General features: G+C 65.5%; 45 protein-coding genes (1 of these 45 cut by a window edge). 17 read left to right on the top strand and 28 right to left on the bottom strand.

All coding sequences use genetic code 11. The features are described from left to right. Positions 1–7: 7 nt before the first annotated feature. The 3 genes from CAG34_RS24135 to CAG34_RS24125 form a co-directional block, all read right to left on the bottom strand. Entirely contained in the window at positions 8–565 is a 558-nt protein-coding gene (locus CAG34_RS24135; protein WP_256573577.1) for a hypothetical protein, read from the bottom strand. A gap of 144 nt (positions 566–709) precedes the next feature. Then, entirely contained in the window at positions 710–1,135 is a 426-nt protein-coding gene (locus tag CAG34_RS24130; protein ID WP_085592845.1) for a hypothetical protein, read from the bottom strand. A 137-nt stretch (positions 1,136–1,272) separates the two neighbouring features. Then, positions 1,273–1,695: a helix-turn-helix domain-containing protein gene (locus tag CAG34_RS24125; RefSeq protein ID WP_085592843.1), complete on the bottom strand. Its 423-nt coding sequence runs from the start codon at positions 1,693–1,695 to the stop codon at positions 1,273–1,275. 82 nt (positions 1,696–1,777) lie between these two features. Here CAG34_RS24125 and CAG34_RS24120 point away from each other — a divergent pair, with 82 nt between their 5' ends. Next, a complete protein-coding gene (locus CAG34_RS24120; RefSeq protein WP_085592841.1) occupies positions 1,778–2,278 on the top strand; it encodes a DUF2938 domain-containing protein in 501 nt (166 codons plus the stop codon). A gap of 195 nt (positions 2,279–2,473) precedes the next feature. On the opposite strand, the gene CAG34_RS24115 is transcribed toward CAG34_RS24120, so the two are convergent. Then, entirely contained in the window at positions 2,474–3,241 is a 768-nt protein-coding gene (locus tag CAG34_RS24115; protein ID WP_085592839.1) for an ABC transporter substrate-binding protein, read from the bottom strand. 123 nt (positions 3,242–3,364) lie between these two features. Here CAG34_RS24115 and dnaX point away from each other — a divergent pair, with 123 nt between their 5' ends. The 3 genes from dnaX to recR all read left to right on the top strand — a co-directional run bounded on the left by dnaX (position 3,365) and on the right by recR (position 6,730). Beyond that, the gene (dnaX, locus tag CAG34_RS24110; protein ID WP_085592837.1) at positions 3,365–5,437 is read left to right on the top strand and encodes a DNA polymerase III subunit gamma/tau; all 2,073 of its coding nucleotides are present in this window, start codon (positions 3,365–3,367) and stop codon (positions 5,435–5,437) included. Positions 5,438–5,501: 64 nt separating this feature from the next. Further along, positions 5,502–5,837, top strand: coding sequence for a YbaB/EbfC family nucleoid-associated protein (locus CAG34_RS24105; RefSeq protein ID WP_003259671.1), 336 nt, complete (start codon positions 5,502–5,504; stop codon positions 5,835–5,837). Between the two features lie 290 nt (positions 5,838–6,127). Continuing rightward, the gene (recR, locus tag CAG34_RS24100; protein WP_003259670.1) at positions 6,128–6,730 is read left to right on the top strand and encodes a recombination mediator RecR; all 603 of its coding nucleotides are present in this window, start codon (positions 6,128–6,130) and stop codon (positions 6,728–6,730) included. Positions 6,731–6,865: 135 nt separating this feature from the next. Here the strand turns inward: recR and CAG34_RS24095 are convergent, their stop codons facing one another. The 16 genes from CAG34_RS24095 to ccoN (CAG34_RS24010) form a co-directional block, all read right to left on the bottom strand. Continuing rightward, a complete protein-coding gene (locus tag CAG34_RS24095) occupies positions 6,866–7,414 on the bottom strand; it encodes an adenine phosphoribosyltransferase (protein ID WP_009683910.1) in 549 nt (182 codons plus the stop codon). Between the two features lie 55 nt (positions 7,415–7,469). Further along, positions 7,470–8,204, bottom strand: a complete 735-nt coding sequence (fnrA, locus tag CAG34_RS24090; RefSeq protein ID WP_015271145.1) for a Crp/Fnr family transcriptional regulator FnrA — start codon at positions 8,202–8,204, stop codon at positions 7,470–7,472. A gap of 184 nt (positions 8,205–8,388) precedes the next feature. Beyond that, positions 8,389–9,771, bottom strand: a complete 1,383-nt coding sequence (hemN, locus tag CAG34_RS24085; protein ID WP_025340016.1) for an oxygen-independent coproporphyrinogen III oxidase — start codon at positions 9,769–9,771, stop codon at positions 8,389–8,391. Positions 9,772–9,957: 186 nt separating this feature from the next. Further along, positions 9,958–10,641 carry a sulfite exporter TauE/SafE family protein gene (locus CAG34_RS24080; protein WP_085592835.1) on the bottom strand — a complete coding sequence of 228 codons (684 nt, stop codon included), beginning with the start codon at positions 10,639–10,641 and terminating at the stop codon, positions 9,958–9,960. Further along, on the bottom strand, positions 10,634–10,849 hold the full coding sequence (ccoS, locus tag CAG34_RS24075; protein ID WP_025340014.1) for a cbb3-type cytochrome oxidase assembly protein CcoS: 216 nt from the start codon (positions 10,847–10,849) through the stop codon (positions 10,634–10,636). The genes CAG34_RS24080 and ccoS overlap by 8 nt, the downstream gene beginning before the upstream one ends. Next, positions 10,828–13,302 carry a heavy metal translocating P-type ATPase gene (locus CAG34_RS24070; protein ID WP_085592833.1) on the bottom strand — a complete coding sequence of 825 codons (2,475 nt, stop codon included), beginning with the start codon at positions 13,300–13,302 and terminating at the stop codon, positions 10,828–10,830. Before CAG34_RS24070 ends, ccoS begins: the two co-directional genes overlap by 22 nt. Positions 13,303–13,441: 139 nt before the next feature. Then, entirely contained in the window at positions 13,442–13,969 is a 528-nt protein-coding gene (locus CAG34_RS24065) for a FixH family protein (protein WP_085592831.1), read from the bottom strand. A 15-nt stretch (positions 13,970–13,984) separates the two neighbouring features. Further along, the gene (ccoG, locus tag CAG34_RS24060; RefSeq protein WP_085592829.1) at positions 13,985–15,400 is read right to left on the bottom strand and encodes a cytochrome c oxidase accessory protein CcoG; all 1,416 of its coding nucleotides are present in this window, start codon (positions 15,398–15,400) and stop codon (positions 13,985–13,987) included. A 321-nt stretch (positions 15,401–15,721) separates the two neighbouring features. Next, positions 15,722–16,699 carry a cytochrome-c oxidase, cbb3-type subunit III gene (gene ccoP, locus CAG34_RS24050; protein ID WP_025340010.1) on the bottom strand — a complete coding sequence of 326 codons (978 nt, stop codon included), beginning with the start codon at positions 16,697–16,699 and terminating at the stop codon, positions 15,722–15,724. Next, entirely contained in the window at positions 16,696–16,887 is a 192-nt protein-coding gene (locus CAG34_RS24045) for a CcoQ/FixQ family Cbb3-type cytochrome c oxidase assembly chaperone (RefSeq protein ID WP_003259925.1), read from the bottom strand. The genes ccoP (CAG34_RS24050) and CAG34_RS24045 overlap by 4 nt, the downstream gene beginning before the upstream one ends. A gap of 5 nt (positions 16,888–16,892) precedes the next feature. Further along, entirely contained in the window at positions 16,893–17,501 is a 609-nt protein-coding gene (gene ccoO, locus CAG34_RS24040) for a cytochrome-c oxidase, cbb3-type subunit II (RefSeq protein ID WP_023381407.1), read from the bottom strand. Further along, on the bottom strand, positions 17,501–18,943 hold the full coding sequence (gene ccoN, locus CAG34_RS24035) for a cytochrome-c oxidase, cbb3-type subunit I (RefSeq protein ID WP_015271137.1): 1,443 nt from the start codon (positions 18,941–18,943) through the stop codon (positions 17,501–17,503). Before ccoN (CAG34_RS24035) ends, ccoO (CAG34_RS24040) begins: the two co-directional genes overlap by 1 nt. A 443-nt stretch (positions 18,944–19,386) precedes the next feature. Beyond that, a complete protein-coding gene (gene ccoP, locus CAG34_RS24025; RefSeq protein ID WP_085592825.1) occupies positions 19,387–20,328 on the bottom strand; it encodes a cytochrome-c oxidase, cbb3-type subunit III in 942 nt (313 codons plus the stop codon). Next, positions 20,325–20,519: a cbb3-type cytochrome c oxidase subunit 3 gene (locus CAG34_RS24020; RefSeq protein WP_025340008.1), complete on the bottom strand. Its 195-nt coding sequence runs from the start codon at positions 20,517–20,519 to the stop codon at positions 20,325–20,327. Before CAG34_RS24020 ends, ccoP (CAG34_RS24025) begins: the two co-directional genes overlap by 4 nt. A 5-nt stretch (positions 20,520–20,524) precedes the next feature. Further along, positions 20,525–21,133, bottom strand: coding sequence for a cytochrome-c oxidase, cbb3-type subunit II (ccoO, locus tag CAG34_RS24015; RefSeq protein ID WP_013973492.1), 609 nt, complete (start codon positions 21,131–21,133; stop codon positions 20,525–20,527). A 13-nt stretch (positions 21,134–21,146) separates the two neighbouring features. Beyond that, a complete protein-coding gene (gene ccoN / locus CAG34_RS24010) occupies positions 21,147–22,571 on the bottom strand; it encodes a cytochrome-c oxidase, cbb3-type subunit I (protein ID WP_013973491.1) in 1,425 nt (474 codons plus the stop codon). A gap of 50 nt (positions 22,572–22,621) precedes the next feature. Between ccoN (CAG34_RS24010) and CAG34_RS24005 the strand changes: the two genes are divergently transcribed. Further along, entirely contained in the window at positions 22,622–23,314 is a 693-nt protein-coding gene (locus tag CAG34_RS24005; protein ID WP_085592823.1) for an alpha/beta family hydrolase, read from the top strand. 113 nt (positions 23,315–23,427) lie between these two features. Here the strand turns inward: CAG34_RS24005 and CAG34_RS24000 are convergent, their stop codons facing one another. Together CAG34_RS24000 and CAG34_RS23995 are read right to left on the bottom strand one after the other, a co-directional pair. Next, the gene (locus CAG34_RS24000; protein WP_085592821.1) at positions 23,428–23,712 is read right to left on the bottom strand and encodes a pyrimidine/purine nucleoside phosphorylase; all 285 of its coding nucleotides are present in this window, start codon (positions 23,710–23,712) and stop codon (positions 23,428–23,430) included. Between the two features lie 75 nt (positions 23,713–23,787). Further along, the gene (locus CAG34_RS23995) at positions 23,788–24,339 is read right to left on the bottom strand and encodes an exonuclease domain-containing protein (protein ID WP_075045871.1); all 552 of its coding nucleotides are present in this window, start codon (positions 24,337–24,339) and stop codon (positions 23,788–23,790) included. 172 nt (positions 24,340–24,511) lie between these two features. Here CAG34_RS23995 and CAG34_RS23990 point away from each other — a divergent pair, with 172 nt between their 5' ends. Both CAG34_RS23990 and CAG34_RS23985 read left to right on the top strand, forming a co-directional pair. After that, a complete protein-coding gene (locus CAG34_RS23990; RefSeq protein ID WP_025340005.1) occupies positions 24,512–25,312 on the top strand; it encodes an ABC transporter substrate-binding protein in 801 nt (266 codons plus the stop codon). A gap of 63 nt (positions 25,313–25,375) precedes the next feature. Then, positions 25,376–26,389: a GNAT family N-acetyltransferase gene (locus tag CAG34_RS23985; RefSeq protein ID WP_085592819.1), complete on the top strand. Its 1,014-nt coding sequence runs from the start codon at positions 25,376–25,378 to the stop codon at positions 26,387–26,389. 115 nt (positions 26,390–26,504) lie between these two features. Here the strand turns inward: CAG34_RS23985 and CAG34_RS23980 are convergent, their stop codons facing one another. Further along, positions 26,505–27,035, bottom strand: a complete 531-nt coding sequence (locus CAG34_RS23980) for an RNA polymerase factor sigma-70 (protein ID WP_015271130.1) — start codon at positions 27,033–27,035, stop codon at positions 26,505–26,507. A 317-nt stretch (positions 27,036–27,352) separates the two neighbouring features. Between CAG34_RS23980 and CAG34_RS23975 the strand changes: the two genes are divergently transcribed. Beyond that, positions 27,353–40,306 carry a non-ribosomal peptide synthetase gene (locus CAG34_RS23975; RefSeq protein ID WP_085592817.1) on the top strand — a complete coding sequence of 4,318 codons (12,954 nt, stop codon included), beginning with the start codon at positions 27,353–27,355 and terminating at the stop codon, positions 40,304–40,306. A 252-nt stretch (positions 40,307–40,558) separates the two neighbouring features. Here the strand turns inward: CAG34_RS23975 and dsbG are convergent, their stop codons facing one another. From dsbG to dsbD, 3 genes are read right to left on the bottom strand one after another with little or no spacing between them, the layout of a single operon-like run. Further along, the gene (gene dsbG, locus CAG34_RS23965) at positions 40,559–41,317 is read right to left on the bottom strand and encodes a thiol:disulfide interchange protein DsbG (RefSeq protein WP_046615068.1); all 759 of its coding nucleotides are present in this window, start codon (positions 41,315–41,317) and stop codon (positions 40,559–40,561) included. Between the two features lies 1 nt (position 41,318). Then, entirely contained in the window at positions 41,319–42,155 is an 837-nt protein-coding gene (locus CAG34_RS23960; RefSeq protein WP_085592815.1) for a TlpA disulfide reductase family protein, read from the bottom strand. Then, positions 42,155–43,870 carry a protein-disulfide reductase DsbD gene (dsbD, locus tag CAG34_RS23955; RefSeq protein WP_085592813.1) on the bottom strand — a complete coding sequence of 572 codons (1,716 nt, stop codon included), beginning with the start codon at positions 43,868–43,870 and terminating at the stop codon, positions 42,155–42,157. Before dsbD ends, CAG34_RS23960 begins: the two co-directional genes overlap by 1 nt. A 325-nt stretch (positions 43,871–44,195) precedes the next feature. On the opposite strand from dsbD, the gene CAG34_RS23950 reads away from it, so the two are divergent. The 8 genes from CAG34_RS23950 to CAG34_RS23915 all read left to right on the top strand — a co-directional run bounded on the left by CAG34_RS23950 (position 44,196) and on the right by CAG34_RS23915 (position 54,037). After that, positions 44,196–47,027: a xanthine dehydrogenase family protein molybdopterin-binding subunit gene (locus tag CAG34_RS23950; protein WP_085592810.1), complete on the top strand. Its 2,832-nt coding sequence runs from the start codon at positions 44,196–44,198 to the stop codon at positions 47,025–47,027. After that, positions 47,020–47,556 carry a (2Fe-2S)-binding protein gene (locus CAG34_RS23945; protein ID WP_085592808.1) on the top strand — a complete coding sequence of 179 codons (537 nt, stop codon included), beginning with the start codon at positions 47,020–47,022 and terminating at the stop codon, positions 47,554–47,556. Before CAG34_RS23950 ends, CAG34_RS23945 begins: the two co-directional genes overlap by 8 nt. Before the next feature lie 2 nt (positions 47,557–47,558). Beyond that, the gene (locus CAG34_RS23940) at positions 47,559–48,770 is read left to right on the top strand and encodes a cytochrome c (protein ID WP_085592806.1); all 1,212 of its coding nucleotides are present in this window, start codon (positions 47,559–47,561) and stop codon (positions 48,768–48,770) included. 3 nt (positions 48,771–48,773) lie between these two features. After that, positions 48,774–49,745: an XdhC family protein gene (locus CAG34_RS23935; protein ID WP_085592804.1), complete on the top strand. Its 972-nt coding sequence runs from the start codon at positions 48,774–48,776 to the stop codon at positions 49,743–49,745. After that, the gene (locus tag CAG34_RS23930) at positions 49,742–50,305 is read left to right on the top strand and encodes an NTP transferase domain-containing protein (RefSeq protein ID WP_085592802.1); all 564 of its coding nucleotides are present in this window, start codon (positions 49,742–49,744) and stop codon (positions 50,303–50,305) included. Before CAG34_RS23935 ends, CAG34_RS23930 begins: the two co-directional genes overlap by 4 nt. 120 nt (positions 50,306–50,425) lie before the next feature. Beyond that, on the top strand, positions 50,426–51,109 hold the full coding sequence (locus CAG34_RS23925) for a response regulator transcription factor (protein ID WP_025339994.1): 684 nt from the start codon (positions 50,426–50,428) through the stop codon (positions 51,107–51,109). Beyond that, positions 51,106–52,428, top strand: a complete 1,323-nt coding sequence (locus CAG34_RS23920; RefSeq protein ID WP_085592800.1) for an ATP-binding protein — start codon at positions 51,106–51,108, stop codon at positions 52,426–52,428. Before CAG34_RS23925 ends, CAG34_RS23920 begins: the two co-directional genes overlap by 4 nt. Before the next feature lie 217 nt (positions 52,429–52,645). Continuing rightward, the gene (locus tag CAG34_RS23915) at positions 52,646–54,037 is read left to right on the top strand and encodes an aspartate aminotransferase family protein (RefSeq protein ID WP_085592798.1); all 1,392 of its coding nucleotides are present in this window, start codon (positions 52,646–52,648) and stop codon (positions 54,035–54,037) included. A gap of 141 nt (positions 54,038–54,178) precedes the next feature. Here the strand turns inward: CAG34_RS23915 and CAG34_RS23910 are convergent, their stop codons facing one another. Then, positions 54,179–55,300, bottom strand: coding sequence for a cupin-like domain-containing protein (locus CAG34_RS23910; protein WP_085592795.1), 1,122 nt, complete (start codon positions 55,298–55,300; stop codon positions 54,179–54,181). Positions 55,301–55,442: 142 nt separating this feature from the next. On the opposite strand from CAG34_RS23910, the gene CAG34_RS23905 reads away from it, so the two are divergent. Further along, positions 55,443–56,411, top strand: coding sequence for an alpha/beta hydrolase (locus CAG34_RS23905; RefSeq protein WP_085592793.1), 969 nt, complete (start codon positions 55,443–55,445; stop codon positions 56,409–56,411). A 133-nt stretch (positions 56,412–56,544) separates the two neighbouring features. Here CAG34_RS23905 and CAG34_RS23900 read toward each other — a convergent pair whose 3' ends face one another. Next, positions 56,545–57,671: the 3' portion of an aminotransferase class V-fold PLP-dependent enzyme gene (locus CAG34_RS23900; protein ID WP_085592791.1), read on the bottom strand. It continues 160 nt past the right edge of the window; only the last 1,127 of its 1,287 coding nucleotides appear in the window; its start codon lies beyond the right edge, outside the window — the gene reads right to left on this strand; its stop codon occupies positions 56,545–56,547.

The following is a 57,671-nucleotide window of genomic DNA, read 5'->3' as shown; positions in this document are numbered from 1 at the left end:
GTATCCATTACTTTAGAGAAACCTGTCCGGCCTCAAGTTTGAGCGCCTTGAGGCGCTTCAGCAGCGTGCTGATATTCGTGCGTGCCGAACCTTCATTGGCCAGGCGCAGACGCTTGATCGCGATAACGGAGTCGCCAACGCCAGCGGTAAAGGGCGTCCGAATGATCTCTCGGAAAATAACGGTGTTTGAAGCAGACTCGGTCAACGTATATTCAGCCTCGCAGGTAACTTCGAAATCCAGGCCAAAAATGGGTTGGTCGACCCGCAGCAGGTTGGCGCGCAGGGTGTAGGCAGCAGGTGCTTCGCCAAGCAGGTCAGCACTGGCAAGTGATTGTTTGAGTGCAGCACCGAAGTCGGGGCCGTCGATTTCCGAAGTCCAGAGCGGGTTGGTGGCGTCTCCGCCATTTACTTCGGTTACCTGAATATTGCGATGCAGGCGTTGATCATAAAACTGCGCATCGGTCTGGTCGGATGCCACGGACATTCCGGAGATTTGCGCAGGCGAAGCGCACCCAGTGCAAAGGGCAATAAATACCGAGACCAGAAACACACGGAAGTAGGTCACTTGAATAATCCTTGAGTGATATGCCGGTAAAGCAAGACGAAAGCCATACATCGTGTATGGCTTCAACTATTGAAAGGCTGCGCCGCGGCATCGTTGGGAACGTACAGGCCTCAGGCCGAGCGTTGCGCTGTGCGGCAGATGCCTTTACAGGTTGTACTTCTCATCGATTCTGCGTTTGTCGAGCGTGTAGCGTTTGAGGTCGATCGAGTCAGATTCCAGCTTGGCATCGAGTTCGTCCATGTCGTGCTTTTTCAGCGTTGCAACATGGGCTTTGCTGGCTTGGTAGTTGATCATCTCTGCAGCGTCATGCCCACTCACCGGGTCCCACAGAATGGAAAGCGGCCAGAACAGCAGGTTCACAACACCAAAGCCATATGCGCGACCGTAGAACGAACCGCCACCTGGAAGCAGGCCAAGGCCGGCAGCAAGCCCTGGGCTTTTTTCTTCAACCGCGAGGTTTCTGGCGCGATAGCTGGCAAGTTCCGACTCTTGGGCCGAATTGAGGCCGGTAGCACAACCAGTGGTCAGCGCTATCAGTGCGGCAGCGGTCAGATTTCGAATTGTGGACATGCAACATTTCCTGAGTGTGAGTACTGTTCTCGGCGCACGGCAGGGCGCGGAGGCGCGTAACTCTACACTGAGTAGTGGCGTATTGATATCGCATTGCCATTACTCTATTCAGATGATGATGCATCCAGATGGTGGTTTTATCTTGGCCGCTTAAAGGTAGCTGTTGAACTGCCCTGTTTTTTTCCATGCCCCGCCGCCGACAGCTTCATCAGCCGCTGGAATTTCGGGCATTCCAAGTGATCTTCCTCAGGGCACTGCGCCGCATGCCGCAAGCCCTTGCTCATCGCCTGCAAGCGCCTGATCCGTGCATCCAGTTCGTCGGCCTTGGCGATCAGCATCTGGCGGTCGACCTGCAGGTCCACCAGCATCGTCCCCACTTCATCCAGCGAAAACCCCGCAGCCTGGCCCAGGGCGATCAACGCCAGCCGGTCTGCAACATCGGTTGCGAACTGCCGTCGCTGGCCAGGCCCGGCGAGTGACTTGAGCAGGCCTTTCTTCTCGTAGTAACGCAGCGTCGAGGCGGGTACGCCTGTGCGTTTGGCGACGTCGGCAATGTCCATTTTGGGCCCTTGACTTGAAGTTGACTTCAACTTCTATGCTGCGCGGCATGGTGATGACCGTCAATCTTCGAGGGCTTGTTCAATGACGTTTACTGCGATGTTTTCCGCCGCCTTGCCGATTGGTATCGGTGCCACGATGGTGATGGACTTGTGGGGGCTGCTGCTGAGGCGGATGGGTGTCGCCACGCTGAACTTCGCCATGGTCGGGCGTTGGGCGGGGCATTTGCTGCACGGGCGTGTGCGGCACCAGGCGATTGCCAAGGCGGAACCGGTGCGGCATGAGCTGGCGTTGGGGTGGGGGATTCATTACGCCATCGGCGTGCTGTTCGCGATGCTGCTGGTCGTGATCGTGGGGGAGGGCTGGTTGCTGGCACCTACATTGTTGCCTGCGCTGGTTGTTGGTGTGGTGACGGTCGTGGCGCCTTTGTGCTTCATGCAGCCGGCGATGGGCGCGGGGTTCTTTGCGTCGAGGACGCCGACGCCTGCGCGCAACTGCCTGAAGAGCCTGGCCACGCATTTTGTGTTTGGCGTGGGGATGTTCTTGAGTGCGGGTTTGCTGGCGAGCGCGCAATCAGCCTGCTGATAGCACCACCAGGCTTGAGCCTGCAATAGAAACTGTGTCTGCACCGCACAATCCTGTGGGAGCGGGCATGCCCGCGAAGAAGGCAACTCGATGGATGGCACCGGCTTTGCCGGTGTTCGCGGGCTCGCCCGCTCCCACAGCGACCGCGTCGACTTTGAGATTTTGAGTCAGAGATTGCTGCCGATACTCCAGGGTTCAGGGGCGAGCCACAGACATAGGGGTTGGATCGCCCATCCCCCCATACCGCTGCACAATCCGCTCGATCTCCCCCGACTGCTTCATCCGCACCAGCGCCCGCAGCAGCCCTTGGGTCGGTATCGCCGGGTCATTGCGTACCATGCACCCCAGGTCCTGGTCCTCCAGCACTGCCAGCGCCTGCAATTGCTGCTCGGCGGGTAGACCCTGGTTGAACCACTGCAACGACAGCTGGTTGCTTACCGCATGCCGATAGCGCCCGGCTTGCAGCTTCTGCAGCACCAGCAACTGGCTGCGGCTGTCCTCGCGGTGCAGGCGGCCTTGGTCCAGCAGCGGTTGCAAGGTCGAATAGGTGTAGCCAAGCACTGTGCCGATGGCCTGGGCAGGCAGTTGCTCCGGGGGCAGCGGAGTACTGTCGCCAGCGCGGCCTACCAGCAGGTCTCGCTGGTGCAGCAGCGGGATGCTCCAGACAAAATCCCCCGGCCGGTCATTGAACCACTGGGTGCTGACATAGCAGCGCACATCTATATCACCGCTGTTCATCGCCTCCTGCAGGCGCAGGCGGGCCATGACGTGGTATTCGGGGCGTACGCCCACCTCTTTGGCCAAGGCCTGCATCAGGTCGTACAGCAAACCTTCCACCGGCTGGTCGTTTTCGATGCGCACCAGCGGCATGCTCCAGCTCTCGGCGACAGAAAAACGCAACACGGGCTGTTCAGCCTGGCTGTAGGTGCTCCACAGCAGCAACAGGGCCAGCAGTCTTCGCAAAGGCAATCCTCCCTGGATGGCGCGCCAGTTTCAAAGCTTAGACGACTTGCGCAGGGTGCAATTTTGCCCCCGCTCCGCTAGCATTAGCGATCTTCCGCTCGATCAGGCTACGATGGTTTTTCGATGAGTTATCAGGTTCTTGCACGTAAATGGCGTCCGCGCTCGTTCCGCGAAATGGTCGGCCAGACCCATGTGCTCAAGGCCTTGATCAATGCCTTGGACAACCAGCGCCTGCACCATGCCTACCTGTTCACCGGTACCCGGGGTGTGGGCAAGACCACCATTGCCCGTATCATCGCCAAGTGTCTGAACTGCGAAACCGGCATCACCTCCACGCCCTGCGGCACCTGCTCGGTGTGCCGGGAGATCGACGAAGGCCGTTTCGTCGACCTGATCGAGATCGACGCCGCCAGCCGCACCAAGGTCGAGGACACCCGCGAACTGCTCGATAACGTGCAGTACGCCCCGAGCCGTGGGCGCTTCAAGGTCTACCTGATCGACGAAGTGCACATGCTCTCGACCCATTCGTTCAACGCCTTGCTCAAGACGCTGGAAGAGCCGCCACCCTACGTCAAGTTCATCCTCGCCACCACCGACCCGCAGAAACTGCCGGCCACCATCCTGTCGCGCTGCCTGCAGTTCTCGCTGAAGAACATGAGCCCGGAGCGCGTGGTCGAGCACCTCAGCCATGTCCTGGCTGCCGAGAACGTGCCGTTCGAGCCGGATGCCCTGTGGCTGCTGGGGCGCGCGGCCGATGGTTCGATGCGCGACGCCATGAGCCTGACCGACCAGGCCATCGCCTTTGGCGAAGGCAAGGTACTGGCCGCCGACGTGCGGGCCATGCTCGGCAGCCTCGATCATGGTCAGGTCTACGGGGTGCTGCAGGCGCTGCTCGAAGGCGATGCCCGGGCCTTGCTCGAGGCCGTGCGCAACCTGGCCGAGCAGGGGCCGGACTGGGCCGGTGTGCTGGCCGAGATGCTCAATGTGCTGCACCGCGTGGCCATTGCCCAGGCGCTGCCGGAAGCGGTGGACAACGGCCAGGGTGACCGTGAGCGTGTGCTGGCGCTGGCCTCGGCATTGCCAGCCGAGGACGTGCAGTTCTATTACCAGATGGGCCTGATCGGCCGCCGTGACCTGCCCTTGGCGCCCGACCCGCGCGGTGGTTTCGAAATGGTCCTGCTGCGCATGCTGGCGTTCCGCCCGGCCGACACCGACGACGCGCCGAAGCCGGTACTAAAGCCAGTGGGGATCAGCCAGGCCACAGCTGATCCTGCAACACCGGTGGCAGCGCCGGCGGTTGCCGTGGCGCCGCCGGCCGCTGCTGTCGTGGCGCCTGTTGCACCGGTTGCCGCGCAACAAGTGCAGGCGCCCGCACCGGTCGAGCCAGCGCCACAGCCGGTTGTCGAGCCTGTGGTGGCGGCTGAGCCTGCCCCGGTCAGCGAACCTGAGCCAGCACCAGAACCCGTGGCAGAGGTGGTTGATCTGCCATGGGAAGAGCCCGCGCCAGCGCCTGCACCGGTAGTGGCCGAGCCTGCGCCGGCTCCTGCTCCGCCCCCTGCACCCACGCCGGTATCTGCCGCCCCGGCACACGACGACGAGCCGCCTTTCGACCCGTCCGCCTTTGCCGCAGTAGGCATGGACCGCGACGATGAACCGCCCCTGGACGAAGACTATTACGGCGGCGAAAGCGACCCGGTCGGCTTCAGCTACCTGGACGAACTGGCCGAACACGTCCAGGAAGAAGCACCCAAGCCGGCAGCCGAACCGCTGCCCGCAGCCAAGCCGGCCACCGGCCTGGCCCTGCAATGGCTGGAATTATTCCCGCAGTTGCCTGTATCCGGGATGACAGGCAACATCGCGGCAAACTGTACGTTGATTGCCGCCGATGGCGACGACTGGCTGCTGCACCTGGACCCTGGCCAGGGTGCGCTGTTCAACGCCACCCAGCAGCGGCGCCTCAACGAAGCGCTCAACCAGCACCTGGGGCGCACGCTGAACCTGCGCATCGAGCTGATCCTGCCCGAGCAGGAAACCCCGGCCCAGGCAGCGGCACGCAAACGCGCCGAGCGCCAGCAGGACGCAGTCACCTCGATCGAGCAGGATCCGTTGATCCAGCAGATGATCAAGTTGTTCGGCGCCAAGGTGCGGCAGGATACTATTGAGCCTGTAGAAGCCCTGGTTAATCAGGGCCAGTAACGGATAACCATGCGGCCGGCCCGGTGCCGGGCCGCATCACATGACCCAATCGAGGTATACCCCCATGATGAAAGGTGGCATGGCCGGCCTGATGAAGCAGGCCCAGCAGATGCAGGAAAAGATGCAGAAGATGCAGGAAGAGCTGGCCAACGCCGAAGTCACCGGCCAGTCCGGTGGTGGCCTGGTGAGCGTGGTGATGACCGGTCGTCACGACGTCAAGCGTGTCAGCATCGACCAGAGCCTGATGTCGACTGATGAAGACGACAAGGAAGTGCTGGAAGACCTGATCGCCGCCGCGCTGAACGACGCCGTGCGCAAGGTCGAGCAGAACAGCCAGGACAAGATGGGCAGCATGACCGCCGGCATGCAGCTGCCGCCGGGCTTCAAGATGCCGTTCTAAGGGCATTTGCGTTACCGAAAACCGCCGCTGATGACAGCGGCGGTTTTTTTGTGCGTTCCTGCAGCCTGCGCGGTCTTTGTAGGAGCGGCCTTGTGTCGCGAAAGGGCTGCGCAGCAGCCCCGGCAATCCATGCTGTGAAGCTGATAACCTGGGGCCGCTTCGCGCCCCATCGCGACACAAGGCCGCTCCTACAGGGGCCGCGCAAGTCTTGCGATGTGCGCATGGCTGATTTGACGCCACTGCCCCCGCTGGGTATAAACCGCCTCTTATTGATTTGTCAGGCCTTTCCCATGAGCTTCAGCCCTCTCATCCGCCAACTGATCGATGCCCTGCGTATTCTCCCGGGTGTCGGCCAGAAAACCGCCCAGCGCATGGCCCTGCAACTGCTCGAGCGTGACCGCAGCGGCGGCCTGCGCCTGGCCCAGGCCTTGACCCAGGCCATGGAGGGGGTTGGGCATTGCCGTCAGTGCCGCACCCTGACCGAACAGGAGCTTTGCCCGCAATGCGCCGACACGCGCCGTGACGATACCCAGTTGTGTGTGGTCGAAGGGCCGACCGATGTGTATGCAGTGGAGCAGACCGGCTACCGTGGCCGCTACTTCGTGCTCAAGGGCCACTTGTCGCCGCTGGACGGGCTGGGGCCTGAGGCGATCGGGATTCCGCAACTGATGGCGCGGATCGAGGAGCAGGGCACCTTCACCGAGGTGATCCTGGCGACCAACCCGACGGTGGAAGGGGAGGCGACGGCGCATTACATTGCCCAGTTGCTGAGCGAGAAGGGCCTGGTGGCGTCGCGGATTGCCCATGGCGTGCCGCTGGGCGGCGAGCTGGAGCTGGTGGATGGTGGGACCTTGGCCCATGCGTTTGCGGGGCGTCGGCCGATTTCGCTCTGATCGAGAATTGTTGGGGCCGCTTTGCGGCCCATCGCCGGCAAGCCAGCTCCCACAGGTTTGCCGCAGGGCTGATGGCAGCGCCGTACTTGTGGGAGCTGGCTTGCCGGCGATAGGGCGCAAAGCGCCCTCGAATACTCAGTACTCGCTGAGCGAAAACTCGGTCAGGCAAAAGGTCGGCACACCCGCAGCCTGCAGCCGGCGCGACCCGTCCAGCTCCGGCAGATCGATGATCGCCGCCGCCTCGAACACCTGCGCACCGGTCCGGCGCACCAGGTTGGCCGCTGCCAGCAGCGTACCGCCAGTAGCAATCAGGTCATCGAAGATCAACACCGAATCCCCTTCGCACAGGCTGTCGGCATGCACTTCCAGGAAGGCTTCGCCATACTCGGTCTGGTAACCCTCGCTCAGCACGTCAGCCGGTAGCTTGCCCTGCTTGCGGAACAGGATCAGTGGCTTGTTCAGCTGGTGGGCGATGATCGAGCCGATCAGGAAGCCCCGCGCGTCCATGGCGCCGATGTGGCTGAACTCGGCTTCGACATAGCGTTCGATGAACTGGTCGGCCACATAGCGCAGCCCGCGCGGCGACTGGAACAGCGGGGTGATATCGCGGAAGATCACGCCCGGTTTGGGGAAGTCCACTACCGGGCGGATCAGGGCTTTGAGGTCGAAGGCGTCGCTGTGCATTGTTGCGGGTATCCTGGGAAAACGAATGCCCAAGTATACCCGCTAAACGCCGGCCTCAGGCCTCCATTGCGCCACCGGCCAGCGCGCACAGCTGGATCGGGTCGAGAATGTGCACTTCCTTGCCTTCGGCACGGATCAGGCCATTCTGCTGGAAGCGGGTGAACACCCGCGACACGGTTTCCACCGCCAGGCCCAGGTAGTTGCCGATTTCGTTGCGCGACATGCTCAGGCGGAACTGGTTGGCCGAATAGCCGCGGGCGCGGAAGCGCGCCGACAGGTTGACCAGGAAGGTGGCAATACGCTCGTCAGCGGTCTTTTTCGACAGCAGCAGCATCATCTGCTGGTCGTCGCGGATTTCCCGGCTCATTACCCGCATCAGCTGGCGGCGTAGCTGCGGCAGCTGCACCGACAGCTCGTCGAGGCGCTCGAACGGGATTTCGCACACCGAGGTGGTTTCCTGGGCCTGGGCCGACACCGGGTAGGCTTCGGTGTCCATGCCCGACAGGCCGACCAGCTCGCTGGGCAGGTGGAAGCCGGTGATCTGCTCTTCGCCGCTGTCGCTGAGGCTGAAGGTTTTCAACGCGCCGGAACGTACCGCGTAGACCGAGCCGAAATTGTCGCCCTGGCGGAACAGGAACTCGCCTTTTTTCAACGGCCGCCCACGCTTGACGATTTCATCCAGTGCATCCATGTCTTCCAGGTTGAGCGACAGAGGCAGGCACAGGGGGGCCAGGCTGCAGTCCTTGCAATGGGCCTGGTTGTGTGGGCGCAGTTTGACTGGCTCGGACATTTTCATTCGATCCTTGTGGGAAAGCACACATAAGACGTAAGGGTAACTCACGGCGTAGGTTGTAGGCCAGCGTGCGCTGTTGTGGTGCGAGCTGGCCCGGCCCCGGCGGGTGTGCGCCGGGGCCTTCGCTGTGCCCATGGTGTGCCTGGCAAGGAGCTTTGTCCATGCGGTTGAACGACTCGGTTCAGATCACCCGCGAGAAGCGCTGGCGGTTGTGCATCGCCAGGTAGGCGTCGAACACCATGCATACCGAACGCGCCAGCAGGCGGCCGGCCGGCAGGATGCGGATGCCTTTGTCGTCCAGGCGGATCAGGCCGTCGCGCTGCAAGGTCAGCAGTTCTGGCCAGAGGTCGTTGAAGTAGCCGCGAAAATCGATGGTGAAGGCCTGTTCGATCGGCTCGAAATCCAGCTCGAAATGGCAGATCAGTTGCTGGATCACTGCCCGGCGGATGCGGTCGTCGTGATTGCACAGCAGGCCGCGCTGGGTGGCCAGCTGGGCGTTGGACAGGCTGTCCTGATAGGTGTTGAGGTCGCTGCTGTTCTGGCAGTACAGGTCGCCGATCTGGCTGATGGCCGATACGCCCAGGCCGATCAGGTCGCAGTGCCCATGGGTGGTGTAGCCCTGGAAGTTGCGCTGCAGGGTGCCTTCTTCCTGGGCGATGGCCAGCTCGTCGTCGGGCAGGGCGAAGTGGTCCATGCCGATGTAGCGGTAGCCGGCTGCGGTCAGCTGGTCGATGGTGGCGTGCAGCATCTCCAGCTTGGCGGCCGCGCTGGGCAGGTCATTGCTGTCGATGCGCCGTTGCGGCATGAAGCGCTCGGGCAGGTGCGCGTAGTTGAACACCGACAGGCGGTCGGGTTGCAGGCGGATCACTTCTTCGACGGTGCGGGCAAAGCCTTCCGGGGTTTGCTTGGGCAGGCCGTAGATCAGGTCGAGATTGATCGAGCGGAACTGCAGGGTGCGCGCGGCTTCGATCAGGGTGCGGGTCTGCTCCAGGCTCTGCAGGCGGTTTACCGCGCGCTGCACGGCCGGGTCGAGGTCCTGCACGCCCAGGCTGACGCGGTTGAAGCCCAGCTCGCGGAGCAGGCCCATGGTCGACCAGTCGGCTTCGCGCGGGTCGATCTCGATGCCGTAGTCGCCGGAGTCGTCGTCCAGCAGGTGGAAGTGCTGGCGCAGGGTGGCCATCAGCTGGCGCAGTTCCACATGGCTGAGGAAAGTTGGCGTGCCGCCGCCGAAATGCAGCTGCTCGACACGCTGTTTAGGGTCGAGGTGGCAGGCGATCAGCTGGATTTCCTGCTCCAGGCGCTGCAGGTAGGGCGCAGCGCGGCCGCGGTCCTTGGTGATCACCTTGTTGCAGGCGCAGTAGTAGCAGATGTTGGCGCAGAACGGCACATGCACGTACAGCGACAGCGGGCGCGCGGCCCGACGGCTTTCGCGCAGGGCGTGGAGCAGGTCGAACGAGCCCACTTCGCTGTGCAGTTGCACGGCGGTCGGGTAAGAGGTGTAGCGTGGTCCGGCCAGGTCGTAACGGCGGATCAGGTCGGTATCCCAACGAAGGTCGTCGAGCATGAGGGCGGTCCCCGGAAAGAGCAGCAGTGCCCCGGAGTCTATGGCCGTCTGTAGGAATCTGTGTTGATTTGTATCAAGGGCATTGGGGCTGCTCTGCAGCCCTTCGCGGGCTTGACCGCTCCCACAGGGGTACACATGATCCTGTGGGAGCGGGCATGCCCGCGAAGGGTCGCAAAGCGGCCCCCATCAATGCCCCATCAACCAATGCTGGTGCGGTCCAGGCATTGTCCAGATACCAAACAGCATCACCAGCACTCCGCCAGCCGCCCGCACACTGCGTCTTTTCAACAAAATGTTTACTCGCTCCGCGGCTAATCCGGTAGCCAGCAATACCGGCCAAGTCCCCACGCCGAAAGCCAGCATCAGCGCCGCGCTGTACCCGGCATTGCCTTGGCTGGCCGCCCACAGCAAGGTGCTGTACACCAACCCGCACGGCAACCACCCCCACAAGGCCCCCAGCAACAACGCCCGAGGCACGCTGGACACCGGCAGCAAGCGCGACGCCAGCGGCTGGATATGCCGCCACAGCCCCCGGCCCAGCGCCTCGATGCGGGTCAGCCCGCTCCACCAGCCGGCCAGGTACAACCCCATGGCGATCAACAGCAGCGCCGCCACCACCCGCAGTGCCAGCGCCGCCGGGCTGCTGGCCACGGCCCAGCCGGCCAGGCCCAGCAGCAGGCCGGCACAGGCATAACTGAGAATGCGCCCAAGGTTGTACGCCAGCAGCAGGCGCAAGCGCCGGCCACGTTGTTCGGGTGGTATGGCTAGGGTCAGCGCACCCATCAGGCCGCCGCACATGCCCAGGCAGTGGCCGCCGCCGAGCAGGCCGAGGATCAGCGCCGAGCCCAGCAGGGGCAGCAGGTCAGGCACGGGGTGGGGGTTCCTTGTCGGTGTCGGCCTGGTTGTCGTCAGGCTTCACCGCCGCCTGGTGGCGCGGGTCCTGGTCGTCGAACAGGATGCTGTGGGCAGGGCTTTCCAGGTCGTCGTACTGGCCGCTGTCCACCGCCCAGAAGAAGATGTACACGGCCACGCCGACCAGCAGCAGGGCTGCGGGAATCATGACATAGAGTGCGGGCATGACGACTTTCTCCCGGGCAAGGACGCTTCGTTCGCTGGCAGGCCCGATGGCAGGGGCAGGCGGGTCAGGCGCAGGGCGTTGAGTACCACGATCAGTGAACTGACCGACATGCCGATGGCTGCCCAAACCGGGGTGATCCAGCCAAGCGCGGCGAACGGCAACATCAGGCCATTATACAAGGTCGCCCACAGCAGGTTCTCGAGGATGTTGCGGCGGGTGCGGCGGGCCAGCTCGAAGGCCTGTACCAGCGCCTGCAGGCGGTTGGACAGCAGCACGGCGTCGGCGCTGGTCTTGGCCAGGTCGGTGGCGCTGCCCATGGCGATGCTGATGTCGGCGGCGGCCAGTACCGGCACGTCGTTGACCCCGTCACCCAGCATCAGCACCTTGCGCCCGGCCGCCTGCAGTGCTTTCAGCCGGTCCAGTTTGTCGTCCGGGCGCAGGCCGCCGATGGCCTGGTCGATGCCCAGCTGCGCGGCCACTTCGGCAACCATCGGCGAACTGTCGCCCGACAGCAGCAGCGTGCGCCAGCCACGGGCCTTGCAGGCCGCCAGCAGGGCAGGGGCATCGTCGCGCAGGCGGTCGTCCAGGCCGAACCAGGCCAGTGGGCCCTGACGGTCGCCCAGCAGCAGCCACTGGCCGCGCGGCTCTGGCACGCCGGGGATTTCCGCGCCGCTCAGGGCGCAGACGAAGGTGGCCTGGCCAATGCGCAGGCGCTTGCCTTCGACCAGCCCCTCCAGGCCCAGGCCCGGCACGGTCTGCACGTCGTCAGCAGGCGTGGCGGTGCGGCCGAAGGCACGGGCGATGGGGTGTTCGGAGCGGTTCTCCAGCGCTGCGGCCAGGGCCAGGCAGCGGTCGGCGGGCAGGCTGCCGAGCGGGCGAATGCTGCGCAAGGTCAGGCGGCCTTCGGTCAGCGTGCCGGTCTTGTCGAAAATCACTGTGTCGATCTGGTTCAGGCCTTCCAGCACATGGCCACGGGTGACCAGCAGGCCGAGCTTGTGCAAGGTGCCGGTGGCTGCAGTAAGCGCCGTTGGCGTGGCCAGTGACAGCGCGCAAGGGCAGGTCGCTACCAGCATGGCCAGCACGATCCAGAACGCCCGCGCCGGGTCCAGGTGCCACCACCACAGGCCGATGGCCGCGGCGGCCAGCAGCGAGAACAGCAGGAACCACCGCGAGGCCCGGTCGGCGATTTCGGCCAGGCGTGGTTTTTCGGTCTGGGCGCGTTCCAGCAGGCGGACGATGGCCGACAACCGCGAGTCGTGGCCGAGGGCTTCGACTTCCACGTTCAGGGTGCTTTCGACGTTCAGGGTGCCGCCGGTGACCCGCTCGCCGACCCGTCGTGGTTGCGGCAGGTATTCACCGGTCAGCAACGATTCATCGACGCTGGAGCGGCCTTCGACGATGCGCCCGTCGGCGGGGATTACCGCGCCTGGCAGCACCTGCACCGTGTCACCGCGCTGCAGTTCGCTGAGCAGGATGCGCTCGCTGCGGCCGGCGGCGTCCAGGCGCAGGCACGAGGCCGGCAGCAGGTTGACCAGCTGCGCAGTGGCCGCGGCGGTGCGTTCGCGGGCGCGGCGCTCCAGGTAGCGGCCGGTGAGCAGGAACAGCGCGAACATGCCCACGGTGTCGAAATACAGCTCGCCACTGCCGGTGATGGCGGTCCAGATACCGGCGCCGAACGCCAGGCCAATGGCCAGCGACACCGAAACGTCCATGGTCAGGTGGCGGGTACGCAGGTCGCGTGCCGCGCCCTTGAAGAACGGTGCGCAGCTGTAGAACACGATGGGGATGGTGAGGAACAGCGCCACCCAGCGCAGGATGGTGTGCAGCTCGGGCGACAGGTCGATGTTGAATTCCGGCCAGGTGGCCATGGTTGCCATCATCGCCTGGAACCACAGCAGCCCGGCCACGCCCAGGCGGCGCAGGGCGCTGCGGTTCTCGCGGGCCAGTTGCTCGGCGGCCTGGTCGGGCTGATAGGGGTGGGCGGCGTAGCCGATCTGGCGCAGTTCGGCGAGCAGGCGCGAGAGCGGCAGTTGCTGGTCATGCCAGTTCAGCAGCAGGCGGTGGTTGGACAGGTTCAGGCGCGCCTCGGCGACGCCGGGCAGGTTGCGCAGGTGCTTTTCGATCAGCCAGCCGCAGGCGGCACAGCTGATGCCTTCGACCAGCAGGGTGGTTTCGGCCAGGTCGCCAGCATGGCGAACGAAGGTTTGCTGAACGTCGCTGCGGTCGTAGAGGGCCAGTTCGTCCTGTAGCTGCTTGGGCAGGGCCTCGGGGTTGGCGCTGTTGTCGCTGCGGTGCTGGTAGTAGTGCTCCAGGCCACCGGCGACGATCGACTCGGCCACCGCCTGGCAGCCGGGGCAGCAGAACTGCCGGGGCTGGCCGAGGACCACGGCGGTGAAGCGGCTGCCGGAGGGGACGGGCAGGGCGCAGTGGTAGCAGGGGGTGGGCTGGGTCATAAGGCAGGCACGACTGGTCAGACAGATATGAAACCCTGTGGGAGCGGGCATGCCCGCGAAAGCGTCAGGCCTGAAAACACCGTTGCCTGGGTTATCGCATTCGCGGGCATGCCCGCTCCCACAGGGATTAGCGGTGTTGCTACTGCTGGTGCTCGGCACCTTGCAGCGCTTCATCACCCAGCTGCAAGGTCACACCATGCTCCACCTTTTCTTCCTCGAACAAGCGCCAAACCTGGCCACCTTCGCTACCCAGCAGCTCGACGAAGCGCCGCCCGTCAACCTTGTCCTCCAGCTGCCCCACATAGCGCCCTGCCTCGACCCGGCTCAGCAGCACCTTGCGGTCTTTCTCCGGCTGGGTTGGCGAAATCAGGTTCAGCTCCAGGCTCTGCGGGTCGCTGTTGCCGGCCAGGCGCACATCCACTTCGCCGGTCAGCTCGTCCAGGTGCACGCCGGCCTTCAGGCCCAGCGTCTGAGCCAGCAGTTCTCGGTCCAGCGAGCGATTGATGCCCTTGCCAGCCTCGTAGTAGTTGTCGTTCACCAGGTTGTCCGGGTTGTGCACGGCGATGCTGACCATGGTCAGGCTCAGGCACACCGAGGTGGCGAGGATGCCGATGATGATCCAGGGCCAGAGGTGCTTGTACCAGGGGCTGGCGGCGGTGGCAGGCATTGTGGGTTATCTCTCTCAGCGGATCTGTGGGCCGATGAAGCGGCTCTTGGCTTCAACCTGGGCGTCGCTGTCATCGGCGCTCTTGAGGATGAAGGTGATTTCGTTGGTGGTCGACGGCAGTTTCTCGGGTGCGATCGACAGTTGCACCGGCAGGCTGACAATGTCACCAGCGTCCACGCGGATCTCGCGCTGGCCTTCAAGCTTCAGGTCCGGCAGGCCGGTGGCGTCCAGCACGTAGACGTGGTCACGCTGGTCCTTGTTCATCACTTTCAGGCTGTACACGTTCTCGATCCGGCCCTGGGCGTTCTCGCGGTACAGCACGCGGTCCTTGCTCACGTCGAAACCGACCAGCGAACGGGTGGCGAAGGCGGTGGCCAGGCCGACCATCATCACCAGCAGGACCACGGCATAGCCGATCAGGCGCGGGCGCAGCATGTGGGTCTTCTGCCCGGACAGGTTGTGTTCGGTGGTGTAGCTGATCAGCCCCCTGGGGTAGTTCATCTTGTCCATGATGTTGTCGCAGGCGTCGATGCACGCGGCGCAGCCGATGCACTCGATCTGCAAGCCGTCACGGATGTCGATGCCGGTGGGGCAGACCTGCACGCACATGGTGCAGTCGATGCAGTCGCCCAGGCCCGCAGCCTTGTAGTCCAGGTCTTTTTTGCGCGGGCCGCGGGTTTCGCCACGGCGCGGGTCGTAGGAAACGATCAGCGTGTCCTTGTCGAACATCACGCTCTGGAAGCGCGCGTAGGGGCACATGTACACGCACACCTGCTCGCGCAGCCAGCCGGCGTTGCCGTAGGTGGCGAGGGTGAAGAAGCCGACCCAGAAGTAGGCCCAGCCGTCGGCCTGGCCGGTAAAGAATTCGGTGGCCAGTTCACGGATCGGCGAGAAATAGCCGACGAAGGTCATGCCGGTGACGAAGCCGATCAGCAGCCACAGGCTGTGCTTGGCGAACTTGCGCAGGAACTTGTTGCCGCTCATGGGGGCTTTGTCGAGCTTCATGCGCTGGTTGCGGTCGCCCTCGGTGACCTTTTCGCACCACATGAAAATCCAGGTCCACACGCTTTGCGGGCAGGTGTAGCCGCACCACACCCGGCCGGCGAACACGGTGATGAAGAACAGGCCGAAGGCGGCCACGATGAGGATGCCCGAAAGCAGGATGAAGTCTTGCGGCCAGATGGTGGCGCCGAAGATGTAGAACTTGCGCTCGGGCAGGTTCCACCACACGGCCTGGTGGCCACCCCAGTTCAGCCATACGGTGCCGAAGTACAGCAGGAACAGCACAGCCCCGCCGACCATGCGCAGGCGTCGGAACAGGCCGGTGAAGGCACGGGTGTAGATCTTTTCCCGGGAGGCGTAGAGGTCGACGGAATCCTTCCCTTTGTTGGCAGGCGGGGTGACGTCATGTACCGGAATTTGCTTGCTCATCATCAAGTCCCACGGCAGTGGAGAAACGCCGCAGCCAGTGCGTGCCGGCCGCAGTCTCGCGCAATCTGCTAGCGCTCTGCGGCCCATGATACGCCGCTGATGGCAGTATGGGGCTGCACTGCGACCTTTAGTCGCGTTGGGTTCGTGGTATGAATCGTGTTATGGCGGGTGTCAATTGATCCAGGTCATCAGCCTGCAAGAAATGCTGTGTCTTTGCCGGCCTCTTCGCGGGTGAACCCGCTCCCACAGGGATCGCACAGGCCCTTGGGCGAGCGCAGTACCTGTGGGAGCGGGTTTACCCGCGAAGAGGCCAGGCCTGCCTTACTCGGCCTTGGCCGGTTCGGCCTGCTGCGACAGGCTGTACACATAAGCCGCCAGCAAGTGCACCTTGTCATTCCCTTGCATCTGCTCCTGGGCCGGCATCTGCCCCTGGCGACCGTAGCGGATGGTCTGTTGCAACTGGGCAAAGCTCGAACCGTAGATGAACGCCTGCGGATGGGTCAGGTTCGGCGCGCCCATGGCTGGCGTACCCTTGCCCTCCGGCCCGTGGCAGGCCACGCAGTTGGCGGCGAAGATCTTCTGCCCGTTCTCGGCATCGGCCTTCACGCCCTCTGGCAGGGTGCGGCCATCGAGCTTGCTGACCACGAACGCGGCCACATCGGCCACGCCCTGGTCACCGATCACTTCGGCCCAGGCCGGCATCACGCCGTGGCGACCGCCCATGATGGTGGTCTTGATGGTGTCTGGCTCGCCGCCCCAGCGCCAGTCGTTGTCGGTGAGGTTGGGGAAGCCGAAGGCACCCTTGGCGTCGGAGCCGTGGCACACCGAGCAGTTGGAAGCGAACAGCCGCGCGCCCATCTTCAGGGCCTGCGGGTCCTTGGCCACCTCGGTGATGGGCATGGCGGCGAACTTGGCGAAGATCGGCCCGAAGCGGGCGTCGGCCTTGGCCATTTCCTTTTCCCACTCGTGCACGCCGGTCCAGCCCGGCTGGCCGTTGGAAAACTCGGTCTGCTTGTCGTTATCCAGGTACGAGTAGCCCGGCAGGACGCCTTTCCAGTTGCCCAGGCCCGGGTACAGCACCAGGTAGCCGAGGGCGAAGACGATGGTACCGACGAACAGCCAGAACCACCATTTCGGCAGCGGGTTGTCGTACTCCTCGATGCCATCGAAGGCATGCCCGACGGTTTCGTCGGTGACCTCTTCGCGCTGGCCCTTGCGGGTCGACAGCAGCAGCCAGGTCAACGAGAAGATGGTGCCCAGGGTCAGGACGGTAACGTACAGACTCCAGAAGGTAGTCATTGTTTTTTGCTCCCAGAAGCTTTTGCTTGCTCGACGTGCCGGCTGGCTTCGGGGTCATCCGCGAAGGGCAGTTGGGTCGCTTCGTCGAAGTCCTTCTTGCGCCGTGGGTTGAACACCCACAGCGCCAGGCCCACGAAGGCCACCATCACCACGACGGTGCCCAGGCCGCGAATCATCCCGATATCCATCAGCGTCACCGTTTGCTCTTGATGATGGTGCCAAGACCCTGCAGGTACGCGACGATGGCGTCCATTTCGGTCTTGCCCTTGACCGCGTCGCGGGCCCCGGCGATGTCGGCGTCGGTGTACGGCACGCCGAGGGTGCGCAGCACTTCCATCTTCTTCGCGGTGTCCTTGCCGTCGAGCTTGTTCTCGACCAGCCACGGGTACGACGGCATCTTCGATTCCGGTACCACGTTGCGCGGGTTGTACAGGTGCGCACGGTGCCAGTCATCGGAGTAGCGGCCACCGACCCGCGCCAGGTCCGGCCCGGTACGCTTGGAGCCCCACAGGAACGGGTGGTCCCACACGCTCTCGCCGGCCACCGAGTAATGGCCGTAGCGCTCGGTTTCGGCACGGAACGGGCGGATCATCTGCGAGTGGCAGCCCACGCAGCCTTCGCGGATGTAGATATCGCGGCCTTCAAGTTCCAGCGCGGTGCGCGGCTTCATGCCTTCCACGGGTTTGTTGGTGACGTCCTGGAAAAACAGCGGGACGATCTGGGTCAGGCCACCGACGCTCACGGCGATGACCATGAAGAAGGCCAGCAGGCCTATGTTCTTCTCGACGGCTTCATGCTTCATCAGTGCGCTCCCACGACGACGATCTTGGCGGCTTCCTCAGCCTGTGCCGGGTTGGCGGCACGTACGGTACGGAACACGTTGTAGGCCATCAGCAGCATGCCGGTGGCGAAGAACGCACCGCCCAGGGCGCGGACGATATAGCCAGGGTGGCTGGCCTGCAGGGCTTCGACGAAGGAGTAGGTGAGGGTGCCATCATCGTTGATGGCGCGCCACATCAGGCCCTGGGTGATGCCGTTTACCCACATCGAGGCGATGTACAGCACGGTACCGATGGTAGCCAGCCAGAAGTGCGCGTTGATCAGGCCGACGCTGTGCATCTGCTCGCGGCCATACAGGCGCGGGATCATGTGGTACACGGCGCCGATCGAGATCATCGCCACCCAGCCGAGGGCGCCGGCGTGTACGTGGCCGATGGTCCAGTCGGTGTAGTGCGACAGCGAGTTCACGGTCTTGATGGCCATCATCGGGCCTTCGAAGGTGGACATGCCGTAGAACGCCAGCGACACCACCAGGAAGCGCAGGATCGGGTCGGTGCGCAGTTTGTGCCAGGCACCGGACAGGGTCATCATGCCGTTGATCATGCCGCCCCAGCTTGGCGCCAGCAGGATGATCGACATGACCATGCCCAGCGACTGTGCCCAGTCAGGCAGGGCGGTGTAGTGCAGGTGGTGCGGGCCGGCCCAGATGTACAGGGTGATCAGTGCCCAGAAGTGCACGATCGACAGGCGATACGAGTAGATCGGGCGTTCGGCCTGCTTGGGTACGAAGTAGTACATCATCCCCAGGAAGCCGGTGGTGAGGAAGAAGCCCACGGCGTTGTGGCCGTACCACCACTGGATCATCGCGTCGGTGGCGCCGGAGTAGGCCGAGTACGACTTGAACAGGCTTACCGGCAGCGAGATGTGGTTGACGATGTGCAGCATCGCCGTAACCACGATGAAGGCGCCGTAGAACCAGTTGCCGACATAGATGTGCTTGGTCTTGCGCTTGACGATGGTGCCGAAGAACACCAGCCCGTAGGTGACCCACACAATGGCCAGCAGGATCGCCAGCGGCCACTCGAGCTCGGCGTATTCCTTGGTGGTGGTGTAGCCCATCGGCAGGGTGATCAGCGCCCCGACGATCACCGCCTGCCAACCCCAGAAGGTGAAGGCGGCCATGCTGTCGGAGATCAGCCGGGTCTGGCAGGTGCGCTGCACCACGTAGTAGCTGGTGCCGAACAGCGCACAGCCCCCGAAGGCGAAGATCACCAGGTTGGTGTGCAGCGGGCGCAGGCGACCGAAGCTGGTCCAGGGCAGGTCCAGGTTCAGTTGCGGCCATACCAGCTGCGAGGCGATGAAGACGCCGAGGCCCATGCCAAGGATCCCCCAGACCACCGTCATGATGGCGAACTGGCGGACGACCTTATAGTTATAAGCAGTCGGACTGATTGCTGTGCTCATTGCTAAGGTTCCACGGTTTTGATGTTCTTGTTGGTCGAAAAATCGGCGCCAGTATTGATAACCAACGGGGTTACCGCAACGCAACTTTGGTACGCCGACCCGTGCCCGAGCCCGTTCACTGATGTCCCGCAGCGATCGGGTCTGGACGATTGTACACAAATAAATATTTGTAATGTGTACCGTTTTTCGCCTTTTTCTGATCGATCGGTCAAGCTTTTTATCGGGACGGCGACAGGCTACGCGCCGCGTCTGCTTCAGTCCTTTCGGAGCGAAGCCCACTGAGGCAACAAGCTTAGTTGTGTTCGGAGGGGGTGCAAGGAGGGGTAGAGCGGGGAGAGGGGCTGCTTTGCAGCCCTTCGCGGGCTTGCCCGCTCCCACAGGTTCACCACAATGCTTGAAATCTGTGGTTAACCTGTGGGAGCGGGCGAGCCCGCGAATGGGTGTTACTTGGCAGTCAGGTCTGGCGAAGCTTGATCCTGCGACAGGCTATACACATAAGCCGCCAGCAGGTGCACCTTGTCGTTGCCCTGGATCTCCGCCTGCGCCGGCATCTGACCCTGGCGACCATAGCGAATGGTCTGCTGCAGCTGGGCAAAGCTCGAACCGTAGATGAACGCCTGCGGGTGGGTCAGGTCTGGCGCGCCCATGGCCGGGGTGCCCTTGCCTTCAGGCCCGTGGCAGGCCACGCAGTTGCCGGCGAAGATTTCCTTGCCCTTGGCGGCGTCGGCCTTGATCCCTTCCGGCAGGCTGCGGCCATCGAGGTTGGTGAGCACGAACGCGGCCACATCCGCCACGCCCTGCTCGCCGATCACTTCGGCCCAGGCCGGCATCACGCCGTGGCGACCATTCATGATCGACGCCTTGATGGTTTCCGCCTCGCCGCCCCAGCGCCAGTCCTTGTCGGTGAGGTTGGGGAAGCCATAGGCACCCTTGGCGTCCGAGCCATGGCAAACCGAGCAGTTCGAGGCGAACAGGCGGCTGCCCATTTTCAGCGCCTGCGGGTCCTTGGCCACTTCTTCCACGGGCATGGCAGCATACTTGGCGAAGATCGGGCCGAATCTTGCGTCGGCCTTGTCCATTTCCTTCTGCCATTCGTTGGCGCCGGTCCAGCCATTTTCATAGCCCGGCAGGATGCCCTTCCAGTTGCCCAGGCCCGGGTAGAGGATCAGGTAGCCGACCGAGAACACCAGGGTGCCGACGAACAGCCAGAACCACCACTTGGGCAGCGGGTTGTCGTATTCCTCGATGCCGTCGAAGCTGTGGCCCATGGTCTGGTCGGTGGTGTTGTTGCTCTGGCCCTTGCGGGTGGCGAGCAGCAGCCAGGTCAGGCCAATCAGGCTACCGATGGTCAGTACGCAGATGTACGTACTCCAGAAGGTGGTCATTGCCCGTTACTCCTTTTTGCAGCAGGTGCCTGTCCGGCAGAGGGCAGGCGGTCGTCGACGAAGGGCAGCAGGCGCGCTTCGGCGAAATCACGGTCGCGGCGGCGGTTGAATACCCACAGGGTGAGGCCGATGAAGGCGATCATCACCACCAGTGTGCCCAGGCCGCGGATCATGCCGATGTCCATTCCCATCGCATTCACCTCTTGTTCTTGATCGCGGTGCCGAGCACCTGCAGGTAGGCGACCAGGGCGTCCATTTCGGTCTTGCCCTTGACCGCGTCGCGGGCCCCGGCGATGTCATCGTCGGTGTACGGCACGCCCAGGGTGCGCAGGGTGCGCATCTTGGTGTCGGTATGGCTGTTGTCGACCTGCTGGGCGACCAGCCATGGGTACGACGGCATCTTCGACTCCGGTACCACGTTGCGCGGGTTGTACAGGTGCGCACGGTGCCAGTCGTCCGAGTAGCGGCCACCGACCCGGGCCAGGTCCGGCCCGGTGCGCTTGGAGCCCCACAGGAACGGGTGGTCCCACACGCTTTCACCAGCCACCGAGTAGTGGCCATAGCGCTCGGTTTCGGCGCGGAACGGGCGGATCATCTGCGAGTGGCAGCCCACGCAGCCTTCGCGGATGTAGATATCGCGGCCTTCCAGCTGTAGCGCGGTGTAGGGCTTCATGCCTTCCACCGGCTTGTTGGTGACGTCCTGGAAGAACAACGGGACGATCTGGGTCAGGCCGCCGATGCTGACGGCAAACACCATCAGCAGGGCCAGCAGGCCGACGTTTTTCTCGATGACTTCATGTTTCATCAGGCAGGTCTCCTCAAGCCAGCTGGGCGTTCGCAGGGGCGACATCGAGCGCCGGCGAACGCACGGTGCGCCAGGTGTTCCAGGCCATCAGGAACATGCCGCTGAGGAAGATCGCACCGCCGACGAAGCGCACGATGAAGCCTGGGTGGCTGGCCACCAGGGTTTCCACGAACGAGTAGGTGAGCGTGCCGTCGCTGTTGACCGCGCGCCACATCAGGCCCTGGGCGATGCCGTTGACCCACATCGAGGCGATGTACAGCACGGTGCCGATGGTGGCCAGCCAGAAGTGCGCGTTGATCAGGCCGATGCTGTACATGCGCTCCTTGCCGAACACTTTCGGGATGGTGTGGTACAGCGCGCCGATCGAGATCATCGCCACCCAGCCGAGGGCGCCGGCGTGCACGTGGCCGATGGTCCAGTCGGTGTAGTGGGACAGGGCGTTGACCGTCTTGATGGCCATCATCGGGCCTTCGAAGGTGGACATGCCGTAGAACGCCAGCGACACCACCAGGAAGCGCAGGATCGGGTCGCTGCGCAGTTTGTGCCAGGCGCCGGACAGGGTCATCATGCCGTTGATCATGCCGCCCCAGCTTGGTGCCAGCAGGATCAGCGACATCACCATGCCCAGCGACTGTGCCCAGTCGGGCAGGGCGGTGTAGTGCAGGTGGTGCGGACCGGCCCAGATGTACAGGGTGATCAGCGCCCAGAAGTGCACGATCGACAGGCGATAGGAATACACCGGGCGTTCGGCCTGCTTGGGCACGTAGTAGTACATCATCCCCAGGAAGCCCGCGGTCAGGAAGAAGCCCACGGCGTTGTGGCCGTACCACCACTGCACCATGGCATCGGTGGCGCCGGCATAGACCGAGTAGGACTTGGTCAGGCTGACCGGCAGTTCCAGGTTGTTGACGACGTGCAGCATCGCCACGGTGAGGATGAAGCCGCCGAAGAACCAGTTACCGACGTAGATGTGCTTGGTGTTGCGCTTCATCAGCGTGCCGAAGAACACGATGGCGTAGCTCACCCAGACGATGGTGATCAGGATGTCGATCGGCCATTCCAGTTCGGCGTATTCCTTGGAGCTGGTGTAGCCCAGCGGCAGGCTGATGGCCGCCAGCAGGATCACCAGTTGCCAGCCCCAGAAGGTGAACGCGGCCAGGCCCGGTGCGAACAGGGTGGTCTGGCAGGTGCGTTGCACCGAATAATAGGAGGTGGCGAACAGCGCACAGCCGCCGAAGGCGAAGATCACCGCATTGGTATGCAGGGGGCGCAGGCGGCCGAAGCTGGTCCAGGGGAGGTCGAAGTTGAGGGAAGGCCAGGCGAGCTGGGCGGCGATGAAGACGCCGAGCCCCATCCCGACGATTCCCCACACCACCGTCATGATGGCGAATTGGCGGACCACCTTGTAGTTATAGGCGGTACTGCTGGTTGTGTTCATGTATGGGTTCCCATCCACGGTTATTTGGCAGGCTTTACAGCGAGGCAAGCATGATTAATGGGCAAAGTGCCGGTATTGACGGGGATCAATGGGCGAAGGTCGGAAATGTCCCAGGCTTGCGCTGCGATCCCCCGCACGTTCGGGGCAAGGACGGCTACAAGGGCTGCCTGATCCTGGCCCATGGCGCAGGTGCGCCGATGGACAGCGGGTTCATGGACGAAATGGCGCAAAGGCTTGCGGCGCTTGGGGTAGCGGTAGTGCGCTTCGAGTTCCCATACATGGCCGCGCGCAGGGTTGCCGGCGGCAAGCGGCCGCCGAACCCGCAGAAGGTGTTGCTGGAATGCTGGCGCGAGGTGTACCGGCAGGTGCGACCTTTGGTCGCGGGCAAACTGGCGGTGGGTGGCAAGTCCATGGGCGGGCGCATGGCCAGCCTGCTGGCCGATGAACTGGAAGCGGATGCACTGGTGTGCCTGGGCTATCCGTTCTATGCGGTGGGCAAGCCGGAGAAGCCACGGGTCGAGCACCTGGCCGAATTGAAGACGCCGACGTTGATCGTGCAGGGCGAGCGGGATGCGCTGGGTAACCGCGAGGCGGTGGCAGGGTATGCGTTATCGCCGGCGATCGAGGTGAGCTGGCTGGTGGCGGGGGACCATGACCTGAAGCCGCTGAAGGCCTCGGGGTTCAGCCATGAGCAGCACTTGCAGGCGGCGGCTGAGAAGGTTGCAGCTTTCCTGAAAGATTAGTGCTGGATTCTTCACGGGCTTGCCCGCTCCCACAGGTACTGCACAGGCCCGCAAGCTTGTAGTGAACCTGTAGGAGCGGGCATGCCCGCGAAGAGGCCGGTACAGGCTACCGCTTAGTCACGGTACTCGCACAGGTAGGCAGTATCCACCGCCACCTTCAGCTGGAACTTGCTGTCGGCGGCCACATTGAACTTGTCACCGGCCTTGAAGGTTTCCCAGTTGTCGCTACCTGGCAGCTTCACGGTCAGCGCACCCGAAACCACGTGCATGATCTCGCGCTTGGCAGTGCCGAACTCGTATTCGCCCGGGGCCATCACGCCGACAGTGGCCGGGCCTTCAGTGCCTTCGAAGGCGATCGACTTGACAGTACCATCGAAGTATTCGTTGACCTTGAACATGGGGCGACTCCTGAAAGGGGGGGATGAAAAAGGGCTGGCCAGTATGCCCAAGCCCACGGGCCCCGTCATCTGCTTTCAGGTAGCGTCCACCGGCAGGCTCAACGGCAGCAGCCGCGCGGTATTGCGCGCATCTTCCAGGGCCCGGTGCTGCTGCCCGCAAAAGTGCATGCCGGCCAGCTGCAGTGCACCGTTCAGCCCCGCGGGGCGCTGCAGGTGGCGGGCCTTGGCGAAGCGTTGCTTGAGGTTGATGTGCGGCAGGGTCCGCAGCAGGCTGTCCAGCCCATGCTGCTGCCACTCCTGGTGCAACTGCTGGCGGTCGTAGTCGCCCCAGCTGACCCAGGCCTGAAGCTGCCCGCGGTGGTGCCCGAGCCAGCGCTCGAAGCTTGCCCATACCTCGCGGAACGGCGCGGCACTGTCCACGCTGGCCTGGCTGATGTGGGTCAGCTCACGGCAGAACGGGGTCAGCTGCGGCCGCCGCCGGGGCTTCACGAAGCGCTGGAAGTGGTCGACCTCGCGGCCTTCGCGGGTAACCAGGCTTGCGCCGATTTCAATGACTTCCATCTCTGTGACCGGCCACCCACCATCGTCGGTGGTGGCTTCCAGGTCGATCACCAACCAATGGCCCATACCAGGCTCCCTTGCAGATCCTGCTAGAGCGTAGCCAAACTCAGGGCATCCGGCACCCCCTGGCAATTTGCCTGCGGCTTTGGCACAAAGGGCCACTATCCGGCAGTTGTGTCCGGCCCGGAAAACGCCTAGCTTAGGTGGACCCAGGCATGAACCGTGATGAGCATCCGTCTTGACTCCAGCGCCCGGCCTAAAGGCCCTGTCTTCCCTGATGCTGTTGGCCGTGTTCTGGCTGGCGGCGCCGGTATGGGCTGCCGATGCCGTCGAAGTGAGGATTGGCGCGGCGCATTTCCCACCGTATACGGTACGCCCCGAGCAGGGCGCCGACAGTGGCCTGCTGCCGCAGCTGGTCGACGCGCTCAACCGCACGCAGCAGCGCTACCACTTCGTCGTGGTGCCCACCTCCATCCAGCGGCGTTTTGGTGACCTCCAGCAAGGCCGCACCGACATGGCCATTTTCGAGAACCCGGAGTGGGGCTGGCAGCAGATTGCCCACCAGAGCGTGGACCTGGGCCTGGAAGATGCCGAGGTGTTCGTCGCCCGCAAGGCCAACGGCCGTGACCCGCATTACTTCGACGACCTGCACGGCAAGCGCCTGGCGCTGATCAACGGCTACCACTATGCGTTCGCCGGCTTCAACTCCGACCCGGACTACCTGCGCACCGCCTACAAAGCGACCCTGACCTATTCCCACGACAGCAACCTGCTGATGGTGCAGGCCGACCGCGCCGACATCGCCCTGGTCACGCGTTCCTATCTCAGCGATTTCCTGGAGCGCAACCCGGCCAGCCGGGACCAGTTGGTGTCCTCGCAGCGCATTGACCAGGTCTACCACCACTACGCCTTGCTGCGCCCGGGGGCTCCGATCGGCGAGCAGTCGTTCGCGGCGCTGCTGCGGGCCCTGCGCGACAGTGGCGAGCTGGCGCGCATCTTCGAGCCCTACCGCATCACGGTGTCGGCCCCACACGACTAAATTCCCGTGGTGCGGCAACGTTCTCAGCAGTGAGCCTTTTCTTCATTGCCGTGAGTCAAGCCCATGCCGTTCGATGCCGCTTCGCAGCCCCAGTCAGCGCCACGTTGGCGCAGCCTCAGTGCCAAGGAGGGCGACAGCTGGCTGAGCCTGTCCCTCGAAGGCCGCCCGCTGATCCAGTTGCGCCTGGAGGTGGGCGCCACCCTGCATGTTCACCTGGAGCGGCTGTGCCCCGAGCGCCCCTATCAGGCCTTGTGGGCCGCCTGTTATTGGCTGCTGGCCCGCGACACCGCCTGCCAGCGCCTGGCCTGGTACCTGCCCGAGGCGTTGCCCCAGGCATTGACCAGTGGCCTGCTGCTGGCCGGCGAGCAGCCTGGCCAATACCTGTGCGAGCGGGCGCTGTTCTGGCAGCTGCCACAGCCGTGGCTGGGCGAGTCGACCAGCGTGGCATACCCGCAGCAAATGCAGATCAGCAACGGCAAGCGCCACCCACGCCGCGCGCCCAAGCCTCGTGGCGAGGTGTACCGGCGCTTCGATACGCGCCTGGGCAGTTGGGTGTCGCTGCGTACCTTGGAGATCGAGCATGACCTGGAGCGCTTCAACCGCTGGCAGAACAACCCGCGGGTGGAGGCGTTCTGGCAGGAGGCTGGCACCCTTGCGCAGCATCGCGAGTACCTGGGCAAGCTCGAGGCCGACCCGCATGCCCTGACGCTGATCGGCTGCTTCGATGACCAGCCGTTTGCCTACTTCGAGGCGTATTGGGCCAAGGAAGACCGCATTGCGCCGTTCTACCCGGCCGATGACTACGACCGTGGCATCCACATGCTGGTGGGGGAGGAGAGCCACCGCGGGCCGCACAAGGTGGCCAGCTGGCTATCGGCGCTGGTGCACTACCTGTTCCTGGATGACCCGCGCACCCAGCGGGTGGTGGCCGAGCCGCGTGCCGACAACGGCAAGATGATCGGCTACATGCACGACCAGTGCTTCCATTGCGACAAGGAGTTCGACTTCCCGCACAAGCGCGCGGCGTTGATGATTCTGGGGCGGGAGCGGTTTTTCGATCGCTGCAAACTGGCTTGATATCGAGGTGGCTTCTTCGCGGGCGCGCCCGCTCCCACAGGTCCCCCTCAGTCTTTGAGGTCTGTGCTTTTCCTGTGGGAGCGGGCGTGCCCGCGAAGAAGCAGGCTCTGCCTGATCAGGCCTGCCGACTGGCCGTCTTGCGGCAATGCACCAGCGCATCGCGGATCATGAAGTTGACCAGTGTCGGCGACACTCCCAGCTCCTTGGCAATGTCCTTCTGCGGCACACCATGCAGGCGGTACATCTCGAAGGCATAGCGGGTGCGCTGGGGCAGTTCGTTCAGTGCCTCGGCAATGTCATCCAGCGCGGCAAGGTTGATGTGGGTGGCTTCGGGGGAGGCGTTTTGCACGACCACGTTCAGGCCTTCCTCCTCGCTGCCGGAGTACTTCAACTCCATCGCCTGCTTGCGATAGTGGTCGATGGCCAGGTTGCGCACGATCTGGAACAGGTAGCTCAGCTGCGCCTTGAACGACGATGTGATCTGCGGGGCGGCGCTGAGCCGGAAAAAGGCGTCCTGCACCACATCTTCGGCGCGCGACCGGCAGCCGGTGATGCGGGCAGCGATCTTGACCAGGATGCTGCGGTTGTCGACGAAGGCCTGCAGTAATGGTGAATCGCACTTACTTGTGGATAGTTGTTCCGCCATGGAAATCACCTTGTCACAGAGGGGAAAGGACGCACCCAAATTTGGGAAGCTTCCTACGACGGGCGACAAGCTATTCAGAATGATAATGATTGTCAAATGCGAAATGTAATTGGTAACCGTGCATTTCGGTTCTAAGCCTGTGGCACCGGGCTTGCCCGCGAAAGGGCCTGCGTGGTGCCCTTGCCGGTGCTCTGGCACGCTAATTTCTCCCTCCGCCCATCCGTTCCCCTGTGTACACCTCAGGCCGCCACATGCCGCTGCGCCCACGTTCGCGCAGCAGCCGGCCCGACCCAACCAGACACTGGCAGGAACACCCCATGACGGACGCCTTCGAACTCCCGCTCTCGCTGGTCCAGGCCCTGGCGCAACGCGCCGCGCAGACCCCGGACAAAGTCGCCTTGCGCTTTCTGGCCGACGCTCCCGGCGAGCAGGCCGTGCTCAGCTACCGGGACCTCGATCAGCGTGCGCGCACCATCGCCGCTGCCTTGCAAACCCGGGCCAGCTTCGGCGACCGCGCGGTGCTGTTGTTCCCCAGCGGGCCAGACTATGTAGCGGCGTTCTTCGGCTGCCTGTATGCCGGCGTGATTGCGGTGCCGGCCTACCCGCCGGAGTCCGCGCGCCAGCACCACCAGCAGCGCTTGCTGTCGATCATCGACGACGCCGAGCCGCGCCTGCTGCTGACCGTCGCGGCCCTGCACGACAGCCTGCAGGGCCTGGAGGCCCTGGCGGCGGCCAACGCCCCCGAACTGCTGGCGGTGGATGGCCTGGACCCGGCACTGGCTGCGAACTGGCGCGAGCCCGCGCTCAAGGGTGATGACATCGCCTTCCTGCAGTACACCTCCGGCTCCACCGCACTGCCCAAGGGCGTGCAGGTCAGCCATGGCAACCTGGTGGCCAACGAGCAACTGATCCGCCAAGGCTTTGGCATCGACCTCAACCCCGACGACGTGATCGTCAGCTGGCTGCCGCTGTACCACGACATGGGCCTGATCGGCGGCCTGCTGCAGCCGATCTTCAGCGGCGTGCCCTGTGTGCTGATGTCGCCGGGCTACTTCCTGGCCCGGCCGCTGCGCTGGTTGCAGGCCATCAGCGAGTACGGCGGCACCATCAGCGGCGGCCCCGACTTTGCCTACCGACTGTGCAGCGAGCGGGTCAGCGAGGCCTCCCTGGCCGGGCTCGACCTGAGCCGTTGGCGGGTGGCCTATTCCGGCTCCGAGCCAATCCGCCAGGACAGCCTGGCGGCCTTTGCCGACAAGTTCCAGGCCTGCGGCTTCGACCCGCAGAGCTTCTTCGCCAGCTACGGCCTGGCCGAGGCGACCCTGTTCGTCAGCGGCAGCCGCCGTGGCCAGGGCATCGCCGCGCTGGAGCTGGACGCCGAAGCCTTCGCCGCCAACCGTGCGGAACCTGGCAAGGGCAGTGTGCTGATGAGCTGTGGCTACCCGCAGCCCGGGCATGCCGTGCGCATTGTCGAACCACAACGCCTGCAGGTGCTGGGCGACAACCAGGTGGGCGAGATCTGGGCCGGTGGCCCGAGCATCGCCCTGGGCTACTGGCGCAACCCCGAGGCCAGCGCCCGCACCTTCGTCGAGATGGACGGCCAGACCTGGCTGCGTACCGGCGACCTGGGCTTCATGCGCGAAGGCGAAGTGTTCGTCACCGGGCGCCTGAAGGACATGCTCATCGTGCGCGGGCAGAACCTGTACCCGCAGGACCTTGAAAAGACCCTCGAGCGCGAAGTGGAGGTGCTGCGCAAAGGCCGAGTGGCAGTGTTCGCCGTCGAGCAGCAAGGCGAGGAGGGCATTGGCGTGGCGGTGGAAATCAGCCGCAACGTGCAGAAGGCGATCAAGCCCCAGGCGCTGATCAAGACCCTGCGCCAGGTGATCGCCGACGCCTGCCGCCAGGCCCCGGCCGTGGTCCTGCTGCTGAACCCGGGCGCACTGCCCAAGACCTCCAGCGGCAAGCTCCAGCGTTCGGCCTGCCGCCTGCGCATGGACGATGGCAGCCTGGACTGCTACGCCCGCTTCCCTGAGGTGAGCGAGCCCGTTGCCACGGATGCCGCCTGCGATGAACTGCAGGCACGCATCGCCGGTGTGTGGCGCGACATCCTCAAGGTCGAGGCGGTGGCGGCAGACGACCACTTCCTGCTGCTGGGTGGCAACTCCATCGCCGCCACCCACGCCACCGCACGCCTGGCCGATGAATTGGGTATCGAGCTGGGCCTGCGCACCCTGTTCGAGGCGCCGATACTGGCCGACTACGCCAACGCCGTGGCCGCGATCATCGCCGAAGGCGGTGGCCGGGTCGGTGCCATCGCTACTCTGGAACGCACCCAGGCGCTGCCCCAGTCGCTGGCGCAAAACCGCCTGTGGCTGCTGTGGCAGTTGGACCCGCAGTCGGCGGCCTACAACATTCCGGCCGGCCTGCAGTTGCGCGGTGAGCTGGACGAAAACGCACTGGAAGCGGCCTTCCAGGCGCTGGTGGCGCGCCACGAATCACTGCGTACCCTGTTTGCCGAAGAGAACGGCCAGGCCCTGCAGCGCATCCAGGCGCAGCAGCCGTTCGACCTTCGCCGCCTGGACCTCGAAGGCCAGGCCGCCGAACAGGTCGCCGCCCAGCGTGAAACCGAAGCTCGCCAGCCGTTCGACCTGACCCGTGGGCCGTTGCTGCGGGTGACCCTGGTGCGCCTGGACGATGAACACCATCAACTGTGGGTGACCCTGCACCATATCGTCGCCGACGGCTGGTCGCTGAACATCCTGCTGGACGAATTCGCCAAACTGTACGCCGCCCATTGCCAGGGCCTCGAGGCCAACCTGGCAGCGCTGACCCTGGGTTATGCCGACTACGGCACCTGGCAGCGACAGTGGCTGGCCGCAGGCGAAGCCGAGCGTCAGCTGCAGTACTGGCAGGCGCGTCTGGGGGATGAACTGCCGGTGCTCGACCTGTGCACCGACCACCCGCGCACCAGCCAGCGCGACCACCGCGCCGCCCGCTTCAACCTCAAGGTACCGGTCAGGCTCACCGAAGCGCTCAAGGGCCTGGCCCGCGAACAGCAGGCCAGCCTGTTCATGGTGCTGCTGGCCGGCTGGCAGGCGCTGTTGTACCGCTACAGTGGCCAGGCCGATATCCGTGTCGGCGTGCCCAACGCCAACCGCCCGCGCCTGGAAACCCAAGGCATGGTCGGCTTCTTCATCAACACCCAGGTGCTGCGTGCGCAACTCGATGGCCGCCTGCCGTTCGACCAGTTGCTGGCCCAGGTGCGCCAGGCCACCCTGGATGCCCAAGCCAACCAGGACCTGCCGTTCGAGCAACTGCTCGAAGCCTTGCCCGAGGCTCGCGAGCAAGGCCTGTTCCAGGTCATGTTCAACCATCAGCAGCGTGACCTGTCTGCCCTGCGCCGCCTGCCGGGCCTGCTGGCCGAAGAGCTGCCGTGGCACAGTCGCGAAGCCAAGTTCGACTTGCAGCTGCACAGTGAAGAAGACCACCAGGGCCGCCTGAGCCTGGCCTTCGACTATGCCGCCGAATTGTTCGATGCCAGCACCGTCGAGCGCCTGGCCCAGCACCTGCTGGCCCTGCTCGAGCAGGTGTGTGCCGGGCCGCAGCGGGCGCTGGGCGAGGTGCAATTGCTCGACGAGCCTGGCCGCGCGCAACTGCTGAGCTGGGGCGAGGCACCCGCTGCGGCGCCGCAGCGCCTGCTGGTCGAGCAGCTCAATGAGCAGGCACGCCTGACCCCGCAGCGCACCGCCCTGGTGTGGGACGGTGGCAGCCTGGATTACGCCGAGTTGCACCAGCAAGCCAACCGCCTGGCCCACTACCTGCGTGACAAAGGCGTCGGCCCCGACACCTGCGTGGCCATCGCCGTCGAGCGTTCGCCGCAGCTGCTGGTGGGCCTGCTGGCCATTCTCAAGGCCGGTGGTGCCTATGTGCCGCTGGACGTCGATTACCCGGCCGAGCGCCTGGCCTACATGCTCGCCGACTGCAACGCTGGCCTGTTGCTGAGCCACAGCAACCTGCTGGGCAAGCTGCCACAGGTGGACGGCGTCAGCGCCATCGCCCTCGACCAGCTGCACCTGGACAGCTGGCCAAGCCATGCCCCCGGGTTGCACCTGCATGGCGACAACCTGGCCTATGTGATCTACACCTCCGGCTCCACCGGCCAGCCCAAGGGCGTGGGCAATACCCACGCGGCACTGGCCGAACGCCTGCAATGGATGCAGGCCAGCTATGTGCTGGACGACAGCGATGTGCTGATGCAGAAGGCGCCGATCAGCTTCGATGTTTCGGTATGGGAATGCTTCTGGCCACTGGTGACCGGTTGCAAGCTGGTGCTCGCCGGCCCTGGCGAGCACCGTGACCCGCAGCGCATCGCCGCGTTGGTGCAGGCCCATGGCGTGACCACGCTGCACTTCGTGCCGCCGCTGTTGCAGGTGTTCGTCCAGGAGCCGCAGGCCGGTGCCTGCAGCAGCCTGCGCCGGCTGTTCTCCGGTGGCGAAGCGCTGTCCGCGGCATTGCGTGACCGCGTGCTGCAGGTGCTGCCACAGGTGCAGTTGCACAACCGCTATGGCCCGACCGAAACCGCCATCAACGTCACCCACTGGCACTGCCAGGCCACCGATGGCGAACGCTCGCCGATCGGCCGCCCGCTGGGCAATGTGCTGTGCCGTGTGCTGGACGACGAGCTGGAACTGACCGCCCCTGGTGTGCCGGGCGAGCTGTATCTTGGCGGTGCAGGCCTGGCCCGTGGCTACCTGGGCCGCCCGGGCCTCACCGCCGAGCGCTTCGTGCCCCGGGCCGACGGCAATGGCGAGCGCCTGTACCGCAGTGGCGATCGCGCCCGCTGGCAGGTGCAGACCGAGGCGCTGGAATACCTTGGCCGCCTCGACCAGCAGGTCAAGGTGCGTGGCTTCCGTGTCGAACCCGAAGAAGTCCAGGCCTGCCTGCTGGCGCAAGCGGGGGTCGAACAGGCGCTGGTGCTGATTCACAAGGATGCCGTAGGCGCGCAACTGGTCGGCTACTACAGTGGCAGCGCCCAGCCTGATGCATTGCTGACGGTGCTGGCTGAACAACTACCGGCCTACATGGTGCCGGCACAACTCATCCCGCTGGCGCAGATGCCGCTGGGCCCCAGCGGCAAGGTCGACCGCAAGGCGTTGCCGGCCCCGGTGTGGCAGCAGCGGGAGCACATCGAGCCGCAAACCGAGTTGCAGCAGCAGGTCGCTGCCATCTGGCGTGAAGTGCTGAACCTGCCGCGCGTTGGCCTGCAGGATGACTTCTTCGCCCTCGGCGGCCATTCGCTGCTGGCCACTCAAATTGTCTCGCGCACGCGTCAGGCCTGTGATGTCGAGCTGCCGCTCAAGGCCCTGTTCGACGCCAGCGAGCTGGGCGCCTTCTGTGCCGAGATCACGCGTATCCGTGCCGCCGGTGAGCGCAACCTGCAAGGCGCAATCACCCGCGTCGACCGCCGCCAGGCGGTGCCGCTGTCGTACTCGCAGCAGCGCATGTGGTTCCTCTGGCAAATGGAGCCGGGCAGCCCGGCGTACAACGTCGGCGGCATGGCGCGCCTGCGTGGCACCCTGCATGTGGATGCCTTCGAGCGTGCGTTGCAGGCGCTGGTGGTGCGCCACGAAACCCTGCGCACCACCTTCCCCAGCATCGATGGCGTGCCGTATCAGTGCGTGGCCGAAGACAGCAGCCTGCACCTCGACTGGCAGGACTTCAGCGCTTTGCCCGCCGATGCCCGCCAACAACGCCTGCAACAACTGGCCGACGACCAGGCGCACCAGCCGTTCGATCTGGAGCGCGGTCCGTTGCTGCGTGCCTGTCTGGTCAAAGCCCAAGAGCGCGAGCACTTCTTCGTGCTGACCCTGCACCATATCGTCACCGAAGGCTGGGCCATGGACATCTTCGCCCGCGAACTGGGCGAGCTGTACGAGGCCTTCGTCGATGACCGCGAATCGCCGCTGGCGCCGCTGCCGGTGCAGTACCTGGACTACAGCGTGTGGCAACGGCAATGGCTGGAAAGCGGCGAGGGCGCCCGCCAGCTGGCCTACTGGCAGGCCCGCCTGGGCGATGAACACCCGGTACTGGCGCTGCCTGCCGACCGCCCGCGCCCGGCAGTGCAGAGCCACCGTGGCGAGCTGTACCGCTTCGAGCTCGACCCGGCGCTGGTCGCCCGCGTGCATGCCTTCAACAGCCAGCGCGGCCTGACCCTGTTCATGACCATGACTGCCACCCTGGCCGCCTTGCTGCACCGCTACAGCGGCCAGCGTGACCTGCGCATTGGCGCGCCGGTGGCCAACCGCATCCGCCCGGAAAGCGAAGGGCTGATCGGCGCGTTCCTCAACACCCAGGTGCTGCGTTGCGAGCTGGACGGCCAGATGAGCGCCGCACAGTTGCTGGAGCAGGTACGCCAGGTTGCCATCGAAGGCCAGTCGCACCAGGACCTGCCGTTCGACCAGCTGGTGGAAGCCCTGCAGCCACCGCGCAGCAGCGCCTACAACCCGCTGTTCCAGGTGATGTGCAACGTGCAGCGCTGGGCCTTCCAGCAAAGCCGCCAGCTTGCTGGCATGCAGGTGGATTACCTGGTCAACGACGCCAGCGCCACCAAGTTCGACCTGTACCTGGAGGTGACCGACCTCGACGGCCGCCTGGGTTGCTGCCTGACCTACAGCCGTGACCTGTTCGACGAGCCACGCATCGCACGCATGGCCGAGCACTGGCAGCAATTGCTGGCCGGCCTGCTCGACAACCCGCAACAGCGCCTGTGCGAGCTGCCGATGCTGAGCAGCGCCGAGCAGCAGGTGCTGGCGGGCCAGTTGCAGGGCGAGCAGGATCTCGCTCTCGACCAGACCGTGCACGGCCTGTTTGCCGCCCAGGCTGCGCGCACGCCACACGCTGGCGCGTTGACCTTCGCCGGCCGGCACATGACCTATGCCGAACTCGACCAGCAGGCCAACCGCCTGGCCCGCGCCCTGCGCGAGCGTGGCGTCGGCCCGCAGGTGCGTGTGGGCCTGGCGCTGGAGCGTTCGCTGGAAATGGTCATCGGCCTGCTGGCCATCCTCAAGGCCGGTGGCGCCTACGTGCCGCTCGACCCCGAATACCCGCTCGACCGCCTGCGCTACATGATCGAAGACAGCCGCATCGGCCTGCTGCTCAGCCAGCGCACGCTGCTGCAAACCCTGGGGCAGTTGCCCGAAGGCGTGGCGCACTGGAGCCTGGAGGACGACAGCGCCAGCCTGTCGGCCTACAGCGATGCGCCGCTGGACAACCTCAACCTGCCGCAGCACCAGGCCTACCTGATCTACACCTCCGGTTCCACCGGCAAGCCCAAGGGCGTGGTAGTCAGCCACGGCGAGTTCGCCATGCATTGCCAGGCGGTGATCGACGCGTTCGGCATGCGCAGCGATGACTGCGAGCTGCACTTCTATTCGATCAATTTCGACGCCGCCAGCGAACGCCTGTGGGTGCCGCTGCTGTGTGGCGCCCGCGTGGTGCTGCGCGCCCAGGGGCAGTGGGGCGCCGAAGACATCTGCCAGCTGGTGCGCGAGCAGCAGGTGAGCATCCTCGGCTTCACGCCCAGCTACGGTAGCCAGTTGGCGCAGTACCTGGCCGGGCAGGGCGAACAGTTGCCAGTGCGCCTGGTCATTACCGGTGGTGAAGCGCTGACCGGCGAACACCTGCAGCGCATCCGCCAGGCCTTCGCGCCACAGCAGTTCTTCAACGCCTACGGGCCGACCGAAACCGTGGTCATGCCGCTGGCCTGCCTGGCACCACAGACACTGCCGGCGGAGCTGGGCAGCGTACCGATCGGCCGCGTCATCGGTAGCCGCACGGCCTACATCCTCGACGAAGACCTTGCCCTGTTGCCGCAAGGCGCTATTGGCGAGCTGTATGTCGGCGGTGCCGGCCTGGCCCAGGGTTACCACGACCGCCCGGGCCTTTGCGCCGAGCGCTTCGTCGCCGACCCGTTCGGCAGCGAAGGCGGGCGCCTGTATCGCACCGGTGACCTGGTGCGCCTGGGCAGCGATGGCCTGGTCGAGTACGTCGGCCGCGCCGACCAGCAGGTGAAGATTCGCGGTTTCCGTATCGAACTGGGCGAAATCGAAAGCCGCCTGCAGGCGCATGCCGATGTCGACGAGGCTGTGGTGCTGGCCCTCGACCTGCCGGGCGGCAAGCAACTGGTGGGTTACCTGGTGTGCGGGCAGGCCGCTGCCGACAGCGAGGCCCAGGGCCTGCTGCGCGACGCGGTGAAAGCCGATGCCCGCCAGCACCTGCCGGACTACATGGTGCCGGCGCACCTGGTGCTGCTCGACAGCCTGCCGCTGATGGGCAACGGCAAGCTCGACCGCCGTGCGCTGCCGCTGCCGGACCTGGAGCAGGCACGCCAGCAGTACCAGGCGCCTGGCAACGAGGTGGAAGCGCAACTGGCGCAGATCTGGCGCGACGTGCTCAACGTTGCCCGGGTCGGCGTGCAGGACAACTTCTTCGAACTGGGCGGCGACTCGATCCTGTCGATCCAGGTAGTCAGCCGGGCTCGTCAGGCCGGCTTGCAGTTCACCCCGCGCGACCTGTTCCAGCATCAGACCATCCAGACCCTGGCCGCCATCGTTCAGCGCAGCGAAGCCGCCAGCAGCATCGAACAGGGCCAGCGCCAGGGCCAGGCCGGCCTCACGCCGATCCAGCACTGGTTCTTCGACACTGAAGTGCCACAGCCGCAGCACTGGAACCAGGCTGTTCTGCTGGAGGCGCGCAAGCCGCTGGATGAGGGGGTACTGGAGCGAGCCTTGGCCGCCCTGGTGCAGCACCACGACAGCCTGCGCCTGCGCTTCAGTCAGGCCCAGGGCCGCTGGCAGGCCGAATATGCTTCGCCTGCCACCGGGCAATTGCTGTGGACAGCCACGGTCGCCGACTTCGCCGATTGCCAACCGCTGTACACCGACCTGCAACGCAGCCTCGACCTGGAACAGGGCCCACTGTTGCGCGCCTTGCTGGTTAATGACGGGCAGGGCGGCCAGCGCCTGTTGCTGGCGATCCATCACCTGGTGGTCGATGGCGTGTCGTGGCGCGTGCTGCTGGAAGACCTGCAAGCGCTGTACCGTGGCCAACCGCTGCCGGGCAAGACCCACGCCATGGGCGACTGGGCCGCACGCCTGGCCAGCTATGCCGGCAGCGATTCGCTGCGCGACGAGCTGGGCTGGTGGCAAGGCCAGTTGGGTGGTGTGCGCCGTGAACTGCCATGCGATCACCCGCAGGGCGGCAACCTGCACCGCCACGCCCGTACCCTGGCCATCGGCCTGGATGTGGCGCAGACCCGGCAGTTGCTGCAGCAGGCCCCGGCGGCCTATCACACCCAGGTCAACGACCTGCTGCTGACCGCGCTGGCGCGTGCCCTGTGCCGCTGGAGCGGCGATGAAGAAGTGCTGGTACAGCTTGAGGGCCATGGCCGTGACGGGCTGTTCGAAGACATGGACCTGACCCGCAGCGTCGGCTGGTTCACCAACGCCTACCCGCTGAGCCTGCGCCCGCTGCCAGGCGAGGACGATGCGGCGCGGGCAGGCTCGATCAAGCGCATCAAGGAGCAGTTGCGCCAGGTGCCGCACAAAGGGCTGGGCTACGGCGTGCTGCGCTACCTGGCCGATACGGCAGGGCGCGAGCAGATGGCGGCCCTGCCGCAGGCACGCATCACCTTCAACTACCTGGGCCAGTTCGACCAGCAGTTCGACAGCACAGCCCTGTTCCAGCCGCTGGACGCCCCGGCCGGCCTGGCCCACGACCTCGATGCACCGCTGCCCAACTGGCTGAGTGTCGATGGCCAGGTGTACGGCGGCGCCCTGCAACTGCGCTGGACCTTCAGTGCCGAACGCTACGACGAGCGGACCATCGCCAGCCTGGCCGACGCCTATCGCCTGGAGCTGCTGGCGCTGGTCGAGCATTGCCTGGCTGATGGCAACGGCAGTTTCACACCATCGGACTTCCCGCTGGCGCACCTGACTCAAGCGCAGATCGACGCGCTACCGGTACCGGCCGCGCAGATCGAGGACGTCTACCCGCTTACGCCGATGCAGGAGGGCATGCTGCTGCACACCCTGCTGGAACCGGGCACCGGCCTCTACTACATGCAGGACCGCTACCGCATCAACAGCGCGCTCGACCCCGAACGCTTCGCCCAGGCGTGGCAGGCGGTGGTGGCGCGCCACGAGGCGCTACGCGCATCGTTCAGCTGGAACACCGGCGAGGCGATGCTGCAGATCATCCACAAGCCGGGCAACACGCCGGTGGACTACCAGGACTGGCGTGGCCTCGACGACGACGCCCAGGAGCAGCGCCTGCAGACCCTGCACAAGCAGGAACGCGAGGCTGGTTTCGCCCTGCTCAGCGAGGCGCCGTTCCACCTGCGCCTGGTGCGTGTGGCCGACGAGCGCTACTGGTTCATGATGAGCAACCACCACATCCTCATCGATGCCTGGTGCCGTTCGCTGTTGATGAACGATTTCTTCGAGATCTACCAGGCCCTCGGCGAGGGGCGCCAGGCCCGCTTGCCGGTGCCACCGCGCTACCGCGACTACATCGGCTGGCTGCAACGCCAGGGCCTGGACGACGCGCGAGCCTGGTGGCAGGCCAACCTGGCCGGCTTCGAACGCGCCACCACCATCCCCAGCGACCGCCCGCTGCGCCACGACCATGCCGGTAGCGGCATGATCGTCGGCGACTGTTACACCCGCCTGGCGGTGAGCGACGGCGTGCGCCTGCGTGAACTGGCCCAGGCCCACCAGCTCACCGTCAACACCTTCGCCCAGGCGGCCTGGGCCCTGGTACTGGCGCGCTACAGTGGCGACCGCGACGTGGCCTTTGGCGTGACCGTGGCCGGGCGCCCGGTGAGCATGCCGCAGATGCAGCGTACCGTCGGCCTGTTCATCAACAGCGTCGCCCTGCGCGTGCAATTGCCGGTGGCGGGTGAGCGCTGCAGTGTGCGGCAGTGGGTGCAAGGCCTGTTGGAGCACAACATGGAGCTGCGCGAGTATGAATACCTGCCGCTGGTGGCGATCCAGGAATGCAGCGAACTGCCCAAGGGCCAGCCGCTGTTCGACAGCCTGTTCGTGTTCGAGAACGCGCCGGTGGAAACTGCCGTGCTCGACCACGCCCAGCACCTGAATGCCAGCTCCGACTCGGGCCGTACCCACACCAACTTCCCGCTGACAGCAGTGTGCTACCCGGGCGATGACCTTGGCCTGCACCTGTCGTTCGACCAGAGGTACTTCGACTACCCGACCGTCGAGCGCCTGCTGGCCGAGTTCAAGCGCCTGCTGCTGGCGCTGGTGCAAGGCTTTGAAGGGGAGATGAGCGCACTGCCGTTGCTGGGTGCCGAAGAGCAGCGCTTCCTGTTGGAGGACTGCAACCGTACCGCGCGCGCCTATCCGCTGGAAGACAGCTACATCGCGCAGTTCGAGGCGCAGGTGGCCGCACATCCGCAACGTACCGTGGCCCGCTGCCTGGACGCGTCCTACGACTACGTCGGCTTGAACCTGGCGGCCAACCGCCTGGGCCATGCCTTGATCGCGGCGGGTGTGAAGGTGGACCAGCCGGTGGCACTGCTGGCCGAGCGTGGGCTACCGCTGCTGGGCATGATCGTCGGCAGCTTCAAGGCCGGCGCCGGCTACCTGCCACTGGACCCGGGCCTGCCGGCGGCGCGCCTGCAAAGCATCATCGAGCTCAGCCGTACACCCGTGCTGGTGTGCAGCGCGGCCTGTGCCGGGCAAGGGCGGCAGTTGCTGGGCGAGCTGGAGGCGGCGGTGCGGCCGCAGCTGCTGGTCTGGGAAGACATCCAGGCCAGCCCGGTGGCCAGCCACAACCCCGGCATTCACAGCGGGCCGGATAACCTCGCCTATGTGATCTACACCTCAGGCTCCACCGGTTTGCCGAAGGGGGTGATGGTCGAGCAGCGCGGCATGCTCAACAACCAGCTGAGCAAGGTGCCGTACCTGGCGCTCGGCGAACACGACGTGATCGCCCAGACGGCCTCGCAGAGCTTCGACATTTCGGTGTGGCAGTTTCTTGCCGCGCCGCTGTTCGGCGCCAGGGTGGAGATCGTGCCGAACGCCATCGCCCATGACCCGCAGGGCCTGCTGGCGCATGTGCAGGCCACCGGCATCAGCGTGCTGGAGAGCGTGCCGTCGCTGATCCAGGGCATGCTGGCCAACGACCACCAGGCCCTCGATGGCCTGCGCTGGATGCTGCCGACCGGCGAAGCCATGCCACCGGAGCTGGCGGCGCAGTGGCTGCAGCGCTACCCGCAGATCGGCCTGGTCAACGCCTACGGCCCGGCGGAGTGCTCCGATGACGTGGCGTTCTTCCGCGTCGATGCCGCCTCGACCCGTGGCAGCTACCTGCCGATCGGCACGCCGACCGACAACAACCGCCTGTACCTGTTCGGCGAGGACCAGGCGCTGGTGCCACTGGGTGCGACAGGTGAGCTGTGCGTGGCCGGCACCGGCGTGGGCCGTGGCTATGTCGGCGACCCGGTGCGCACTGCGTTGGCGTTCATCCCCCATCCATATGGTGCGCCGGGCGAACGCCTGTACCGCACCGGCGACCTGGCGCGGCAGCGCCCGGACGGGGTGCTGGAGTATGTCGGGCGCATCGACCATCAAGTGAAGATTCGCGGCTACCGCATCGAACTGGGCGAAATCGAAGCCCGCCTGCACGAACAGCCGGAGCTCCGCGACGCTGCCGTTGGCGTGCAGGAGGGCGTCAATGGCAAGCACTTGGTGGGTTACCTGGTGGCGCATCAGGGCGTTGCAGCTGACGCTGCGTTGCTGGAACAGCTCAAGCAGCGCCTGCGTGCCGAGTTGCCGGAGTACATGGTCCCACTGCACTGGGGCTGGTTCGACAGCCTGCCGCACAACGCCAACGGCAAGCTCGACCGCAAGGCCCTGCCGGCCATCGACATCGGTGGCCAGCACAGCCAGGCCTACCAGGCGCCGCGCAACGAGCTGGAAAAGGTACTGGCCGGTATCTGGGCCGATGTGCTCAAGGCCGAGCGGGTCGGGGTGCACGACAACTTCTTCGAGCTGGGCGGACATTCGCTGCTGGCCACACAGATCGCCTCGCGGGTGCAGAAGCAGTTGCAGTTGAACGTGCCGTTGCGGGCGATGTTCGAGTGCAGCACGGTGGAGGAGCTGGCGGTGTATGTGCAGGGGCTGCAGGGCAGTGTGCTGGATGACGACAAGGTCGACCGGCTCAGTGACCTGATGGCCGAGCTGGAGGGGTTGTGACCTGAGCAGGTGCACAAAAGTTGAAATTGCTGGGGCCGCTATGCGGCCCTTTCGCGACACAAGGCCGCTCCTACAGATACGGCGTTGTTCTCGAGGTTTGGCGCTGCACCTGTGGGAGCGGGCATGCCCGCGAACACCGGCGCAGCCGGTGCCATAAACCGCGTTGAGTTCTTCGCGGGCTTGCCCGCTCCCACAGGGCCGCCACAGCCTTGTGCTGCGAATGGGCTGCAAGGCAGCCCCGGCGATTTCACATCAGCGCTTGCCGAGAATCTTCCCAAGCAACTCCGGACGCGGCGCGCCTTGCTGGCTCTGCAGGTTACCCTGGTCATCCTGATAGAAGATCGCCGGGGTCGCCTGCAAACCCATCTCTTCCATCAGCGCCATGTTCGCCGCCAGCTTTTGCTGCACCGCCTCCGGCACCTGCTCCAGTGCCTTCAACTTGCTGGCCTTGCCCGCTTTTTCATGCTCGTGCAGTGCCTTGGCCGGGTCTTTCGCCGCCAGCAGCGCCGCCGACTTGCCCGGGCTGTCCTCGCGGATGATGCCGACCATGATATGGCGCAACTGCACCTTGCCCGACTCCACCCACGGCCGTGCCTGCTCCCAGAACATGTTGCAGTACGGGCAGTTGGGGTCGCTGAACAGGTACACCTTGCGCGGTGCATCGTCCTTGCCGTCAGCGATCCAGGAGGTTTTCTCCATCTTCGCCCAGATTTCCTTGCTCATCGGCGCATACACCAGCTTTTTCAGCGGCTCGGCACTGAGGTCGTTGCCCTGTTCGTCGAACAGGCTGCCGACCAGTACATGCTTGCCGTCAGGGGTGAGGTACAGCGCCAGGCCGTTGTTCTGGTACTCGGCGGCATACCCGCGCAGGCCGTTGGGGGCGTCGAAGCTGCCTTTGATCACGGCGCCCTTGGCTTGTAGTTGCGCAATCGCCTTGGGCAGCTCTTCGGCCTGCAGGGTGGGGGCAGCCAGCAGGGCCAGGGACAGGGGCAGCAGTGCAGTCAGTCGCATGTCAGTTTCCTTGTGCGGCAGGGGCGGGCGCGGTGGCCCGGTCGAAAGGCTCCAGGGCGTGGCGCAGGCTGGCCCGGGACAGCTCGCCCAGATGGCTGCCGACCAGGCGCCCGTCGGCGTCGTAGAACAGGGTGGTGGGCAGGGCCATGGAGCCGACGCGCTGGGCCAGCAGGCCGGTGCCGTCGAACAGCACGTGGGTCAGGCTCAGGCCGGTGGTGGCGAGGAAGGTGCTGACGTTTTCCGGGGTCTCGCCCTGGTTGACGAACAGGAAGGTCACGTGCGGGTAAGCGCTTTGCGCCTGTTGCAGCACCGGCATTTCGCGTCGGCAGGGTGGGCACCAGGTGGCCCAGATGTTGATGACCAGCGGTTTGCCGCGGTAGCTGTGCAACGCTACGGATTGGCCGTTGGCCTTGCGCAGGCTCAGCTCGGGCAGTTCGGTGCCCTTGCTGTACAGGTGGCCACCGAGGCTGGCCAGGCCCCAGAACAGCGCGCCGCTGAACAGCGCCCAGCCCAGCGGACGGCGCAGGCCCGGATGGCGCCAGCCCTGCCACAGGGCGCCGAGCACGATGCCGGCAAGGCCCGACCAGAACAGGAAGCCGCCATCACGGATATCGATGATCTGCAGCAGATCGTCCTGGTACATCGGCCAGTAGGCCAGCACGAAGCCGGCGCGTGCGCACAGCAGGCCGATCAGGAACAGGTTGAACAGTGCCGATTCCGGGCTCTCGCCGCCACGCCGGGCGACCCACCAGCCGACCATGCTGGCGATCACCAGGGCGGTGAGCATCAGCAGGTGGTTGAGGGCCATGGTCAGTGGCCCGAGGGTTACGGTCAGCATCAGCCTTGGCTCCTGGTCTGGGTCCAGTGTTGCAGGAAGGCGGCTGCGTCCACCTCACCAGTGATGCGCCGCGCGCGGCGTTCGTTGCCTTCCGGGCCGACCCAAATGATGCTGGGCGGGCCAGGTACCTGGTAGCGCTGCAGCAGGGCCTGGCTGGCCGGGGTGTCGGCGGTTACGTCCAGGCGCAGCAGGTGCACACCGGCCAGGCCGGCCTGCACGTCGCTGCGGGCGAACACCTGTTTTTCCATGACCTTGCACGACACGCACCAATCGGCATAGTAGTCGAGCATCACCCACTGGCCACGGGCCTTGGCTGCATCCAGTTCGCGTTGCAGGTCTTCGGGGCGGCTGACGGTGACGAAGGCGTCCTCGGTGTGCTGGCCGGTAGCCGGCGCAGCGCCGCCACCGGCGAACGGGCGCAGCGGCTGCCAGAGGTCGTCGCCACCGGCCGCCGCCCCCACCAGCAGCAGGCCGCCCCACAGGGCACCCAGCAGCGGCAACGCGCGCAACGCCGGCAACCGCTGCAGGGCCGGCCAGGCAGCCCAGGCCAGGGCAATCAGCAAGGCGCCGCTCAGGGCCAGCAGCAATGCTGCGGGCAGCAGGCTGCGCAAGGTGTATAGCGCCATGCCCAGGAACACGAAGCCGAACACGCCCTTGACCCGGTTCATCCAGGCGCCCGGGCGGGGCAGGAAGCGGTTGCCGAGGGTTACCAGCAACAGCAGCGGCACGCCCATGCCCAGGCCGAGGCTGAACAGCACCAGCGCCCCCTGCAGCACGTCGCCGCTCTGGGCGATGTACAGCAGCGCGCCGGCCAACGGCGCGGTCATGCACGGGCCCATCAGCAGGCCGGACAGCGCGCCGAGCAGCGCCGCGCCATACAGGTTGCCGCCACGGGTACCTTGCCCGGCGCGGTCGAGGCGGTCACGCACGGCGGCGGGCAGTTGCAGTTCGAAGGCGCCGAACATCGGCAGGGCCAGCAGCACGAAAAGCCCCGCCAGGCTGCCCAGCAGCCAGGGTTGCTGCAGCCAGGCCTGCAGGCTGGCACCCAGCAGCGCGGCGACCACGCCCAGGGCGGCATACACCAGGGCCATGCTCAGTACATAGACCCCGGCCAGTATCCAGCCGCGCCGGGCACTGGCGCCATTGCCCATTACCAGCCCGGCGAGGATCGGCAGCATCGGCAGCGAGCAGGGGGTAAAGGCCAGCAACAGGCCCAGGCCGAAGAACGCCAGCAGGCTCCAGGCCAGGTGGCCTTGTTGCAGGTCGCTGGCCAGGGCCTGGTCACTGGCTTGTTCGGCCGCCGGCGCCACACTGCCACCCAGGTCGACCAACGTGGTTTGCGGCGGGTAGCACAGGCCGGCGTCGGCACAGCCCTGCCAGCCCAGGCGCAGCTGGCCCCGGGCATCGGCCGGGAGCAGCAGTTCGAGCTGGTCGCGGTACACCGCACTGTCGCCGAAGAACTCGTCGTGATGGTTGAGGGCGGCCGGCAGTTGCGGGTGCTGTTCGGCAGGCAGGCCGTCGAACTTCAGGCGTTTCTGATACAGGTAGTAGCCAGGCTGGATCTGAAAGAACAGGCGCATCTGGCCGTCGGCCTGGCGGTCGTGGGTAAGCACGAAGGCCTGGTTGACCGGCAGGAAGTCCGGTTTGACATCGAACGGGTTGGCCTGCAACGGGCCGGCCAGCAGCAGTGTCAGGAAGAGCAGGAGGACGCGCATGTCTTCGCCTTGGCAGTACGTTGAAAGGGGTCATGCTGGCTTGGGTCGATTAACCCAAGGTTAACTCTGGTTTTTGGTCAGGGGGGGCGCATCAGGGCTTGCAGGTGTTTGCCGTGGGATTGTCTGCGCCTGGGGGATCCTAAGACAAACACCTACCAGCCCCAGAACAATTTCCGCCCCAGATCCCAGACATGTCGCGACATATTGTCGACTTGACTTTGCCTGCGGCAACACAATTGCTGTAAAGTTGACGTACAGGTCAGCTTTTCAGGCTAGTACCAGAATCAAAAAAAGGGCAGTCCCCCTGCTGCCCAGAGGATCAAGCATGTCCAACCGTGATATTTCCCGGCGCGCCTTCCTGCAAGGCGGCCTGATCGCTGGTGTCGGCGTGACCATGGCGCCGCTCGGCAGCCAGGCATTCGCCGCGCTGATGGAGGAACGCGTCACCACCTCGCCGCAGAAGTGGATGAACCATGACGGCAAGGCGCGTTTCCGTAACGATGCCTTGTCCAAGGTGTGCGGCGACAAGGTGTTCGCCCGCGACATCCGTGCCAAGGACATGCCCGGCTGGCCCGTGCAGCAGGGGCATGCGCTGCTGCTCAAGGCGACCAAGGCCGACCGTATCTATGCCGGCCATGACCTCAGCCTGCTTGGCGCCGACCTGCAGCCGGACCGCATCGTCACCGCGGCCGACCTGGAAAAGGACGGCATCGCCTGGCCCGAGGCCCACTCGCCCGACCCGCTGCTGCCGCCCGGCAAGGTGCCGATGTTCATCGGCCACCCGGTGGCGATCCTGATCTGGCACGACTTCGAGCGCTTCCGCCAGGCCAAGCGCAAGCTGCAGTTCAACGACCAGGCGATCCGTTATGGCGCCCAGGCGCCGCTGTACCAGCGCGACCCCTACGGCAGCTTCCGCTTCGTGCGCGTGGGCGGTGCCACGCCGTTCGACGACGATGAATTTTCCAGCCTGAAGAATTCCATGCTGTTCCCCACCATCCTCAACCGCAAGCCGGTGTGGTCGAAGCAGCCCAACCAGCATGGCGACCTGACCGAGCAGGGCCTGTTCTACGCCAAGCGCATGGGCGAGCAGCTGGATAACCCACCCGAGGACTGGCTGGTGTTCGACGAGCGCTACAAGACGCCGTCCATCGAGCCGGCCGCCCTGGAGCCGGACAACGGCAACGGCTGGTACGACCCGGCCAGCGGCACGCTGCACTTCGTGGTCGCGACCCAGTGCCCGTTCGAAGTGGCGCAGGAATGCGTGCACATGATCAAGCCGTCGCGCTTCGCCCTGAACACGCTGAACATGCACCCTGGCTATACCGTGGGCTACGGCTCGAAAGACAACAACATCTTCGTCTTCTACGCCGCCGTGGCCGCGCTGTATGGCGCCGGTGTGCCGATCCGCCTGGCCAACGACCGCTACGAGCAGTTCCAGAGCGGCATCAAGCGCCATGCCTTCGATATCCGCTACCAGTTGGCGGTGGACAAGAAGGACAACAGCTTCAAGATCTTCCGCGCCGACATGAGCTGCGACGGCGGCGGGCGTATCAACTACAGCCCGTCGGTGGCAGCGGTGGGGGCCACGGCGGCGCAGTCGATCTACTACATGCCGCAGAACGACCTGTCGGTCACTGCCTATCATTCCCGTGGCGTCGAGGCCGGCTCCATGCGCGGCTACGGCACCCTGCAGACCATGGCCGCCACCGAAATGATGGTGGATGAGATCGCCGGGCGCCTGGGCGTCGATGCCATCGACCTGCGCCGCGCCAACGCGCTGAAGTCGGGCATGAAGAACACCCAGGGCGCGGTCCCGGCCGGCGCCCTGCGCCTGTACGAGATTCTCGACAAGGCCGCCGTGCACGACTGGTGGCGCAACCGCGATGCGCGCAAGCAGCAGATGGACGCAAAGGACCCGGACCACTGGTATGGCGTGGGCTTTGCCATCTGCCAGAAAGACTTCGGCACCGGCTCCGAAGCCCCCATGGCCAGCATCGAATTCAGCCGCGACGGGCGCATCAGCCTGCGCCACATCGGCACCGAGCTGGGTACCGGCATGTCCACCTCCCAGGCCCTGGTGGTCAGCGATTTCCTTGGCCGCTCGGCCGACGAGGTGAAGACCGCGGTCACCGAATGGCCGGAGCTGCAGCTGACCACCAGCGGCAACCCGTACCTGATCAGCCAGCCCGAGCAGGACGCCGCGCTGCGCAACCCGCGCTGGGTCGGCAAGCTTGCTTCGCCGTCGTCGGCGACCAACTCGGCCTTCTACTTCAGCCATGCCACCCGCGAAGCGGCACGCGTGCTGTTCAACCACGGTCTGTGGCCGGCGGCCATGGCCATCTGGCGCCAGGGCCCGTACGGCGGCCAGGCCAACCCGCTGGTGGTGCGCCGCGAGAATGCGGTATGGGTCAACGGCGAGCTGACCGGCAACGGCCTGTCACCGATCCCGTTCGCCCAGCTGGCACAAAAGGCCCATGACATGGGCCTGGTCACCGGCGTCAGCGTGCACGGTTTCAACCGCTGGAGCTGGGCCGAGGCCGACTTCGTCATCGACGGCGTGCGCGAACGCTTCCCGCTCGACGCGGTGGCGGTGAAGTACGGCGATGGCGCGGTGAACGCCAAGAAGGCGCAGATGATCAGCCACGGCTACCACCTGCTCGACCGGCAGAACGCCGCCTATCCCGACACCCAGCTGAACAACGCCATGGTCACCTACTACAGCCCGGTGGCGACCATTGTCGAAGTCAAGGTGAACAAAGGCACTCACGAGGTGCAGGTGCTCAACCACCACAGCTGGGTCGAGTGCGGCCGGGTGCTGGTGCCGGAACTGGTCAAGGGCCAGCTCGAGGGCGGTATCGCCATGGGCATCGGCCATGCCTTGACCGAAGAAATGCCGTTGTACGAGGGCGGGCCCGGGGAGGGCGACTGGAACTTCAACCGCTACCGCCTGCCGCACGCGCGCGACGTGGCGGTGTGGCAGCAGACCAGCGAAATCCTCCCGCCGCTGTCACCGACCGACCCGTCCAAGGGCATCGCCGAGGTGGTGATGATCCCGGTCGTCGGTGCCATCGGCAATGCCGTCGCGCATGCCATCGGCAAGCGCGTTCGCGATCTCCCCATCACCCCAGCCCGTATCAAGGAGGCCCTCAATGGCTAACCGTCCACTGCAACTGACTCTCAACGGTCAACCGGTCGGCCCGGTCGAGGTCCCCGACGACCTGGCGATGATCGACTACCTGCACGAACACCAGAACCTCACCGGCTCGCGCCTGGGCTGCGGCCAGGGCATCTGCCACGCCTGCGTGGTGATCGTCGACAACCCCGACGGCACCAGCGAGGAGGTGCGCACCTGCATTACCGGCGCGCATTACTTCGAGGGCAAGAAGGTCCGCACCATCGAGGGCCATGCCAGACAGGACGAGGCTGGCAACCTCACGCTGAACCCGATCCAGCAGAAGTTCGTCGACCTGTTCGCCTTCCAGTGCAGCTACTGCGCGCCGGGCTTCGTCAATGCCGCCACGGTGCTGGTGGAAACCGCCCAGCGCCAGCCGTTGAGGAAAAGCGAGGTGGAAGACCGCATCGAGGCGAGCCTGGGCCACCACATCTGCCGTTGCACCGGCTACGTGCGTTACTACGACGCCACCCGCACGGTGCTCAACGACCTTGGCCTGGTCAAGGAGGGTTGAGCATGGGTCTTGTTCGTAGCGCACTGGCGCTGGCTCTCGGCCTTGCCATTACCTCGCTTGCCCAGGCAGCCGACCAGGCGCAGGTCAAGCGCGGTGAATACCTGGCCCGCGCGGCCGACTGCATGGCCTGCCACACCGCCGAAGGCGGCGCGCCGTACGCCGGCGGCCTGCCGATCCATTCGCCGTTCGGCACCATTTACGGCAGCAACATCACCCCGGACAAGCAGTACGGCATCGGCAACTACAGCGCCGACGAATTCTTCGCCGCGGTAACCGAGGGCAAGCGCAAGGACGGCGCCAACCTCTACCCGGCGATGCCGTACACCTCGTACCACCTGATCAAGCGCGAAGATTCGGACGCGATCCTCGCCTACCTGATGACCGTGCCGCCAATCAACCGCCCGGCACCGCAGACTGCGTTGCGCTTTCCGTTCAACGTGCGCCAGGGGCTGAGCGGCTGGAACATGCTGTACGGTAAAAGCGTTCAACTGCAGCCGACCGAGGGCAAAAGCCCGGCCTGGCAGCGTGGGCAGTACATGGTCGAAGTCATGGGCCATTGCGGCGAGTGCCATACCCCGCGCAACCCGATCGGTGCGTTGCAGCAGGACCAGCGCCTGAGCGGCGGCCTGCTGGGTGGCTACCTGGCCCCGAGCCTGCTGGCCCAGGACCTGGCCGAGCGCGGCTGGACCCAGCCGGACCTGACCACCTTCCTCAAGCACGGCATCAGTGCCCAGGGCAGCATGTTCAACGAAATGTTCCCGGTGGTGCACCACAGCACCCAGCACCTGGAGGATGCCGACCTGGCGGCCATGGCCACCTACCTGCTGGGTGACCAGCCACCGCCGGCCAAGGCCATCCAGGCGGTGGCGCTGGAGCAGATGAGCGAAAGCGCCAAGCGCGGCCGCCAGCAGTACCTGAATGTCTGCGCCGGCTGCCATGGGGTGGACGGCGAGGGCAAGCCGCACATTGCCGTGGCCATGCGCGGCAACACGGTGCTGCGCCAGGCCGACTCGCGCAACCTGGTCAAGGTGGTCCTCGAAGGCATCCGTGAGCAGCAGTTCACCGGCTTCGAGCGCATGCAGCCGATGCCGGGCTTTGCCGACAAGCTCGATGACCAGCAGGTGGCGGATATGGTCAACTACCTGCGCCAGGCCTGGGGTGGATTGCCCGGTGACCTGAGCGTACAGCAGCTCGCCGAGCTGAAGGCGGAGTAAAGGGTGCAGCATCTCGATCTACAGGTGGTCCGCCAGGCGTTGCAGTGGTCGTGCGGCGGCCAGCGGGTGTGGTTGTGCACGGTGCTCGCCACCTATGGCTCGGCGCCCCGTGCACCGGGCTCGCTGCTGGCGGTGAACGCCAGCGGGCAGTGGCTCGGTTCGCTGTCCGGTGGCTGCGTCGAAGACGACTTCCTCGAGCGCGTGGGCCGGGGGGAGTTTCCCGAGCCAGTGGCCATCGTGCGTTATGGCGATGGCAGCGACTCGCGTTCGAGCATCCGCCTGCCCTGTGGCGGCGTGCTGGAAGTGCTGGTGGAGAACCTGCCGGCCGAATGCGAGGTGCAGGCGCACCTGCGTGAGCTGGAAAGCGCATTGCAGGGCCAGCGCCGCGTGCTGCGTGAAGTGAGCCTGCCCGAGGGCAGGCGCCTGCTTGCCGATGACCACAGCCAGGGGCCGCGTGTGCAGCGTGAAAGTGCCTGTGTACGCTTGCGTGTAGGGGCCGCCCAGCGTCTGCTGTTGGCCGGGTACTCCAGCGTCGCGCATTTCTGTGCCGAGTTCGGCAAGGGCATGGGCTTCGAAGTCATCCTTTGCGAGCCGCGTGACGAAGTGCTCGACGGCGTGCGGCTGGATGGCATCGAAGTGCGCCGCGAGCTGCCATCGGAGTTCATCGCCCATGGCGGTTGCCATGCCGACACAGCCGTGGTCGCGCTGACCCACGACCCGAAGATCGATGACCTGGCCATGCTCGAAGCGGTGCGCACCGAGGCGTTCTATATCGGTGTGATGGGCTCCCGGGTGACCTCCGACAAGCGCCGCGAACGCCTGCGGCGGATCGGTGGCCTGGGCGAGGTCGAACTGGGCCGCATCCACGCCCCGATCGGCCTCAACCTGGGCAGCAAGACCCCGGCCGAGATCGCTTTGGCGGTGCTGGCCGACATTCTGCGGGTGCGCAACGGCATCGAGCGGGGCGCGCTGTGAGCGTGGTTGCGCTGGTGCTGGCGGCAGGCCGCGGCACGCGTTTCGGTTCAGACAAGCGCCGGGCGACCTTGGCTGATGGTCGCAGCCTGCTGGCGCATAGTGTGGAACGGGCCCAAGCGGTGTTCGATGATGTGCGCGTGGTGTTGCGCGCGGGCGAGTGGAGCGAGGATTTTGCCTTGCCTGCCGATTGCCGGGTTATCGCCAGCCCGGATGCGGCGTCGGGGATGGGGCATAGCCTGGCAGCCGGCGCCAGGTCGTTGGGTGACAGCCAGGCGCAGGCGGTGGCGATCTTGCTGGGTGATATGCCTTGGATCGAATCGGCCACCTTGCGTCGGTTGGCCGAGGCGGCCACCACCTCGACCATCGTGTTGCCGCGCCATGCGGGGCAGCAGGGGCACCCGGTGGTCTTCGGCCGCGACTTCTGGCCGGCGCTGGGGCAGCTTGCCGGGGATGAAGGGGCCCGGTCGGTGGTGCAAGCGCATCGGGATCGTTGCGTGGTGGTTGAGGTGGAGGATGCTGGGGTGTTGCTGGATGTAGATACGCCGCAGGGGTTGATTTAGGCACTGGTGTTCGCCATCGCACCCAAGACGAACACCACAATCCACCCCACAAAAGGTCCATAATCCCCCCTTAATCTGCCCAAGGTGCAATGCCAGCCACACCATTCCGGGAGCCCCGCCATGCACGTTCTGCTCTGTGAGGACGACGACCTGATCGCCGCCGGCATCTGCGCCGGCCTTACCGCCCAGGGCCTGACCGTGGACCGTGTGGGCAACGCCGCCGATGCACGGGCGATGCTGCAGGCCGCGCAGTTCGACGTGATGATTCTCGACCTTGGCCTGCCCGACGAAGACGGCCTGAAGCTATTGCGCCGCCTGCGCGAGAAAGGCGAGACGCTGCCAGTGCTGGTGCTCACTGCCCGTGATGCGGTCACCGACCGGGTCGATGGCCTGCAGGCCGGCGCCGACGATTACCTGCTCAAGCCGTTCGACCTGCGCGAGCTGGCTGCTCGCCTGCACACCCTGCTGCGGCGGGTGGCCGGGCGGGCGGTGAATGTGATCGAACACGGCCCGCTGCGCTACGACCCGAGCAGCTGCGAGGCAACCCTGGCCGGCCAGCCGGTCGACCTGTCCCGGCGTGAACAGGCATTGCTCCAGGCGCTGCTGCAGAACCCCGGGCGGGTGCTGTCCGGCGAGCAGCTCAAAGACTGCGTGTACGGCTTCAGCGACGAAGTCGAGAGCAATGCCCTGAACGTGCATATCCACCATCTGCGGCGCAAGCTGGGCAACGGCATCGTCGAGACCGTGCGCGGCCTGGGCTACCGGCTGGGCCCGGCGCAGGCGCCGGAGGAGGCCGCATCATGAGCCTGCGGGTACGCCTGAGCCTGATCCTGGGCAGCGCCTTCGTGATCATCTGGGCGCTGGCCGCCGCGTGGATGCTGCGCGACCTGCGCCAGCAGATGATGTTCTCCCTCGACCAGCGCCTGGTGGCTTCGGCGCGCATGGTTGCCGGGCTGATCGACCAGCTGCCGCAGCCGCTGACCGCCAAGGGCGGGGAGGCGCACTTTTCCGCCGACCAGTTCAGCGTGCCGGACGGCATGGCCTGCCAGGTCAGCTCGCTGCGTGGCGAGATTCTCGCCAGCAACCACAAGCACGACGGCGTCATGGACGATGAACGCAGCGGTTTCCGTGACCAGACCATCGACGACGCGCTGTGGCGCACCTTCACCTACAACCATGGCGATGTGCGAATCACCACCGCCGACCGGCACATGGAGCGCGAGGCGCTGAACCAGTCGATCCTGCTGGCAGCCTCGGCGCCGGTGCTGATGGCCCTGCTTGGCAGCCTGGGGTTGTTGTGGATCGGCCTGGGCAAGGGCCTGGAGCCGCTCAACCGCATGCGCGATGCCCTGCGCCGCCGGCGCGCGGACAGCGTCGAGCCGCTGCAGGTGGCGGGCATGCCCAGCGAACTGCAACCGTTGCTGGAAACCCAGAACCAGCTGTTCCTGCGAATTGCCCAGACCATCGAGCGTGAGCGGCGCCTGACCGACGATGCCGCGCATGAACTGCGCAGCCCGCTGACGGCGATCAAGACCCACCTGCAGGTAGCGCGGATGACCGATGGCGCCGTGCGTGAGCAGGCGCTGGAACATGCCGAGCAGGGCGCCGACCGCATGCACCGCACGCTGGAGCAGTTGTTGATGCTGGCGCGGGTGGAGGGCAGCCTGTCGTTCGAGGATGGCGTGCAGTGCAGCGCCGAGCAGGTGGCCCGGCAGGCGGTGCAGGATGCCGGCGGCGGTGACAACCGGCGCATCGTGCTGCGCTTGCCTGAAGCCGCTACGCAGGTCTACCTGGGCATGCCTGCGCCGTTGGCGGTGGCGGCGCTGCGCAACCTGCTGGACAACGCCTTGCGCCATGGCGGCGACGAGGCGGTGGAGCTTGAGGTGCAGATGGCTGACGGCCAGGTGGGCTTCATGGTGCGGGACCATGGGCCGGGGATTGCCGAGGCGGACCTGGAACACCTGACCGAGCGCTTCTGGCGTAACGGGCAGAGTGGTGGATGCGGGCTGGGGCTGGCGATCGTGCAGGCGATCGTGCAGCGTTGTGCCGGTAGCCTGAAGTTCGACAGCCGCAGTGATGGGTTGCGGGTGTTGTTGCAAGTGCCGGCGCGCTCGGGGCATTGATTTTTATTGCCTGTGCCGGCCTCTTCGCGGGTAAACCCGCTCCCACAGGTACTGCATCAACGCTGAGATCTGTGCCAATCCTGTGGGAGCGGGTTTACCCGCGAAGAGGCCGGGCCTGCTTTCAAAAATCCCACAGCAACCGCTAAATCCTCCCCGCACTCAAGCGTTTCCCAAGCGACGAACACCCGCACTTTCGCTTGCTTGCGAGGATTCACCCATGTCCACCGCTTCCTGCCTTGCCCAGGTCCCGCCGGCCAGCGCGCCGCGTGCCTTGTACGAGTTCACCGATTCACCCTTGCTGCAACGCCAGCAACAACAGGAGTCCAACGCTCGCAGCTACCCGCGGCGCATCCCGCTGGCACTCAAGCGCGCCCGTGGCATCCATGTGGAGGATGTCGAAGGCCGCCAGTTCATCGACTGCCTGGCCGGCGCCGGCACCCTGGCGCTGGGCCACAACCACCCGGTGGTGGTCGAGGCGATCCAGCGGGTACTGGCCGATGAGCTGCCGTTGCACACCCTGGACCTGACCACGCCGGTCAAGGACCGCTTCGTCCAGGACCTGTTCGGTGTGCTGCCCGAGGCGTTGCGCCGTGAGGCCAAGGTCCAGTTCTGCGGCCCGACCGGTACCGATGCAGTGGAAGCAGCGCTGAAACTGGTGCGCAGCGCCACCGGCCGCAGCACCGTGCTGGCCTTCCATGGTGCCTACCATGGCATGAGCCAGGGTGCGCTGAGCCTGATGGGCAGCCATGGCCCGAAGCAGCCGCTGGGTGCCTTGCTCGGCAACGGTGTGCAGTTCATGCCGTACCCCTACGACTACCGTTGCCCGTTCGGCTTGGGCGGCGAAGCCGGGGTCAGGGCCAACCTGCATTACCTGGAAAACCTGTTGCTCGACCCGGAAAGCGGCGTGCCGCTGCCGGCGGCGGTGATCCTCGAGGTGGTGCAGGGCGAGGGCGGGGTGATTCCGGCCGATATCGAGTGGCTCAAGGGGGTACGCCGTATCACCGAGCAGGCCGGCGTGGCGTTGATCGTCGATGAGATCCAGAGCGGTTTCGCCCGTACCGGGCGCATGTTCGCCTTCGAGCATGCCGGCATCATCCCGGACGTGGTCACCTTGTCCAAGGCCATCGGCGGCAGCCTGCCGCTGGCGGTGGTGGTGTACCGCGACTGGCTGGACACCTGGAAACCGGGCGCCCACGCCGGCACTTTCCGTGGTAACCAGATGGCCATGGCGGCGGGCTCGGCGGTGATCGATTACCTGGTCGAGTATCGCCTGGCAGAGCATGCCGAGGCCATGGGCCAGCGCCTGCGCCAGTACCTGCAGCAGTTGCAGCGGGATTATCCGCAGTTGGGTGATATTCGCGGGCGTGGCCTGATGCTTGGGGTGGAGCTGGTGGACCCGCAAGGCCAGCGGGATGCGCTTGGGCATCCGGCGGCCAACCGTGAATTGGCGGCGAAGGTGCAGCGCGAGTGCCTCAAACGCGGGCTGATCCTGGAACTTGGTGGGCGGCATGGGGCGGTGGTGCGCTTCCTGCCGCCGTTGATCATCAGTGGCGAGCAGATCGATGAGGTCGCGCAGCGCTTTGCCGAGGCGCTGATCGCGGCGGTCTGATCGATTGCCGGGGCCGCTGCGCGGCCCTATCGCCGGCAAGCCGGCTCCCACAGGGACTACGCCGACCGGAAGGCTTGCGCTGTACCTGTGGGAGCCGGCTTGCCGGCGATAGGGGCGCAAAGCGCCCCCTGCTAATCCCGGCTACCAACCGCGCCCGGAATTCACCCAGAAGTTCACCGACAGCGAGGTGGTCACAGACTCCACCTGGTGGAACCACCCTTCAGGCAGGAACAACAGGTCACCGGCCTGCAGCACCACGCGCAGGAACGGCACCTCGCGCGCCGCCGGGAAGCGCTGGTAGTCCGGGGCGTCGGGGTTGAAGTCGCAGCCGTCCAGGCCGCCCTTGGGGCTGGTCGACCAGGTACCCAGGGCCGGGCGATGGTGCGGCGCGGCAAGGATGAACGACTTTTGCCCCCATACCTGTGCGAACAGGTTGTCGGTGTCGTCGCGGTGCAATGGCGTCAGGGTGCCCTTGGGGCCGATCCAGATGCGCGGCGCAATGAACTTCTCGCGGGCGAAGTACTGCGGGTAGCGAATCAGCGTCAGCAGCTTTTCCGGCACGATGTTGTTGCCCATGTAGGCCGGGGTTTCGCCGGGTTTGGCAGGGGTGTCCAGCGAGGCGATGAAGTCGGCCATGGAAGTGGAACGGAAGTCGCGGTCGGTGGAGAAGGTCTTCTTCACGTAATCGCCGTGCCGGGTGATGCCCTGCAGTTCGGCGAAATGCTCCAGCGAAGCTTCGCGGCCCATGGTGAACAGCGGCCAGTCCTGCAGGGCATCGCTGATGACCACCGGCGTCCCGTGCGCCAGGTATTCGCCCTGGAAGCGCGCCAGCGGCATGTCGGCGCGGGCAATGCGTGCCACCTCGCGCTGCACCGGTTGCGCGGCCGACACCCGTTCGCTGAGGCGTGCCGGTGTCGGGTAGCGTTGGTTCATCGACACCTTGGTCGCCGGCGCGCCGCGCCGGGCGTTGCTGATGATCTGCGGCAGCAGGGTGGCCAAACCCATGTTGCCGCTGATCTTCAGGCGGGCGCTGGCGAACAGCTCTTCGACGTTGGCGGTGCCGCCCATGATGCCGAGGAAGTCACGCTCGGCCACCTCGATGGTGACGTCCGGGGCGCTGTGCCGGCCGGCACCGGTGCGGCTGCTGTCGCGCACCTCCGACCAGAAGGCCCGGTCCTGGCCGAAGACGAACTGGAAAACGCCTTCGATGCCGACGGCATGGGCGTTGGCGAACAGTTTGCTGAGGATGCTCTGAAGGTCCACGGTATGCCTCTGGCGGTCTTTCGTTGTGCTGGGATAACGAGTGCCTGCACCAACGATTTAGCCGTGTGGGCGGGTAATTTTTCGGTGTGCTGCTACGTCCCGTAGGGAGGCTCGAGTCACATTGTTCACCCAAGGAACCCACATGGCATTGCACCCTGATCTGGCGGCATTTCTGGAACTGGTCGAATTTGGCCGGCTGACGGGCAGGAGCCTGCCCATGCACGCGATGGACGTGGCCCAGGCCCGTGCCGAGTTCGAAGGCAGCTCGCAGGTACTCGACCCGAGCCCGCCCGGCAACGTCACGGCCAGCGAGTTGCAGATTACCGCGCGCGACGGTGCCCGCCTGGCTGCTCGCCTGTACCGCCAGGGCGATGCTGGTGCTGCCTTGCAGCCAGTGATCCTGTACCTGCATGGCGGCGGCTATGTGGTCGGCAGCCTCGATTCGCATGACTCGGTGTGCCGTCGCCTGGCGGCCCTGGGCGAGTTCGCGGTGCTGGCGGCGGACTACCGGCTGGCACCGGAGCAGCAGTTCCCGAAAGCCCTGCACGATGTGCTGGACGCCGCCAACTGGCTGGCTGAGCAGGCGGCCTCGCTGGGCCTGGACAACCGCCGGGTGGTGCTGGCAGGGGACAGCGTGGGCGCCAGCCTGGCGGCGGTGCTGGCCATTACGGCGGTGGAGCAGCCCGAGGCGCTGGCGTTCAAGCCGCTGGCACAGTTGCTGTTCTACCCGGTGACCGATATCTCCTGCTGGCGTGAGTCCCATCGCGAGCATGCCGAGGGTTACCTGCTGGAGACGCCTACCCTGGAGTGGTTCTACCGGCACTATGCGCCGCAGCGCGAGCAGCGCCTGGACTGGCGGGTGTCGCCGTTGCTGTCGACGCTGTGCGAGCCATTGGCGCCGGCTTGCCTGTTCGTGGCCGAGTATGACCCGTTGCATGATGAGGGCATGGCCTATCGTGACTGGCTGGTGGCGGGTGGGACGGCGGTGACCTTTGCCCGGGTGGAGGGGTTGACCCATGACTTCTTGCGCATGTCGGGGATCGTGGGGCAGGTGGAGGGGATTTACCGGGATGTCGGGGAGTGGTTGAAGCGGGTCGGCGGCCAGTCCTGACTTGAGCTCGCCGGGGGCGCGTTGCGCCCCTATCGCCGGCAAGCCAGCTCCCACCCCGACCGCACCGACTTCAAGCCATTTGCAGTACCTGTGGGAGCCGGCTTGCCGGCGATAGGGCCGGTACAGGCAACCCTCAAGCGCGCAGGTAGCGCTTCAGAATATCCCCCAATCGCTCGATCTCCGCCTCGGTATTCAACAGCCCAGGCGCCGTCCGCACCACCGGCCCGACATCCCGCGAAACCGCATCGACCACGATGCGCTGGCTGTTGAGATACCGGGCCACCTCGTCAGCATCCTGCCCCGCGACCCGGAAGAAGGTGAACCCCGCCGAATACTGCGTGCTGCGCGGTGTCACCAGCTCGACCCCCGGCAGCGCTTCAAGCCGCTGCCTGAGATAGCCATTAAGCCCATGAATCCGCGCCTGCACCGCCGCCTTGCCCAACTGCAGGTGCAGCTCGAACGCCTTGCCCAATGCCCAGCGGTGCTCGAAGGCGTGGTAACCCCCGGGCGTCATCACCGTGGCAAAATCCTCGTTCTCGGAAAACGTGGCAATGCTCGGGTTCAGCTGCTTCAGTTCGGTGGACGCCGCGCAGATGATCCCGGTACCCCGCGGCCCGAACATCCACTTGTGCGTGCCGGCGATGAAGTAGTCGCAGTTGAGATCGGCAAAGCGCATGTCTTCGACGCCGAAGCCATGCACACCGTCGATCACGTAGATGATCTGGTCCTGCTCGTCACGCTGGCGATTGACCTCGCGCACCAGCGCGCCGATCTCGCCCACGGGCAGTTTCACGCCACTGCCCGAGTGCACCCAGGTCATGCCCAGTACCCGTGTTTTCGGCCCGATGGCCGCCGCGATGGTGGCCAGTACCTGGTCGCTGTTGACCTTGGCGGGGTCGTCGAACAGGCGCAACCGGTGCACCGGTGTGCCATCGCGCGTGGTGCGAAAGCCCATGGTATGGCGAGCGGCCGAATGCTCGTGCATGGTGGTGAGAATTTCCTGCCCCGGGGCAATCTTCAGCCCGCCATAGATCAGCCCCAGGCCTTCGGTGGTGCTGCCGGTCAGGGCGATTTGCCGGGGCGTCACTTCGAGGTAGCGGGCCGCCCATTCACGCACGGCGGCTTCGTGCTTCCACTCCGACTGGCTGTCCCAGTCGACCATGCGGGCCGGGTGGCGGTCGAAGCGGGCGCGCAGCGCCTCGATGGCTTCGCGCACGGGCCGTGGGTGCGAGGTGATCAGGAAGTTGGCAAAGTGCGCGT

The organism is Pseudomonas sp. B14(2017), assembly GCF_002113255.1.
In the GTDB taxonomy this organism is placed as follows: domain Bacteria; phylum Pseudomonadota; class Gammaproteobacteria; order Pseudomonadales; family Pseudomonadaceae; genus Aquipseudomonas; species Aquipseudomonas putida_Z.
This window is presented reverse-complemented; position numbering and strand designations above follow the sequence as displayed.

What these genes read in the sequence shown, in the direction of transcription:
- dsbG (WP_046615068.1), bottom strand. Translation starts at nt 41,317, where the DNA reads ATGCGACTGACTGCACTGCTGCCCCTGTCCCTGGCCCTGCTGGCTGCC.
- CAG34_RS23925 (WP_025339994.1), top strand. Translation starts at nt 50,426, where the DNA reads ATGCACGTTCTGCTCTGTGAGGACGACGACCTGATCGCCGCCGGCATC.
- CAG34_RS23950 (WP_085592810.1), top strand. Translation starts at nt 44,196, where the DNA reads ATGTCCAACCGTGATATTTCCCGGCGCGCCTTCCTGCAAGGCGGCCTG.
- ccoS (WP_025340014.1), bottom strand. Translation starts at nt 10,849, where the DNA reads ATGCCCGCACTCTATGTCATGATTCCCGCAGCCCTGCTGCTGGTCGGC.
- ccoP (WP_025340010.1), bottom strand. Translation starts at nt 16,699, where the DNA reads ATGACTACCTTCTGGAGTCTGTACGTTACCGTCCTGACCCTGGGCACC.
- CAG34_RS24120 (WP_085592841.1), top strand. Translation starts at nt 1,778, where the DNA reads ATGACGTTTACTGCGATGTTTTCCGCCGCCTTGCCGATTGGTATCGGT.
- CAG34_RS23975 (WP_085592817.1), top strand. Translation starts at nt 27,353, where the DNA reads ATGACGGACGCCTTCGAACTCCCGCTCTCGCTGGTCCAGGCCCTGGCG.
- ccoO (WP_013973492.1), bottom strand. Translation starts at nt 21,133, where the DNA reads ATGAAACATGAAGTCATCGAGAAAAACGTCGGCCTGCTGGCCCTGCTG.
- CAG34_RS24125 (WP_085592843.1), bottom strand. Translation starts at nt 1,695, where the DNA reads ATGGACATTGCCGACGTCGCCAAACGCACAGGCGTACCCGCCTCGACG.
- CAG34_RS24070 (WP_085592833.1), bottom strand. Translation starts at nt 13,302, where the DNA reads ATGACCCAGCCCACCCCCTGCTACCACTGCGCCCTGCCCGTCCCCTCC.
- ccoP (WP_085592825.1), bottom strand. Translation starts at nt 20,328, where the DNA reads ATGACCACCTTCTGGAGTACGTACATCTGCGTACTGACCATCGGTAGC.
- dnaX (WP_085592837.1), top strand. Translation starts at nt 3,365, where the DNA reads ATGAGTTATCAGGTTCTTGCACGTAAATGGCGTCCGCGCTCGTTCCGC.
- CAG34_RS23980 (WP_015271130.1), bottom strand. Translation starts at nt 27,035, where the DNA reads ATGGCGGAACAACTATCCACAAGTAAGTGCGATTCACCATTACTGCAG.
- dsbD (WP_085592813.1), bottom strand. Translation starts at nt 43,870, where the DNA reads ATGCGCGTCCTCCTGCTCTTCCTGACACTGCTGCTGGCCGGCCCGTTG.
- CAG34_RS24005 (WP_085592823.1), top strand. Translation starts at nt 22,622, where the DNA reads ATGATTAATGGGCAAAGTGCCGGTATTGACGGGGATCAATGGGCGAAG.
- CAG34_RS23905 (WP_085592793.1), top strand. Translation starts at nt 55,443, where the DNA reads ATGGCATTGCACCCTGATCTGGCGGCATTTCTGGAACTGGTCGAATTT.
- CAG34_RS23985 (WP_085592819.1), top strand. Translation starts at nt 25,376, where the DNA reads ATGCCGTTCGATGCCGCTTCGCAGCCCCAGTCAGCGCCACGTTGGCGC.
- CAG34_RS23940 (WP_085592806.1), top strand. Translation starts at nt 47,559, where the DNA reads ATGGGTCTTGTTCGTAGCGCACTGGCGCTGGCTCTCGGCCTTGCCATT.
- CAG34_RS23945 (WP_085592808.1), top strand. Translation starts at nt 47,020, where the DNA reads ATGGCTAACCGTCCACTGCAACTGACTCTCAACGGTCAACCGGTCGGC.
- CAG34_RS23960 (WP_085592815.1), bottom strand. Translation starts at nt 42,155, where the DNA reads ATGCTGACCGTAACCCTCGGGCCACTGACCATGGCCCTCAACCACCTG.
- CAG34_RS24105 (WP_003259671.1), top strand. Translation starts at nt 5,502, where the DNA reads ATGATGAAAGGTGGCATGGCCGGCCTGATGAAGCAGGCCCAGCAGATG.
- ccoO (WP_023381407.1), bottom strand. Translation starts at nt 17,501, where the DNA reads ATGAAGCATGAAGCCGTCGAGAAGAACATAGGCCTGCTGGCCTTCTTC.
- recR (WP_003259670.1), top strand. Translation starts at nt 6,128, where the DNA reads ATGAGCTTCAGCCCTCTCATCCGCCAACTGATCGATGCCCTGCGTATT.
- CAG34_RS24020 (WP_025340008.1), bottom strand. Translation starts at nt 20,519, where the DNA reads ATGGGAATGGACATCGGCATGATCCGCGGCCTGGGCACACTGGTGGTG.
- CAG34_RS24095 (WP_009683910.1), bottom strand. Translation starts at nt 7,414, where the DNA reads ATGCACAGCGACGCCTTCGACCTCAAAGCCCTGATCCGCCCGGTAGTG.
- CAG34_RS24130 (WP_085592845.1), bottom strand. Translation starts at nt 1,135, where the DNA reads ATGTCCACAATTCGAAATCTGACCGCTGCCGCACTGATAGCGCTGACC.
- CAG34_RS23915 (WP_085592798.1), top strand. Translation starts at nt 52,646, where the DNA reads ATGTCCACCGCTTCCTGCCTTGCCCAGGTCCCGCCGGCCAGCGCGCCG.
- CAG34_RS24000 (WP_085592821.1), bottom strand. Translation starts at nt 23,712, where the DNA reads ATGTTCAAGGTCAACGAATACTTCGATGGTACTGTCAAGTCGATCGCC.
- CAG34_RS23995 (WP_075045871.1), bottom strand. Translation starts at nt 24,339, where the DNA reads ATGGGCCATTGGTTGGTGATCGACCTGGAAGCCACCACCGACGATGGT.
- CAG34_RS24065 (WP_085592831.1), bottom strand. Translation starts at nt 13,969, where the DNA reads ATGCCTGCCACCGCCGCCAGCCCCTGGTACAAGCACCTCTGGCCCTGG.
- ccoG (WP_085592829.1), bottom strand. Translation starts at nt 15,400, where the DNA reads ATGAGCAAGCAAATTCCGGTACATGACGTCACCCCGCCTGCCAACAAA.
- CAG34_RS23920 (WP_085592800.1), top strand. Translation starts at nt 51,106, where the DNA reads ATGAGCCTGCGGGTACGCCTGAGCCTGATCCTGGGCAGCGCCTTCGTG.
- hemN (WP_025340016.1), bottom strand. Translation starts at nt 9,771, where the DNA reads ATGCTCGACGACCTTCGTTGGGATACCGACCTGATCCGCCGTTACGAC.
- CAG34_RS24045 (WP_003259925.1), bottom strand. Translation starts at nt 16,887, where the DNA reads ATGGATATCGGGATGATTCGCGGCCTGGGCACCGTCGTGGTGATGGTG.
- fnrA (WP_015271145.1), bottom strand. Translation starts at nt 8,204, where the DNA reads ATGTCCGAGCCAGTCAAACTGCGCCCACACAACCAGGCCCATTGCAAG.
- ccoN (WP_013973491.1), bottom strand. Translation starts at nt 22,571, where the DNA reads ATGAACACAACCAGCAGTACCGCCTATAACTACAAGGTGGTCCGCCAA.
- ccoN (WP_015271137.1), bottom strand. Translation starts at nt 18,943, where the DNA reads ATGAGCACAGCAATCAGTCCGACTGCTTATAACTATAAGGTCGTCCGC.